Source organism: Burkholderia sp. MSMB0856, from assembly GCF_001524645.2.
GTDB lineage: Bacteria > Pseudomonadota > Gammaproteobacteria > Burkholderiales > Burkholderiaceae > Burkholderia > Burkholderia diffusa.
In genome coordinates, this window is sequence record NZ_CP013427.1 from 229,577 (window position 1) to 285,825 (window position 56,249).

At 65.5% G+C, this 56,249-nt stretch carries 49 protein-coding genes, 7 tRNA genes and 3 rRNA genes (2 of these 59 running past the window's edge); 32 read left to right on the top strand and 27 right to left on the bottom strand.

Translation table 11 applies throughout. The features are described 5' to 3' along the window. Positions 1-187 carry the start of an MBL fold metallo-hydrolase gene (locus tag WS87_RS02010; RefSeq protein WP_059533448.1) on the bottom strand. Its footprint begins 458 nt before the window's first position, so the window shows 187 of its 645 coding nt (coding positions 1-187); it begins with the start codon at positions 185-187; its stop codon lies off the left edge, out of view. A 661-nt stretch (positions 188-848) separates the two neighbouring features. Between WS87_RS02010 and WS87_RS02020 the strand changes: the two genes are divergently transcribed. After that, positions 849-1,460 carry a septal ring lytic transglycosylase RlpA family protein gene (locus tag WS87_RS02020; RefSeq protein ID WP_059691546.1) on the top strand — a complete coding sequence of 204 codons (612 nt, stop codon included), beginning with the start codon at positions 849-851 and terminating at the stop codon, positions 1,458-1,460. Between the two features lie 95 nt (positions 1,461-1,555). Here the strand turns inward: WS87_RS02020 and rsmI are convergent, their stop codons facing one another. Beyond that, positions 1,556-2,434, bottom strand: a complete 879-nt coding sequence (rsmI, locus tag WS87_RS02025; protein ID WP_059816586.1) for a 16S rRNA (cytidine(1402)-2'-O)-methyltransferase — start codon at positions 2,432-2,434, stop codon at positions 1,556-1,558. Between the two features lie 46 nt (positions 2,435-2,480). On the opposite strand from rsmI, the gene WS87_RS02030 reads away from it, so the two are divergent. From WS87_RS02030 to WS87_RS02050, 5 genes are all read left to right on the top strand, one after another. Beyond that, the gene (locus WS87_RS02030) at positions 2,481-2,909 is read left to right on the top strand and encodes a YraN family protein (protein WP_175907868.1); all 429 of its coding nucleotides are present in this window, start codon (positions 2,481-2,483) and stop codon (positions 2,907-2,909) included. A 128-nt stretch (positions 2,910-3,037) separates the two neighbouring features. Further along, positions 3,038-3,622, top strand: coding sequence for an SIS domain-containing protein (locus WS87_RS02035; RefSeq protein WP_059816592.1), 585 nt, complete (start codon positions 3,038-3,040; stop codon positions 3,620-3,622). A gap of 17 nt (positions 3,623-3,639) precedes the next feature. Continuing rightward, a complete protein-coding gene (locus WS87_RS02040) occupies positions 3,640-4,437 on the top strand; it encodes a BON domain-containing protein (protein WP_059533438.1) in 798 nt (265 codons plus the stop codon). Next, on the top strand, positions 4,434-4,793 hold the full coding sequence (locus tag WS87_RS02045; RefSeq protein WP_059699681.1) for a c-type cytochrome: 360 nt from the start codon (positions 4,434-4,436) through the stop codon (positions 4,791-4,793). The genes WS87_RS02040 and WS87_RS02045 overlap by 4 nt, the downstream gene beginning before the upstream one ends. Positions 4,794-4,859: 66 nt before the next feature. Continuing rightward, a tRNA-Ala gene (locus tag WS87_RS02050) sits at positions 4,860-4,935 on the top strand. 68 nt (positions 4,936-5,003) lie between these two features. On the opposite strand, the gene WS87_RS02055 is transcribed toward WS87_RS02050, so the two are convergent. Both WS87_RS02055 and WS87_RS02060 read right to left on the bottom strand, forming a co-directional pair. Next, complete coding sequence (locus WS87_RS02055) at positions 5,004-6,401, bottom strand: enolase C-terminal domain-like protein (protein ID WP_059816664.1); 1,398 nt, start codon at positions 6,399-6,401, stop codon at positions 5,004-5,006. 62 nt (positions 6,402-6,463) lie between these two features. Continuing rightward, the gene (locus tag WS87_RS02060; RefSeq protein ID WP_059816595.1) at positions 6,464-7,804 is read right to left on the bottom strand and encodes an MFS transporter; all 1,341 of its coding nucleotides are present in this window, start codon (positions 7,802-7,804) and stop codon (positions 6,464-6,466) included. Between WS87_RS02060 and WS87_RS33460 the strand changes: the two genes are divergently transcribed. The 3 genes from WS87_RS33460 to WS87_RS02070 are packed head-to-tail and all read left to right on the top strand — an operon-like array spanning position 7,803 to position 10,079. After that, the gene (locus tag WS87_RS33460; protein WP_159085629.1) at positions 7,803-8,102 is read left to right on the top strand and encodes a hypothetical protein; all 300 of its coding nucleotides are present in this window, start codon (positions 7,803-7,805) and stop codon (positions 8,100-8,102) included. The genes WS87_RS02060 and WS87_RS33460 overlap by 2 nt on opposite strands. Continuing rightward, positions 8,099-8,725, top strand: coding sequence for a DUF2239 family protein (locus WS87_RS02065; RefSeq protein ID WP_059816598.1), 627 nt, complete (start codon positions 8,099-8,101; stop codon positions 8,723-8,725). Before WS87_RS33460 ends, WS87_RS02065 begins: the two co-directional genes overlap by 4 nt. 16 nt (positions 8,726-8,741) lie before the next feature. Then, entirely contained in the window at positions 8,742-10,079 is a 1,338-nt protein-coding gene (locus WS87_RS02070; RefSeq protein ID WP_059816666.1) for a carotenoid oxygenase family protein, read from the top strand. 13 nt (positions 10,080-10,092) lie between these two features. Here the strand turns inward: WS87_RS02070 and WS87_RS02075 are convergent, their stop codons facing one another. The 4 genes from WS87_RS02075 to WS87_RS02090 are packed head-to-tail and all read right to left on the bottom strand — an operon-like array spanning position 10,093 to position 14,351. Beyond that, complete coding sequence (locus WS87_RS02075) at positions 10,093-11,259, bottom strand: ABC transporter permease (RefSeq protein ID WP_059533414.1); 1,167 nt, start codon at positions 11,257-11,259, stop codon at positions 10,093-10,095. A gap of 4 nt (positions 11,260-11,263) precedes the next feature. Then, a complete protein-coding gene (locus tag WS87_RS02080) occupies positions 11,264-12,418 on the bottom strand; it encodes an ABC transporter permease (RefSeq protein ID WP_059816601.1) in 1,155 nt (384 codons plus the stop codon). Positions 12,419-12,436: 18 nt separating this feature from the next. Then, positions 12,437-13,135 (bottom strand): ABC transporter ATP-binding protein, encoded by a 699-nt coding sequence (locus WS87_RS02085; RefSeq protein ID WP_059816669.1) that lies wholly within the window; start codon positions 13,133-13,135, stop codon positions 12,437-12,439. Between the two features lie 10 nt (positions 13,136-13,145). After that, positions 13,146-14,351, bottom strand: a complete 1,206-nt coding sequence (locus tag WS87_RS02090) for an efflux RND transporter periplasmic adaptor subunit (protein WP_059816605.1) — start codon at positions 14,349-14,351, stop codon at positions 13,146-13,148. 367 nt (positions 14,352-14,718) lie between these two features. Between WS87_RS02090 and WS87_RS02095 the strand changes: the two genes are divergently transcribed. After that, entirely contained in the window at positions 14,719-14,952 is a 234-nt protein-coding gene (locus WS87_RS02095; protein WP_040126461.1) for a hypothetical protein, read from the top strand. 78 nt (positions 14,953-15,030) lie between these two features. Here the strand turns inward: WS87_RS02095 and WS87_RS02100 are convergent, their stop codons facing one another. Then, on the bottom strand, positions 15,031-15,798 hold the full coding sequence (locus tag WS87_RS02100; protein ID WP_059816609.1) for a Mut7-C RNAse domain-containing protein: 768 nt from the start codon (positions 15,796-15,798) through the stop codon (positions 15,031-15,033). Positions 15,799-15,915: 117 nt separating this feature from the next. Here WS87_RS02100 and WS87_RS02105 point away from each other — a divergent pair, with 117 nt between their 5' ends. Then, entirely contained in the window at positions 15,916-16,785 is an 870-nt protein-coding gene (locus WS87_RS02105; RefSeq protein WP_059682869.1) for an NAD(P)-dependent oxidoreductase, read from the top strand. A 71-nt stretch (positions 16,786-16,856) separates the two neighbouring features. Beyond that, complete coding sequence (locus WS87_RS02110) at positions 16,857-17,498, top strand: LysE family translocator (protein ID WP_059816613.1); 642 nt, start codon at positions 16,857-16,859, stop codon at positions 17,496-17,498. 73 nt (positions 17,499-17,571) lie between these two features. Here WS87_RS02110 and WS87_RS02115 read toward each other — a convergent pair whose 3' ends face one another. Continuing rightward, a complete protein-coding gene (locus WS87_RS02115) occupies positions 17,572-18,849 on the bottom strand; it encodes an MFS transporter (protein ID WP_059816618.1) in 1,278 nt (425 codons plus the stop codon). Between the two features lie 97 nt (positions 18,850-18,946). On the opposite strand from WS87_RS02115, the gene WS87_RS02120 reads away from it, so the two are divergent. Then, on the top strand, positions 18,947-19,867 hold the full coding sequence (locus tag WS87_RS02120) for a LysR family transcriptional regulator (protein WP_059816621.1): 921 nt from the start codon (positions 18,947-18,949) through the stop codon (positions 19,865-19,867). A 204-nt stretch (positions 19,868-20,071) separates the two neighbouring features. On the opposite strand, the gene WS87_RS02125 is transcribed toward WS87_RS02120, so the two are convergent. From WS87_RS02125 to WS87_RS02155, 7 genes are all read right to left on the bottom strand, one after another. Then, positions 20,072-20,905 carry an OmpW/AlkL family protein gene (locus WS87_RS02125; protein WP_059533397.1) on the bottom strand — a complete coding sequence of 278 codons (834 nt, stop codon included), beginning with the start codon at positions 20,903-20,905 and terminating at the stop codon, positions 20,072-20,074. A 16-nt stretch (positions 20,906-20,921) separates the two neighbouring features. Beyond that, complete coding sequence (locus WS87_RS02130) at positions 20,922-22,163, bottom strand: DUF2957 domain-containing protein (protein WP_059691563.1); 1,242 nt, start codon at positions 22,161-22,163, stop codon at positions 20,922-20,924. Between the two features lie 155 nt (positions 22,164-22,318). After that, positions 22,319-23,737 (bottom strand): DUF2957 domain-containing protein, encoded by a 1,419-nt coding sequence (locus WS87_RS02135; protein WP_059816624.1) that lies wholly within the window; start codon positions 23,735-23,737, stop codon positions 22,319-22,321. Positions 23,738-24,164: 427 nt separating this feature from the next. Next, positions 24,165-25,115, bottom strand: a complete 951-nt coding sequence (gene argC, locus WS87_RS02140; protein WP_059816627.1) for an N-acetyl-gamma-glutamyl-phosphate reductase — start codon at positions 25,113-25,115, stop codon at positions 24,165-24,167. A 187-nt stretch (positions 25,116-25,302) separates the two neighbouring features. Continuing rightward, positions 25,303-25,875 carry a flavodoxin family protein gene (locus WS87_RS02145; protein WP_059533389.1) on the bottom strand — a complete coding sequence of 191 codons (573 nt, stop codon included), beginning with the start codon at positions 25,873-25,875 and terminating at the stop codon, positions 25,303-25,305. 229 nt (positions 25,876-26,104) lie between these two features. After that, entirely contained in the window at positions 26,105-26,707 is a 603-nt protein-coding gene (locus WS87_RS02150; RefSeq protein ID WP_059816630.1) for a YbhB/YbcL family Raf kinase inhibitor-like protein, read from the bottom strand. A 239-nt stretch (positions 26,708-26,946) separates the two neighbouring features. Next, positions 26,947-27,633: an orotate phosphoribosyltransferase gene (locus WS87_RS02155; RefSeq protein WP_006752465.1), complete on the bottom strand. Its 687-nt coding sequence runs from the start codon at positions 27,631-27,633 to the stop codon at positions 26,947-26,949. A gap of 460 nt (positions 27,634-28,093) precedes the next feature. Between WS87_RS02155 and WS87_RS02160 the strand changes: the two genes are divergently transcribed. Continuing rightward, on the top strand, positions 28,094-30,364 hold the full coding sequence (locus tag WS87_RS02160) for an NADP-dependent malic enzyme (RefSeq protein WP_059533385.1): 2,271 nt from the start codon (positions 28,094-28,096) through the stop codon (positions 30,362-30,364). Positions 30,365-30,500: 136 nt separating this feature from the next. Here the strand turns inward: WS87_RS02160 and WS87_RS02165 are convergent, their stop codons facing one another. Next, entirely contained in the window at positions 30,501-34,091 is a 3,591-nt protein-coding gene (locus tag WS87_RS02165; RefSeq protein ID WP_059816633.1) for an indolepyruvate ferredoxin oxidoreductase family protein, read from the bottom strand. A 319-nt stretch (positions 34,092-34,410) separates the two neighbouring features. On the opposite strand from WS87_RS02165, the gene WS87_RS02170 reads away from it, so the two are divergent. Continuing rightward, positions 34,411-34,605, top strand: coding sequence for a hypothetical protein (locus WS87_RS02170; RefSeq protein ID WP_059533382.1), 195 nt, complete (start codon positions 34,411-34,413; stop codon positions 34,603-34,605). A 138-nt stretch (positions 34,606-34,743) separates the two neighbouring features. On the opposite strand, the gene hppD is transcribed toward WS87_RS02170, so the two are convergent. Continuing rightward, positions 34,744-35,841: a 4-hydroxyphenylpyruvate dioxygenase gene (hppD, locus tag WS87_RS02175; RefSeq protein WP_059465128.1), complete on the bottom strand. Its 1,098-nt coding sequence runs from the start codon at positions 35,839-35,841 to the stop codon at positions 34,744-34,746. A 213-nt stretch (positions 35,842-36,054) separates the two neighbouring features. Between hppD and WS87_RS02180 the strand changes: the two genes are divergently transcribed. Further along, complete coding sequence (locus tag WS87_RS02180; RefSeq protein WP_059691570.1) at positions 36,055-36,579, top strand: Lrp/AsnC family transcriptional regulator; 525 nt, start codon at positions 36,055-36,057, stop codon at positions 36,577-36,579. 70 nt (positions 36,580-36,649) lie between these two features. Here WS87_RS02180 and WS87_RS02185 read toward each other — a convergent pair whose 3' ends face one another. From WS87_RS02185 to paaA, 8 genes are all read right to left on the bottom strand, one after another. Beyond that, positions 36,650-37,297, bottom strand: coding sequence for a GNAT family N-acetyltransferase (locus tag WS87_RS02185; protein WP_059816635.1), 648 nt, complete (start codon positions 37,295-37,297; stop codon positions 36,650-36,652). Positions 37,298-37,531: 234 nt separating this feature from the next. After that, positions 37,532-38,137 (bottom strand): TetR/AcrR family transcriptional regulator, encoded by a 606-nt coding sequence (locus WS87_RS02190; protein ID WP_059816638.1) that lies wholly within the window; start codon positions 38,135-38,137, stop codon positions 37,532-37,534. A gap of 23 nt (positions 38,138-38,160) precedes the next feature. After that, positions 38,161-38,976 carry a DUF1835 domain-containing protein gene (locus WS87_RS02195; RefSeq protein WP_059816641.1) on the bottom strand — a complete coding sequence of 272 codons (816 nt, stop codon included), beginning with the start codon at positions 38,974-38,976 and terminating at the stop codon, positions 38,161-38,163. A gap of 129 nt (positions 38,977-39,105) precedes the next feature. Further along, on the bottom strand, positions 39,106-40,194 hold the full coding sequence (gene paaE / locus WS87_RS02200) for a 1,2-phenylacetyl-CoA epoxidase subunit PaaE (protein ID WP_059816644.1): 1,089 nt from the start codon (positions 40,192-40,194) through the stop codon (positions 39,106-39,108). A 2-nt stretch (positions 40,195-40,196) separates the two neighbouring features. Then, positions 40,197-40,760: a 1,2-phenylacetyl-CoA epoxidase subunit PaaD gene (gene paaD, locus WS87_RS02205; protein WP_059816647.1), complete on the bottom strand. Its 564-nt coding sequence runs from the start codon at positions 40,758-40,760 to the stop codon at positions 40,197-40,199. 25 nt (positions 40,761-40,785) lie between these two features. Then, positions 40,786-41,589 carry a 1,2-phenylacetyl-CoA epoxidase subunit PaaC gene (gene paaC, locus WS87_RS02210; RefSeq protein ID WP_059816650.1) on the bottom strand — a complete coding sequence of 268 codons (804 nt, stop codon included), beginning with the start codon at positions 41,587-41,589 and terminating at the stop codon, positions 40,786-40,788. A 10-nt stretch (positions 41,590-41,599) separates the two neighbouring features. Further along, complete coding sequence (gene paaB, locus WS87_RS02215) at positions 41,600-41,884, bottom strand: 1,2-phenylacetyl-CoA epoxidase subunit PaaB (RefSeq protein ID WP_006752453.1); 285 nt, start codon at positions 41,882-41,884, stop codon at positions 41,600-41,602. Between the two features lie 38 nt (positions 41,885-41,922). Further along, positions 41,923-42,921, bottom strand: a complete 999-nt coding sequence (paaA, locus tag WS87_RS02220; protein WP_059816653.1) for a 1,2-phenylacetyl-CoA epoxidase subunit PaaA — start codon at positions 42,919-42,921, stop codon at positions 41,923-41,925. A 213-nt stretch (positions 42,922-43,134) separates the two neighbouring features. On the opposite strand from paaA, the gene WS87_RS02225 reads away from it, so the two are divergent. From WS87_RS02225 to rplJ, 16 genes are all read left to right on the top strand, one after another. Beyond that, complete coding sequence (locus tag WS87_RS02225) at positions 43,135-44,400, top strand: SGNH/GDSL hydrolase family protein (RefSeq protein ID WP_059816656.1); 1,266 nt, start codon at positions 43,135-43,137, stop codon at positions 44,398-44,400. A 568-nt stretch (positions 44,401-44,968) separates the two neighbouring features. Further along, a 16S ribosomal RNA gene (locus tag WS87_RS02235) occupies positions 44,969-46,501 on the top strand. 64 nt (positions 46,502-46,565) lie between these two features. Then, positions 46,566-46,642: transfer RNA gene (locus WS87_RS02240), tRNA-Ile, on the top strand. A 39-nt stretch (positions 46,643-46,681) separates the two neighbouring features. Further along, positions 46,682-46,757, top strand: a tRNA-Ala gene (locus WS87_RS02245). A 272-nt stretch (positions 46,758-47,029) separates the two neighbouring features. Beyond that, positions 47,030-49,911: ribosomal RNA gene (locus WS87_RS02255) — 23S ribosomal RNA — on the top strand. A 132-nt stretch (positions 49,912-50,043) separates the two neighbouring features. Beyond that, positions 50,044-50,156 (top strand): 5S ribosomal RNA (gene rrf / locus WS87_RS02260). Together the 16S, 23S and 5S rRNA genes with 2 tRNA genes alongside form the textbook arrangement of a ribosomal RNA operon. Positions 50,157-51,959: 1,803 nt before the next feature. After that, positions 51,960-52,045 (top strand) — tRNA-Tyr (locus WS87_RS02265). A 43-nt stretch (positions 52,046-52,088) separates the two neighbouring features. Next, positions 52,089-52,162, top strand: a tRNA-Gly gene (locus tag WS87_RS02270). A gap of 26 nt (positions 52,163-52,188) precedes the next feature. Then, positions 52,189-52,263, top strand: a tRNA-Thr gene (locus WS87_RS02275). 65 nt (positions 52,264-52,328) lie between these two features. Further along, a complete protein-coding gene (gene tuf, locus WS87_RS02280) occupies positions 52,329-53,519 on the top strand; it encodes an elongation factor Tu (RefSeq protein ID WP_006482910.1) in 1,191 nt (396 codons plus the stop codon). Positions 53,520-53,578: 59 nt separating this feature from the next. Continuing rightward, a tRNA-Trp gene (locus WS87_RS02285) sits at positions 53,579-53,654 on the top strand. Positions 53,655-53,696: 42 nt separating this feature from the next. Beyond that, positions 53,697-54,077, top strand: a complete 381-nt coding sequence (gene secE / locus WS87_RS02290) for a preprotein translocase subunit SecE (protein WP_059535562.1) — start codon at positions 53,697-53,699, stop codon at positions 54,075-54,077. A 1-nt stretch (position 54,078) separates the two neighbouring features. Beyond that, positions 54,079-54,636 (top strand): transcription termination/antitermination protein NusG, encoded by a 558-nt coding sequence (nusG, locus tag WS87_RS02295; protein WP_006400672.1) that lies wholly within the window; start codon positions 54,079-54,081, stop codon positions 54,634-54,636. A gap of 140 nt (positions 54,637-54,776) precedes the next feature. Then, positions 54,777-55,208 (top strand): 50S ribosomal protein L11, encoded by a 432-nt coding sequence (rplK, locus tag WS87_RS02300; RefSeq protein WP_006400671.1) that lies wholly within the window; start codon positions 54,777-54,779, stop codon positions 55,206-55,208. Further along, a complete protein-coding gene (gene rplA, locus WS87_RS02305; protein WP_059535563.1) occupies positions 55,209-55,907 on the top strand; it encodes a 50S ribosomal protein L1 in 699 nt (232 codons plus the stop codon). Between the two features lie 295 nt (positions 55,908-56,202). Beyond that, positions 56,203-56,249: the start of a 50S ribosomal protein L10 gene (gene rplJ / locus WS87_RS02310; protein ID WP_038715103.1), read on the top strand. The gene runs 451 nt beyond the window's last position; only the first 47 of its 498 coding nucleotides appear in the window; its start codon is at positions 56,203-56,205; the stop codon falls past the right edge of the window.

Consider the following 56,249-nt stretch of genomic DNA (forward strand, 5'->3'; position numbering starts at 1 on the left):
CGCAGTGATCGACGTGGCCGTGCGTGAGCAGCACCTTCTCGACCTGCACGTTCTGCCGCGCGATCTCCTGTTCGATCCGTTCGATGTCGCCGCCCGGATCGACGACGGCGGCGCGGCCGGTCTTTTCGCAGACGAGCAGCGAGCAGTTCTGCTGGAACGGCGTGACCGGAATGAGCGTGACTTTCATGGAGGCACCGGCGGCTAAAAGGAGCGATTGTACCGGTCGCGCGCGCTGCCTGCCGCCTCTGCGGCGCGGCGTCGGACGCGCTGCTCAGGGCAATCCCGGAGCATTCCGATTGTTACAGCCATAGTGAGAATCAATGGTCCGGACGGGGCGCTTTTCGAGCCGGGGTTTTGGTTTATGTATAATGCCGCCCATTGCGCGTGAATTTCACGCAATTCGCTGGTGTTTCGGCCCCGTTAAAAAAAGGGGTGTCGGATCACCGTCAAGCATCGACCGCCGGGGAGTCCGGCGGTGTATCCAGCACCGAGCATTCGGTGCTCACGTCTTGTCCGGCCGGGTGCTGCGCGCCCGTTCTGCGGCCCTGCTGCCGCGCCGCCGGATGAGGCCTGTGCCGCCGTTCCTGTGCGTTGGCTGTATGCAGCGCGCGCGAACTTGAAGCCATGTTCGATGGCGGCATGTGGGGTCTGGTCAGGCTGCCGGGGACAGGTTGCGCCAGACGTGAAAACTAATCAGGACGGTTGCGGCAGAGACGAAAGCCGCGCCCATGCTAGCCGCCTGCTCGCGTAGCCGAGCGGGGCGTGCACGCATTTGCCGTCCGGGCCGCGTATCTGCGTTGTTGAGCAGCGTTGTATCGGTGCGGCCCGAACCAGAAGGCGACACGTCGATGAACTTTCGATTTCCGACTCGATTCGGGACCATTGCATTATTTTTTGCGCTGACGGGCTGTGCGGTGCCACCCAGCCAGACCACCAGCAGCGCCAACCAGAAGAACGCGGTCAGCAAGACGGCCGCTGCCGCGAAAGCGGATGACGACAAGCAGCAACTGAATTTCGATTCCGCGCTGGCATCGATGCCGGCTGCCGACAGCAAGGACGCGAAGAAGTCGTCGCTGGCGGACGCCGAGCCGATCGACGGCAAGGACGTGTCCGACTTCCGCCAGACGGGCCGGGCATCGTGGTATGGCCGGGATTTCCACGGCCGCCGCACCGCGAACGGCGAGCGTTTCAACATGAACGCGCTGACCGCCGCGCACCGCACGCTGCCGCTGTCGTCGTACATCAAGGTGACGAATCCGTCGAGCGGCAAGTGGGTCGTCGTGAAGGTCAACGATCGCGGGCCGTACAAGCGTGGCCGCGTGCTCGACCTGTCGTACGCCGCCGCCAAGATGATCGGCCTCGTGCATGCCGGCACGGGCCGTGTGAAGATCGAAGGGCTGTCGCCGCAGGAAGCGCGCGAGGCGCGCGACGAAATGTTCGCGTCGCTGTCGTCGAAGTAACGCGGCGGTTCGTCCGCTCATGCAAAAGGGCTGCCCTCGGGCAGCCCTTTTTCGTTTCCGCGTGCCGGGCGGTGGACGCCGCCCGTGCTCGCGCGTCAGCCTTCCTTCAGCGCCAGGGCGCGCGCATACAACGTGTTGCGCGATGCGCCCGTCAGCGCGGCCGCGAGCTTCGCCGCGCTCTTCACCGGCACTTCTTCCAGCAGCAGCTTCAGCAGCGCGTCATGCGCGGTGTCGTCGGCTTCGCCGACGTCGGCCGGCGCGCCTTCGACGACCAGGACGAACTCGCCGCGCTGGCGGTTCGCATCGCCGGCGAGCCAGCTCTGTCCTTCGGCCAGGGTGCCCTGGAACAACTGCTCGTGTAGCTTGGTGAGCTCGCGTGCGATCAGCAGCCGGCGCGCCGGGCCGAACGCGTCGGCGAGGGCGGCGACGGTGTCCGCGATCCGGTGCGGCGCTTCGTAGAACACCAGCGCGTACGGGTGCCGCACGAGCGCCTGCAGCGCGCTCGCACGCTGCTTCGGCTTCGGCGGCAGGAAGCCCGCGAACGTGAACGCGCCGGCCCAGTCGCCGGCCACGCTCAGCGCGGTCACGGCCGCGCTCGGGCCCGGCAGCGGAATCACCGTGAAGCCGGCCGCGCGCACGGCGTCGACGAGCCGGGCGCCGGGGTCCGAAATGCCGGGCGTGCCGGCGTCCGACACGTACGCGACGCGTTCGCCGGCGCGCAGCAGCTCGATCACGCGCAGCGCGGCTTCGCGCTCGTTGTGCTCGTGCACGGCGACGAGCGGTTTCGAGATGCCGTAGCGGGCCAGCAGCTGGCCGGTGTTGCGGGTGTCTTCGGCCGCGATGCGGTCGGCGAGGCCGAGCACGTGCAGCGCGCGCAGCGTGATGTCGGCGGTGTTGCCGATCGGCGTCGCGACCACGTAGAGCGCGGCGTCCGGGTAGTGCTGCGTTTGCGCAAGTTCGAGGAGGGCAGTCATGGCAGGCAATGCGCGCAATCGCGGCGCAAGCGGAACAAGGACGGCATTGTGCCACGCGGCGCCGGCCGCGCCGGGCAACAAGGGCGGTTTGCCGACCGGCGGCGGCAACTTTTCCGGCACGGCGCGATCCAGATCGATTGGCGCGACGTTCGAGCAGCGCGCGCGGCAGTTCCTGGAGCGTCGCGGTCTCGCTTTCGTCGCGGCGAACGTGACGATGCGCGGCGGCGAACTCGACCTCGTGATGCGCACGCCCGACGGCACGCTCGTGTTCGTCGAGGTGCGCGCGCGGCGCAGCGCCCGGCATGGCGGCGCGGCTGCGAGCATCGGCTTGCGCAAGCGGCGGCGTCTGGTCGCGGCCGCGCTCCATTACTGGGCGCGGCACGGCGCGGGTGCCGCATGCCGTTTCGACGTCGTCGCGTTCGAGGCCGGTCGGCTCGAGTGGCTGCGCGATGCATTTCGTGCCGATGATGTGTAGCCGCGAGCTGTGACGAGATGTAAAGAGTTCTTGTCGTACCCCCGGAGAGGGTGCCGGAGTGCGGTAAACTCGCCGCACCCATGACGTTGCGCGCTGCGTACCGTGCGCGCCCAGTTCACCAGGAATCGATGTCAGTCGAACGTATTCAGCAACATTTCCGCGACAGCGCCGCGCTTCACGTCGAAGCGGCCGATGCGCTGTCGCTGCCGATCGCAGCCGCGGTCGACGCGATGTTCGCCGCGCTGGCGAACGGCAACAAGATCGTCGCATGCGGAGATGGCCCGTCGGCCGCCGCAGCGCATTACCTCGCCGTGTCGCTCGTCGGCGGCTTCGAGCGCGAGCGTCCGGGCCTGCCCGCGATCGCGCTGGCCACCGATGCGTCGCAGGGCGGTCTCACGGGGGCCGCCGCCGCCGATCAGCTGTTCGCGCAGCAGGTGCGTGTGCTCGGGCAGACCGGCGACATCCTGCTGGTGCTCGACGCGAGCGGCGCGTCGCCGCGCGTGCTGGCCGCGATCGACGAGGCGCACGAGCGCGAGATGACCGTCGTCGCGCTGACGGGCGGCGACGGCCATGCCGTAGCCGCCGCGCTGTCCGACACCGATATTCCGATCAGCGTGCCCGCCTCGCGTGCGGCGCGCGTCCACGAAGTCCATCTGCTGACCATCCACTGCCTGTGCGACGGCATCGACGCGATGCTGCTGGGTGAGGATTGAACGAAGGAGAGCCGTCGATGAATCAAAGTCGCGTCAAACAGACGCTCGTCAGAACCACGTTGCTCGCCGCGCTGACGGCGGGCCTCGCGATGTCGCTGCAGGGCTGCGTGCTCGGCGTGCTTGGGGCGGCGGCCGGCGGCGGCGCGCTGATCGCGACCGATCGCCGCACGCTCGGCGCGCAGACCGAGGATCGCGAGATCCAGGTCAAGTCGCTCTCGCAGATCAACAACGGGCTGCCGGACCAGTCGCACGTGAACGTGACGGTGTTCAACCGTCGCGTGCTGCTGACGGGCGAAGTGCCGAACAACGCGTCGAAGCAGCGCGCCGAGGAAATCGTGCGCGGCATCAACAACGTGAACGGCATCGTCAACGAGCTGTCGGTCGAGCCGTCGTCGTCGCTGTCGTCGCGCGCGAACGACTCGTACCTCGAAGGGCGCGTGAAGTCCGAGCTGATCGCGACGAAGGGGCTGTCGGCGAACTACTACAAGGTCGTCAGCGAGCGCGGCAACGTCTATCTGATGGGGCTCGTGACGGTCGACGAAGGCAATCGCGGCGCCGATGCGGCCAGCCAGGTGCCGGGCGTCGAGAAGGTCGTCAAGGTGTTCCAGTACATCCAGCCGCAGGACGCGCAGGCGTTGCAGGCCGCGTCGCCGAGCGGGGCGTCCGGCGCGCAACCCGCCGCCGCGCCCGCGGATGCCGCGACGGTCGGTGCGGTGCCCGATGCGTCGGTCCAGTCCACGCCGCTGCAACCGCCGGCGCCGATCTCGAATTCGTCGAGCGTGCACCCGGGCAATCCGAAGGCAACGCCGCAATGAAGTCGACGCAGATGAAGTTCTGGCAATGGATGGTGCAGGGCGCCGCAGCCGCGGCGCTCGCGGCCGGTGTGCTCGGCACGGCGCAGGCGGACGTCGGCGACGGCCTCAAGGTCGCGCGCGGCAACGCGTGCATGGGCTGCCACGCGGTGGACCGCAAGCTCGTCGGTCCGTCGTTCAAGGACATCGCCGCCCGCTACAAGTCCGATCCGCAGGCCGTCGCGAAGTTGTCGAAGAAGGTGAAGGACGGCGGCTCCGGCGTCTGGGGCGCGATTCCGATGCCGGCGCATCCGCGCATGAGCGACGCGGATCTGCGCTCCGTGGTCGAATGGGTACTGGCTGGCGCGCCGTCAAAGTAATGCGCCGGGGGTGACGGAACCCCTATTGCCAAGCGCAGAAATGCGTGTGTATGATGGTCGACTGTTGGGGCGGTAGCTCAGCTGGGAGAGCGTCGCGTTCGCAATGCGAAGGTCGGGAGTTCGATCCTCCTCCGCTCCACCAACGGAATTCGAAGGGCTCGGTCGCCAGACCGAGCCCTTTTTGTTTTTCGTATGTCCGCTCCGCGGCCGTCATCCGCGCCCGAAACTCGGCCGCTTCGGATCGTACGTCCACCCCGGCACCAGATACCGCATCGCCATCGCATCGTCGCGCGCCGTGCCGCCGACTTGCCCGTAAAGCGCATGAGCCGCCTCGACCTGCGCCATGTCGAGTTCGATCCCGAGCCCAGGGCGCTCGGGCACGGCCACCTGGCCGCCGACGATCTCGAGCGGCTCGCGTGTGAGCCGCGCGTCGCCTTCCTGCCAGATCCAGTGCGTGTCGATCGCGGTAATCGTGCCGGGCGCCGCCGCGGCCGCATGCGTGAACATCGCCAGCGACACGTCGAAGTGGTTGTTCGAGTGCGAACCCCACGTGAGCCCCCAGTCGCGGCACAGCTGCGCGAGCCGCACCGAACCCTGCATCGTCCAGAAGTGCGGATCGGCGAGCGGAATGTCGACCGCCTGCAGCCGCACCGCGTGATCCATCTGCCGCCAGTCCGTCGCGATCATGTTGGTCGCGGTCGGGATGCCGGTCGCGCGGCGGAATTCGGCCATCACCTCGCGGCCCGAGTAGCCGGCTTCCGGCCCGCACGGGTCCTCCGCATATGCGAGCAGATGACCTTGCCCGCGGCATAGCGCGACGGCTTCGTCGAGCGACCACGCGCCGTTCGGGTCGAGCGTCGCGCGCGCGTCGGGAAAGCGCGCCTTGATCGCCGCGATCGCTTCCATCTCGTCCGCGCCGGCCATCACGCCGCCCTTCAGCTTGAAATCGACGAAGCCGTAGCGCTCGACCGCGGCCTCGGCCTGCCGCGCGATCGCGGCCGGCGTGAGCGCGGCTTCGTTGCGCAGCCGGAACCACGGATCGGCCGCGTGCGTCTCGTCGCGATACGGCAGGTCGGTGCGGCGCCGCTCGCCGATGTAGAACAGGTACGCGAGCATCGGCACCGCGTCGCGCTGCTGGCCTTCGCCGAGCAGCGCCGCGACGGGCACGTCGAGATGCTGGCCGAGCAGGTCCAGCAGCGCGGCCTCGATCGCGGTGATCACGTTGTCGAGTCGCAGGTTGATCTCGTGCGGCTGGCGCAGCACGGCGGCCTCACCGGCCGACGTCACCTCGTGCCGGATCGTGCGTCCTGCCGCCGCGCCGGTGCCGGACAACGCCGCGCGCACCGCATTGAGCGTCGCCTGGTAACGCCCGATCGACTGGCCGACCACGAGATCGGTCATCCGTTCGAGCGCCTGGCGGATGCCTTCGCCGCCGGGTACTTCGCCGACGCCCGTGTGGCCGCTGCTGTCGTCGAGGATCACGAGGTTGCGCGTGAAATACGGCGCGTGCGCGCCGCACAGGTTCAGCAGCATGCTGTCGCGGCCGGCGACGGGAATCACCTGCATGCGCGTGACGCGCGGCGTGCCGGCACGGCGGGATTCGGACATCGGTTCGCTCCTGGTTCCGGTCATGCGCGGGCCGCCGGACGCGCCGGCACGGCCCACGCCGTTCAGTTCAGCTCGACGCGACGAATTTCGCCGACGACGAACAGGTAGCAGATCACGGCGACGAGCGCGTGCGCGACGACGTACACCAGCGCGCCGTTGAACGAGCCGCTGCGGTCGACGATGTAGCCGATCGCGATCGGCGTCGTGATGCTGGAAAGATTGCCGCACGTGTTGAGCAGCGCGCCGCTCAGGCCGGCGATCTGGCGCGGCGCGGTATCGGCGTTGACGGCCCAGCCGAGCGCGCCGAGCCCCTTGCCGAAGAACGACAGCGCCATGAACAGCACGACGAGCACGTGCGAATCGGTGTAGTTGCAGACGATCATCGACATCGACAGCAGCATGCCGATCACGATCGGCACCTTGCGCGCGACCGACAGCGACTGGCCCTGCTTGAGCAGCGCGTCGGACACGATGCCGCCGAGAATCCCGCCGAGGAACCCGCACACGGCAGGGATCGACGCGACGAGCCCCGCGTTGAGGATCGACATCCCGCGCGCCTGCACGAGATAGACGGGAAACCACGTGATGAAGAAGTAGGTGAGGGCGTTGATGCAATACTGCGCGACGTACACGCCGACGAGCATCCGGTTCCTCAGCAGCGCCTTCACGTGACGCATCGACGGGCCGCCGTCGCGCGCGCCGGTCGCCTGGTCGATGTTGACGAGCGCACCGCCTTCGGTGAGGTAGTCGAGCTCCGCGCCGTTGATGCGCGGGTGCGCCTTCGGGTCGTACATCGTGCGGTTCCACACCAGCACGAACGCGAAGCCGAGCACGCCCATCACCGCGAACACCGACTGCCAGCCGTACGCGTGCACGAGCCAGCCCATCAGCGGCGCGAACAGGACGGTCGCCGCGTATTGCGCGGCGTTGAAGATCGCCGATGCGGTGCCGCGCTCCGCGGCCGGAAACCACGTGGACACGATCCGGCTGTTGGCCGGGAACGACGGCGCCTCGGCCGCGCCGACCAGGAAGCGCAATCCGAACAGCAGCGCGAACGCGGCCGCGCCGCCGACGAAGCCGATGCCGCCCTGAAGCAGCGTGAACAGCGACCAGAAGAAGATGCTGAACGCATAGACGACGCGCGACCCGAAGCGGTCGAGCAGCCAGCCGCCGGGCAGTTGCGCGATCACGTACGACCAGCCGAACGCCGAGAAGATGAAGCCCATCTGCACATGGCTCAGATGCATCGCGCGGGCCAGCGCCGGGCCCGCGATCGCGATCGCCGCGCGATCCGCGTAGTTGATCGTCGTGACCGCGAACAGCACGATCAGCACGAGCCAGCGCACGCGGGTGCGCCGGGCCGTTGCCGACGCGGACGCCGGCAATGCGTGAAGCGGATTCATGACTGTCTCCTCCGAAGGGCGGAAGGTGCCGTCGAGCGGCTGCGCGTCGGTGCGCGCGTTTTTTCGTGGTCATCTTGCCGGCCGGAGGCCGGACGCCGATGCGCGGAGGCGGGCGTCCGGGTCATTCTGGCATGGCGAAAATCACGCTTTCATGCCAATTGCTGACTTGATCGATTCAGGAATTGGATCGATCCGTGGCGTCGACACGTCTCTTTTTACCCGGGTGATATTGACAACCAATTTATACCCGGATAAAAATAGCGTCATTCCGATTTCTGCCCACGGGCGACCACGATGACGCTCTCCACACTTCTCCCTTCCTTCACGGCGTTCGACGGCCACCGGCGCGTCGCGTCGGGCCCGCTCGCGACGGTGGCGGTGGCGGTCCGGCAGGCGGCCGGCGACGCGATGTCCGGCACGATCGTGATCTTCGACGACGCGACCGGCCGCTCGATCGACCTCGACCTGCGCGGCACGGCCGACGATATTCGTGCGCGTTACGCGCCCGTGCCGGGCGAGGCGTCCGCACCCGCCGGCGAGCCGGCCGGCGCGGCCGAACAACGCGGCCGTGGCCGTCCGAAGCTCGGTGTCGTCTCGCGCGAGGTCACGTTGCTGCCGCGTCACTGGGACTGGCTCGCCGCGCAGCCGGGCGGCGCGTCCGTCGCGCTGCGCAAGCTGGTCGAGGACGCGCGGCGCACGCACGCGGCAGCCGACCGGCGCCGCGACGCGCAGGCGCGCGCGTACCACTTCATGTCCGCGATCGCGGGCGACCTGCCCGGATTCGAGGAGGCCGCGCGTGCGCTCTATGCAAACGACCTTGAGCGGATGGCCGAGCTGATCGCCGGCTGGCCCGACGACGTGCGCGGCCATGCGCTCGCGCTGGCGCGCGGCGATCTGCCACCGTCGACCGAAGACTGCTGACGGAGCACGCGACGCGATGACGACATTCGATCTGAACCGCGGCGCGATCGCGCCGGTCGCCGACGAAGTCGACCTCGTCGATCTGCGCGTGACCGGCACGATCCCGCCCGAACTCGACGGCACGCTGCTGCGCAACGGCCCGAATCCGCCGGGCGGCCGTTTCGAGGGCAACGACGTGCTGTCGTGGTGGCCGGAAGCGGCGATGCTGCACGCGATCGCATTCGAACGCGGTCGCGCGGCCGGCTACCGGAACCGCTGGGCGCGCACGCGCCGCTGGGCCGACGTACACGCGCCGGAGCAGGCGCCGCACCTGCCCGACACGAATCCGAACGTGAACGTGCTGCAGCACGCCGGCGAATTGCTCGCGCTGGCGGAAGGCGGCGCGCCGCTCGCGATCACGGCCGCGCTCGACACGCTCGGTGCGCCCGCGCGGCACGCGGCGTTCGGCGGCGCGATGACCGCGCATCCGAAGGTCGATCCGGTGACGGGCGAACTGATCCTGTTTCGCGCGGACTGGCGCGCGCCGTGGCTGCGCTATGGCGTTGCCGACGCGCAGGGCGTGCAGCGCGTCGACCTCGCCGTCGACGTGCGCGCGCCGTCGATGATGCACGACCTCGCGATCACCGAAACCCGCAGCCTGCTGCTCGACCTGAACGTCGGCTACGACTTCGCGATGCTGAAGCAGGGGCACCGGATGCCGCTGCGCTGGCACGACGACCGCGACGCGCGGATCGGCGTGATGCCGCGCCACGGCGGCGACGTGCGCTGGTTCGGCATCGAGCCGTGCTTCATCCAGCACGTCGTGAACGCGTACGACTGCGATGCGTCGTGCATCGTGCTCGATGCGGTGCGCTATCCGTGGTTCCTGCGGCTCGACGCGCGCACGGGCCGCTTCGCTGACAACCCGGTCGGCGAGCTGTGGCGCTACGTGATCGATACCGCGAACGGGCTGATCGACGAGGGGCCGCTCGCCGACGGCGGTATCGAGCTGCCGCGCATCAACGAAAGCCGGACGGGGCGCCGCTACCGTTATCTGTATGCGGTCGAGCAGCCGAACAACGCCGAAATGCGCGGCGTGATGCGCTTCGACCACGTGCGCGGCACGACGACGCGTTACGCGGTGCCGGCCGGCGACCAGAACGGCGAGCCGGTGTTCGTGCCGCGCCCGGGCGGCGCCGACGAGGACGACGGCTGGCTGCTGGTGGTGGTCTACCGCGCGGCGACGGATACGAGCGACGTCGTGATCCTCGATGCGCGCGCGATCGACGCGGCGCCGGTCGCGACGGTGCACCTGCCGCGCCGCGTGCCGGCCGGGTTCCACGGCGCGTGGGTGCCGCGCGAGCGTCGGGCGTGAGCGGCCGTGCGCGTCACTGCGCGCGCAACGCGTCGACGATGTTCAGCCGCGCGGCGCGCATCGCCGGCAGGAACCCGCCGACGAGCCCCATCACCAGCGAGAACAGCAGTGTCTTCACGACGATCGCGGGCGTCAGCACGAAGCGGAACGACAGGTCGGAGAAGGTCTGGAAGTTGGTCGTCGAGAACGACGCGAACTCCATCAGCGATGCGCACGCGAGCCCCGCGACGCCGCCGACGAAGCCGAGCAGCAGCGCCTCCAGCAGGAACGCGGCGAGCACGTTCATGCGCTTGAAGCCGAGCGCGCGCAGCGTGCCGATCTCGGCGGTGCGGTTCGCGACCGACGCATACATCGTGATCATCGCGCCGATCATCGCGGCGATCGAGAAGATCGTCGACAGCGTGATGCCGAGGATGTTGATGAAGGTCGACAGCGCCTTCGACTGGTCGCCGTAAAACGTCTGCTCGCGTTTCGCTTCATCCGTCAGGCGCGGGTCGACGTCGATATCGGCCTTGAAGCGCGCGAAGCCGTCGGCGCTCGGGATGCGCAGCACCATCGACGAATAGCTGGTGCGCCGGAACGACTGCATCAGCTGGTCGACGTCGCCCCAGATCTCCGAGTCGAAGCCGCTGCCGCCCGCATCGAAGATGCCGACGACGGTCCAGTCGCGCTGCGCGAAATGCAGGCTGTCGCCGAGCTGCGTGCCGCTGAAGCCTTTCGCGATCGCGCTGCCGACGACGATTTCCGACGAGCCCGGCGCGAACGCGCGGCCGGCCACGAGCTTCACGCGCGGACGCAGCGCGAGGCCGGCCGGCGACACGCCGCGGATCACGACGTTCGACGGCTTGCCGCTCGACGTCTTCACGAGCGAGATCAGCACGACGGCTTCCTTCGACACCCGCGGCCGGCCATCGGGGCCGAGCGCCACGGCCGGATGCATCTCGAGCGCGTTGGCCTGCTGGTGGTCGATCGCGCTCTGAATCTCGGTTTCCGCGCCCTTGCGGATCACCACGACGTTGTCCGGTTCGCCGGTCGACACGAGCGTCTGCGTGAGCCCCGCGTCGAGCATCTGCACCGTCGCGAACACGAAGATCACGAGCGCCATCCCGCCCGCGGTGAGCGCGGTGGTGAGCCGGCGGGTCCACAGATTGCGCGCGATGTAGGTCAGCGGAATCGCCATGCGCTTATCCGATCGCCCGCAGGCCTTCGACCACGCGCACGCGCGCCGCCTGCCACGCCGGCACGAGCGCGGCCGCGAGGCCGACCGCGACCGAGCACGCGGCCTGCAGCACCATCGTTTCGGTCGACACCTTGAACACCGGGAAGATGCCGCCCGCGGCCTGCTTGAAGAGGCTCGCGGCCGGCGGTGTCGCGAGCATCGCGAGCCCGCCGCCGACCACCGCGATCACGACAGATTCGCCGAACACGATCAACGCGAGAAAGCCGGGGCCGAAGCCGAGCGCCTTCAGCGTCGCGTATTCGGCGGTGCGTTCGCGCGCGCTCATCGCCATCGCGTTCGCCATCACGGCCATGATGATCAGGATCACCACATACGACACGACGCGGATCGCCGCGATGATCTGGTTCGACATCGCGACGAAGCCCAGCTGGAACGCCTGCTCGGTCTCGGTCAGCGTTTCGGCGAGCGAGTTCTTGAACACCGCGTCGACGTTGCGCGCGATCGCGGCGCCGTCGTCCGGGTTCGCGACGCCGAGCACGAATACGCCGACCTGGTCGGCCTGCTTCGGCGTGCGCTTGCGCACCGTCTCGTTCAGGTAGTCCCAGTGAAATACCAGCTGGCGCGTGATCGTCGAGTCGTCGCGGCCGTCGAGAATGCCGCGCACGACGAAATCCCACGTGCCCGGATAGATCGTGCCTTTCAGCGGAATCACGTCGCCGACCTTGAAGCCGAACTGCGTCGCGAGCTGGCGCCCGACGAGGCAGCCGCGGCGGTCACGGTCGTAGTCGGCGCGCTGCTGCGCCGGGAGGATGAATTCCGGATACAGGTCGAGGTAGTTCTCCGACACCGCGAAGCTCGCGAAGAAGTTCTTCGGGTCGCGGTAGATGCCGCCGAACCAGTTCGAGCGGACCACGGCGGTCACGCCGTCGACGCCGCGGATCCGGTTCTCGTAGCTGACCGGCAGCGGAAACACGAGCGAGATCGCGTTGCGCGTGACGAGCCGGCCGCTGGATGCGGCGGCCGCGCCCGCGTACCACGCGTCGACGACGGTGTGCAGCAGTCCGAACGCCAGCACCGCGATGGTCAGCCCGAGCACGGTCAGCAGCGTGCGCAGCCGGTGCCGCAGCGCATTGCGCGCGATCAGCTTCAGCACGTACATCGTGCGCGCTCCCGTCCGTCAGACGGCGTGCCCATCGATCAGCTCCCCTTTTTCCAGATGCACGAGCGAGCGCGCGGCGGCGGCCGCGTGCGCGTCGTGGGTCACCATGATGATCGTCTTGCCGAGTTCGGCGTTCATCCGCTGCAGCATCGCGAGCACGTCGGTGGCCGATGCGCGGTCGAGGTCGCCGGTCGGCTCGTCGGCGACGATCAGCACCGGATCGGTGATCAACGCGCGCGCGATCGCGACGCGCTGCTGCTGGCCGCCCGACAGCTCGGACGGGTAATGGGTCGCCCGGTCGCCGAGGTGCACCATGTCGAGCACCAGCTCGACGCGCTCGCGCCGTTCGCGGCGCGACAGGTGCGTGAGCATCAGCGGCAGCTCGACGTTCTCGAACGCGGTGAGCACGGGCATCAGGTTGTAGAACTGGAAGATGAAGCCGACGTTCGCCGCGCGCCATTCGGCCAGTTGCGCTTCCTCGAGCCGCGAGATGTCGAGGCCGCCCACGCGCAGCTCGCCGCTGTCGGGCCGGTCGATGCCGGCGACCAGATTGAGCAGCGTGCTCTTGCCGGAACCCGACGGCCCCATCAGCGCGACGAAGTCGCCTTCGCCGATGTCGAGCGTGATGTCGGTCAGCACGGGCACGACCTGGTTGCCGCGCCGGTACGACTTCGCGACGTGGCTGATCTCGACGAGCGGCGGCGCGGCGTCGTTCACGCGCGCCACGCTACTTCTTGGCGACGGTCACTTTCGCGCCGTCCTTCAGCTTCGCGCCCGGCGCGAGCACGACCGTGTCGCCGGGCTTCACGCCGCGGATCGCGACGAGTTCGCCGATCCGCGCGCCCTTGGTCACCGCCGCCGCATGCACGGTGTCGTCCTTCACGACGAACACGACCGGCCGGCCGTCGCGCTCGACCACGGCGCTCGCCTGCACGGCCGTCACCGGCTGCCGGTCCTGCGGCGACGCGGGCTTCGACAGGAACGCGATCTTCGCGCTCATGTCGGGCAGCACGCGCTCGTCGCGGTCGACGAAACGCACCTTCACGAGCACCGTCGCCTTCGAGCGGTCGACGGTCGGCACGATGCGCGACACGCGGCCCGCGAAGCGCATGTCGGGCAGCGCGTCGAGCTGGATCTCGCACGGCTGCTCCGCGCGGATCTTCGCGATGTTCGATTCGGCGACGTCGGCCTCGACCTCGAGCGTGTCCATGTCGGCGATCGTCACGACCGCGCCCTTGCTGTCCGACGCGGACGAGAACGGCGTGATGTTGTCGCCGACGTTCGCGTGTTTTGCCAGCACGATGCCGTCGAACGGCGCGCGGATCACGGTCTGATCGACCGCGACCTGCGCGGCCTGTGCATTGGCTTCGGCGGACGCGATCGCGGCCTCGTCGCTGTTGACCGACGCGCGCGCCTTGTTCACGCGAGCCGTGTCGATGTCGAGCTGCGCGGCCGGCACCGCGCCCTTCGGCGCGAGCGCGGCGGTGCGGCGCAGCGCGATCTGCGCGTCCTTCAGCTCCGCCTGAGCGACGCCGAGGTTGGCGCGGGAGACTTGCGCCTGCGCGCGGGCCTGTGCCAGCGACGCCTGCACGTCGCGGCTTTCGAGCCGCGCGATGATCTCGTCCTTCTTCACGCGCGTGCCTTCGAGCACGCCGAGCCATTCGACGCGCCCCTGGCCCTTCGACGCGACCGCGGCCTTGCGCTGCGGCACGACGTAGCCGGTCGCGTTGAGCTGGGTGTCGTTCTGGTACGGGTAGGCGGATGTGACGGCGGTCGTGTCGACCGTCGGGCGGCCGGTGAGCGCCAGCGCGACGACGATCGCGACGATGACGAGCGCGGCGGCGACCGCATAGCGGACCCGCCGGCGCCGGCGTGGCGCGGCTGCGACAGGACGCCGGTCGATTTTCAGTTTGTCCAGATTGTGATCGGGCAATTTGGGCGCCTCGCGACGGCGGCGGTCTCGCGACCGGCCGCGTCCGGTTGGGACGGAAGGAGGCCAGTATAGCGTCGCCGCCGCGGGCGCGAGAGACGGTTTGTCGGACGATTGATGCACGTGCCGCGGCGCGTCGCGTGGGCCCGAAACCGGCGCCTACGGGGAAACCCGAAGGAGGCAAGCCGCATGTCAACTCGTCGTGCGGGCGACGCGTTATGGAGCCAGTGCATCAGAATTTGTCGAGGCGGAAAGGCAGGCGCCGACCCGCCCGGCGGCGACCGGCAGCCCGGCGCGACTGATGTTCCGATGCGGATGCCTCGCATCTCTTACCGGTACGTTTGACTTTTTCTCCGCTAAAGGAAGAACAATGAAGAAGACGCTCGCTTCGATCATGACCGCAGCATTCGCTCTCGCATCGGTTTCGGCATTCGCACAGGCGTCGGCGCCGGCAGCCGACACGTCGGCCGCGGCATCGGCACCGGCCAAGAAGGATCACAGCAAGCCGAAGCACCAGCTGAAGCGGCACGGCTCGGCCAAGGGCAAGGCGAAGGCCGCAGCCGCTTCGGCCGCCGGCACGAACGACGCAGGCGCGCAGAACTAAGCACGCTTCGCCGGGGCTGGCCCTGCCGGCCGCCCGTCGCGAAACCCCGCACGCTTCGGCCTGCGGGGTTTTGTTTTTTCAGGCGTCCGCCACGTCCGGAACGTCGAGGGCAGCGGGCGGCGGCGTGCGCATCGCGTCGACCACCGCGCGCATGCGCCGCCAGTGCGACCCTTCCCAGAACACCCGCCGGCACACGTCGCACGCGGCAAAGCGCCGGTGCCGCTGCCGGACGCCGTCCGGCACGCGCGGGGCGGCGTCCGCCGCATCGAGCGCGTGCAGCGGCGCGTTGCAGCGCAGGCACAGCCGGAACGGCCGCATGTGCGGCGCGAGGTCGAGCCGCGCGAACAGCTCGCGCAACTGCGCGTCGGGCTGCTGCGCGTGCAGGTAGCAGCCGCGTGCGACCGCGCGGCGCTTCAGCAACTCGCGGTCGCGGGTCAGCACGATCCGGCCTTCGCGCGAGGCGAGCGCGACGAGTTCGTCGTCGCGGTAGTGGTTGTCGTAGCAGGTGTCGAAGCCGGCGAGGCGCAGCAGCTGCGCAAGGCCGCCGAGGTGCGCGTCGGCGACGAAGCGCCAATGGTCCGGTTGCGGCAGCGGCGATGCGGCCGCCGGCTGCGCGCGCTCCGGATGGATGTCGACGCGGTCGCCGTCGCCGAGCGGCCGGTCGAGGCCGGACGGTGCACCGTTCACGCAGAGCCGGCCGATTTCCGTATGCGGGACGCCGAGCGCCTCGATCGCATGCTTGACCGTCGCGTCGCGGGCAAACGCGTGCGCGAACGCGCGCTCGCGCTGGGCGCGAGCGAGAAACGCGTTCAGTTCGCCGTGGAAGCGGAAGGTCGCGGTCGCCATCCGGGCAGTATCGCACCGCGCACCGCGCGCCGCGCACCGCGCACCGCCCGGCGCCGGGGCTGCAGGTCACCGCCATCTGTGTTTAACTCCACGCTTCACGAGTCGAAGGAGCGGGAAATGGATCTCGGATTTATCGGGCTGGGCGAAATGGGGCAGGCGATCGCGACGAACTTGCTGAAGGCAGGGCATGCCGTGCGGGTCTGGAACCGGTCGCGCGAGCGTGCCGAGCCGCTCGCCGCGCTCGGCGCGCAGATCGTCGCGACGCCGGCCGACGCGTTTCGCGGCGATGCCGTGTTCTCGATGCTTGCCGACGATGCCGCGGCGCGCGAAGTATTCGACGACGCACTGCTCGCGCAGGCGCCGCGCGGCCTGATTCACGTGAACATGGCCACGGTGTCGGTCGCGCTCGCCGAGTCGCTCGCGCACGCGCATGCGTCGCGCGGTCTCGCGTACGTCGCCGCGCCCGTGATGGGGCGCCCGGACGTCGCGGCCGCCGCGCGCCTGACGATCATGGCCGGCGGCCCGGCCGAGGCAATCGACCGCGTGCAGCCGCTGTTCGACGCGATCGGCCAGAAGACCTGGCGCTTCGGCTCGCTGCCGCAGCATGCGAACGTCGCGAAGATCGCGGCGAATTTCACGCTCGCGTCTGCGATCGAGACGCTCGGCGAGGCGTCCGCGCTGCTCGGCGCGCACGGCGTCGCGATGCGCGACTTCCTCGACGTGATCACGAACAGCGTGTTTCCGGGGCCGGTCTATGAAGGCTACGGCGGGATGATCGCCGAGCGCAGCTACGAACCCGCGCGTTTCAAGGCGCGCCTCGGGCTGAAGGACGTGCGCCTCGCGCTGCAGGCCGGCGACGCCGCGTCGGTCCCGCTGCCGGTGGCGAGCGTCGTGCGCGACAGCCTGCTCGATGCGCTCGCGCACGGCGGCGGCGAACAGGACTTCGCGGTGCTCGGCGAAGTCGCGCTGCGCCGCGCGGGCCGCTGAGCCGGCGCGGGACAGACACGCCGCGCGCGCGGCATAATCGACATTTCGTTTCTCTTTCGATCGGGGTGGGCATGAACCTGCATACGTGGTGGCTTTTCGTGGCGACGGTATTCGTCGTGTCGGCGATTCCGGGTCCGAACATGCTGCTCGTGATGACGCACGGCGCGCGGCACGGGCTGCGGCGTTCGGCGTGGACGATGGCCGGCTGCCTCACCGCGCTGGTGCTGATGCTGTCGGTGTCGGCGGCGGGCCTCGGCGCCGTGCTCGAGGCATGGCCTGCGATGTTCAACACGTTGCGCTTTGCAGGCGCGGCCTACCTGATCTATCTCGGCGTGAAGGCGTGGCGCGCGCGCGTCGACGACGAGCAGCCCGCCTCCGATATCGAAACCGTGTCGCGCCAGATCGCATCGGCATCGCGCTGGGTGCTGTTCCGCAACGGTTTCCTGGTCGCGGGCAGCAACCCGAAGGCGATCCTGTTCGCGGCCGCGCTGCTGCCGCAGTTCATCAACGCATCCGAGCCGACGCTGCCGCAGTTCGGCATCCTCGTCGTCACGTTCGCGGTGATCGAGGTCAGCTGGTATCTCGTCTACGCGTCGTTCGGCACGCGCATCGGCGCGACGCTGAAGAGCCAGAGCGTCGCGAAGGTCTTCAACCGGCTGACGGGCGGCCTCTTCGTCGGTTTCGGCGCGATGATGGCGCTGGTTCGTCACTGAATTCGGCCCGCGCGCTCCGCCGGACGCCCCGCACCTCGTCAGAGGGCGGGGCGTTTTCCTGTCCGGGCCCGCATCACGCGCGCGGCCACGCGGCGGTGCCGGCCCGGCGGCCGGCCGACCAGCCGAATGCCGCGGCCGCGCCCGCGAATGCAAAGCCGACGCCGCACACGGCGCTCCATCCGCCCCACGCCCATGCGCTGCCCGCGAGCGCCGCGCCGAGCGCCCCGCCGACGAAGAACAACCCGACGAACAGCCCGTTCAGACGTCCGCGCGCGGCCGGATTCAGCAGGTTGATTTCGCGGCGGCCGATCGTCTGGTCGACGATCACGCCCGCATCGAGCAGCGCCGCGCCGCTGGCCAGCAGCGCCAGCGCGAGCCCGCGGTGCGCTGACGCATCGAAGCCGAACCAGCCGGCGCCGGCGATGCCGAGCACGGTGAGCGCGACGAGCATCGTCACGTGCGCGATGCGCTGCGCGGCCGGGCCGTGGCCGCGATCGCCGGCGCGACCGGCCAGCGGCGTGACGATCGCACCGCTCGCGCCGGCGAACGCGAACAGCGCGATTCCGTGCAGGTCGAGGCCGAACGGGGGCTGCGCCAGCCGCAGCCCGACGGCGGTCCAGAACGCGCTGAACGCGGCCATCGCGAGCGCGGCCGACAGCGCATGTCGACGCAGCACGGGTTCGTCGGCCAGCAGGCGGCCCATCGACGCGAGCAGCGCGCGATAGCCGGCCGTCACCGGCGGCACGCGCGGCGGCAAGCGTAGCGCGAGCACCGCAGCGATCCCCGCGTTCGCGAGCGCGGCCAGCGCATAGAACGCACGCCAGCCGGCCGTGCCTGCGATCAGGCTGGCGAGTGGCCGCGACAGCAGGATGCCGAGCATCAATCCGCTCATCACGTTGCCGACCGCTCGCCCGCGCTGCGCTTCGGGCGCCATCGACGCGGCCATCGGCACCAGCATCTGGATCACGCTCGACGCGGCGCCCGCGGCCAGCGTCGCCAGCAGGAAGACGGTGCCGGACCGCGTGAACGCCGGCAGTGCGAGCGCGGCCGCGCACGCGACGAGCGTCGCGACGATCAGACGGCGGTTCTCGAGCAGGTCGACGAGCGGCACCAGCAGCACGAGGCCCGCTGCGTAACCGAGCTGCGGCAGCATCGCGACGAGGCCCGCGAGGCCGGACGGCAGCCGCAGGTCCGCGCTGATCGGGCCGGTCAACGGCTGCGCGGCGAACAGGTCCATCACGATCACGCCGACCGTCGCGGCGAAGAAGAGCGTCATGCCCGCGCTGAGCGCGGGCGGTGCACCGCCCGCGGGGTGGCCGGCGGGCGAACAGGAATCGGCAGGGCAGTTCATCGGAAGCCTGGAGTTTCGAGCGAAGGAATCCCCATCGTAGGTGCCTGATGTTTATGCGACAATTGAAATATGTCTAACATGATTATGCGAGTTTGCTTTGAATACGCGTGATCTCCAGGCGTTCGTCGCGGTGGTCGACAGCGGGTCGATGGTCGCCGCCGCCGCGAAGCTTCATCTGACGCAGCCGGGCCTCACGCGACGCGTGCAGAACCTCGAAACGCTGCTGGGCATGCCGCTGCTCGAGCGGCAGAGCAAGCCGCTGAAGCCGACGGCCGCCGGGCGCGACGTCTATGCGCTCGCGCGCAACGTGCTGGGTGCGGTCGACGAATTGATGGCGGCTGGCGCGCCCGACAGCGAGCCGTCCGGCGAACTGCGCATCGGCGTGCCGCCGTTCCTGTCCGAACTGGCGCTCGAGCGGCCGATCGACCGGCTGCGCGACACCTTTCCGCGGCTGACGCTGCGCGTGACGGCCGGCTGGTCGCCGGCGCTGGTGCACGGCATCGAGCGCGGCACGCTCGACGTGGCGACGGTCATGGTGCCGGCCAGCGCGGCGTTACCCGACACGCTGACGGCCACGCTGCTCGGCACGCAGCCGACCGTGCTCGTCGCCGCACGCGACTTCCCGCTGCCCGACGGCCCGCTGTCGCTCGACGTGCTGTCGGGTTTTCCGTGGGTGCTGAGCCAGGACGGTTGCGGGATGCGATCGGCGCTGAGCCGTGCGCTCGGCGCGGCTGGGCTGCCGTTCGACGTCGCGGTCGAGGCGTTCGGTTCGGAGTTGCAGCTGTCGCTCGTCGCGCGCGGTGCGGGCATCGGGATCGCGTCGCCGAATGCGCTGGCGCGCAGTGCGCATCGCGATGCACTGAGGGTGGTGGAAACGGCGGGGCTGGAGACGCGGATCAACGTATGGATCGTGCACGGCGCGCTGCCGGGCCGCCTGACGCGGCCGGTCGCGCTGCTGCGCGATGCGCTGGGCGAGGTGCTCGACCGGGAGAACGAGAGGGGGTCAGGTGCGAACTAGCGCGCTAGAGTGCGCATTCGAGGGAAAATCCTGATTTTCTCTACGGAAATGTTGCAATGCAGAAATCGATTCGCTATAGTTACACCTGTCTCCTCCATGTCTCCTCTGATATGGATTCAGCCCGCCTCTTAGGCGGGCTTTTTTTTGCCCGCGTTTTTTGCACGGGCTATCCATTCGTCCTCTGTCCGTCCTCCGTCGCCGGCGTCAGAACTTGTAGGTCATCCCGACGTAGCTGATGATCGGGTCGGCCTTCAGGTCCGATTTCGACTCGGCGAGCACCGTGCCGTCGGCCGCCTTGATCGTCACCGTTGATGTCGTCTTCAGCGGGATATACGTCACCGACGCCACCAGCCCGAAATGCTCCGTCATGTTGTACTGCAGGCCCGCGTTGAACACCGGCTGCCATGACGACGACGCCTTCGCTTCCACCGATGTCGTACCCGGCTTGCCCGCGCCCGCCGCGAGGATCGCGCCGAGGTTGTCCTGCGTCTGCTTGATGAAGTTCGTGTTGAGCTGCAGGTCGCTGAACCAGTTGTACGACACGCCGAGGCCGAGGAACGGCCGGAATTTCGCGTTCGCCGCCCCGAAGTAGTACTGCAGGATCGCCGCCGGGCTCCACTGCCGCACGCTCTTCACGATCGGATTGACCGAGGCCAGCCCGATGTTCTGCGTGCCGAGCGCGCCGGCAGGGCCGGGCGGCTTGATCGTGCCCTGGCCCGACACCTTGAACACCGGCGGCACGCCGGCCACCGACGTGACCGCGATGTGGTCGGTCAGGAAGTGGCTGACCGTCAGGCCGACCGTGTCGGCACCGCTCGTTCGCAGCCCGGTGCCCGGCGACGTGAACGACGGCGGCAGCCGCAGCGGCGTGTTGATCGGCGTCGGTGCGACGTTGGTCGTCATCGGCGTGCTGCTTTGCTGCGGCATCACGTGGAACCAGCCCAGCGTGACGACGTTGCTGCCGGCGCTTTGCGCGTGCGCCGCGAGCGGCGCCAGGGCGGCGGCGCCGGCCGCCGCGCAAAGAAGGGTCTTCTTCATCACGGCTTGCCTCCGCTTACTGGACGAACGCGCCGATCGTGAAATACGGCGTCGAACCCGCGTTGTCGAGGAAACCGAACACGCCACCCGTGAAGATGAACTTGCCGGTCGGCGACGTGCTGCCCGAACCCGTGTGGATCGTCGTGACCGTGCCCGGCACCTTCTGCGTGTAGTCCAGGTCGAGCGCGGTCGCGAGCGATGCCTGCGACGGCTGGAACGGATCGAGCAGCGTCGCCTGCTTGTCGATCAGCGCGGTGGTCCGGTAGTCGAACTGGCTGTCGACGCCGATGTATTCGCCGTTCTGCGAGCCGGCGGCGATCGCGGTCTGCGGCGAGAGGATCGAGATGCTCGATTCGTCGTCGGCGGTCAGGCCCGGCACGCCGTTGCTGTCGGGCGTCGGGTTCGGGTTCGCGACGCCCGTGCGCACGAGGATCGGCACCAACTGGTTGCGCAGCTTGCCGACGATCATGAAGCCCTTGCCCTGCGGCGTCGCCGACAGCGTCGGCTTCAGCTGGCTCTGGTAGTTGTTGCTCTGGAACGCGCCGCTGCCGTCGGCCGACTGCACGAAGTTCGTGCCCTGCTGCACGCACGCACCGCCGGCGAACTGGCCGGTCGTGTCGCACTTGGTCCACGTGCCGTCCGCGTTGATCGTCACCTTCGCGTCGATCGACGCCGGCGCGAATTTCTGCGACGGCACTTCGCCGAAGCCGATGTGGCTGTACGTGCCCGCGACCTTCGTGATGTCGGTTTCGATCGACGAGAAGCCGATGAACGGGTAGTACGGGAATTTCGTGTCGGGCACCGCGGCCTGGCCGAGCACGCCGTCGAACTGGATCTCCTTGCCGGGAATCGTGCCGCCCGCGACACCGAAGCCGACGAAGATGCGCGCCGGGCGCGATGCGTCGAGGCTCGCGCCGTTCAGCCGGAATGCGCACTGGTTCAGCTTGTTGGTCGGCAGCAGCGTTTCCTGCGTGAGCGTGCCGCTGTCGACGGTGCCCGCGCGGGTCGGCGTGACGGTGCCGGTCTTTTGCGGAACCGCCGATTCGACGTAGGTGACCTGCCAGGTCATCTTGGTCGTATCGAGCTGGACCTTGGCCAGTTCGCCGCTGCCCGCGCCGCCCGTAAACACGGTGCTGTAGTCGAGCGTCGCGGGGCAGAGCCGGTCTTCGACGAGCGGGGGCGGATTGTCGCTGCCGCCGCCGCATGCGGACAGAAGGGGGGCGGCAAGGGCCGCCGCCAGAACGAGGTTGCGCTTCATGTTGCTCCTCCAGATTTGTCTTGTCAGGCGGCCGGCTCCCTGTCGACCGCTTCTGTTGCTTGTGCTCGTGCTGCGTGCGCCGTGCCGGGCGCCGTCGTTTCGTGCCTTCCCTGCATCCCGCGGCGGCGCACCGGCCGCCGCCGCGTCCCCGATCGTTATTTGCTGATCTGTGCGCCCACGCCGAAGTACGGTGTCGACGACGTGCTCGCGTTCGCCGACGTCGACGTGACGCCGCCGTTCACCGTGCCCTGGATGAGCGCCGCGTACAGGCCGCCCGTCGCGATCACCACGCCCGATGCGGACGGGTAGGTCGCGCCGCTCGCCGGCGTCGTCGCCGTGTTGAGCAGGCCCGGCGTTCCCTGGCCGTAGTCGAGCGTGAAGGCGTCTTCTTCTGCCTGCGTGGTCGGGTTGATGAACGACGCGTTGCCGCCGCGGATCAGTGCGGCCGTGTACTTGAAGTTCGAATCGGCGCCCGCGTAGCCGCCGTCGATCGCGCCCGACTGGATCGCGGTTGCCGCGCCGAGCACCGCGATGCCCGATTCGTCGTCGACCTGCGCGTCGGCATGCAGCGGCGGCGTGCCGAGGTTCACGTTGCCCGTGCGCACGACCACCGGCACGGTCGCGCCGTTGAGCTGACCGATCACCATGTGCGCGGTGGCCGACTTGCCGGTCGCGCCGATCAGCGGCAGCCGCGTCTGCGGCAGGATCTGCGGTGCCTTCGCGCTGTTGAGGTAGCCGCCGCTCGCGTTCGCCGTCCACGGATCGCCGGTCGTCTGGCAGCCGCCGGCACTTGTCGACGTGCATGCGCCGTTCGTGTCGAACGTTTCGCTCGAATTCGCGCCCTTCGTCGCGTAGTTGCTCGACGGCACGAGGTGGTAGATCAGCGCGTTGTACGTGCCCGGCAGCTTCGTGAGGTCGGTCGTCGTGTTCGCGAAGCCGAGGAACGGATAGAAGTCGAAGTGGCGGTTCGGCACCTGGCCGACGTTCTGGATCACGCCCGGGATGATCGTCAGCCCGTCGTACTGAACCGTCGCGCCGGGGATGCCGCCGCCCGCGACGCCCATGCCGACCAGCAGCATCGGCGGGTTCGCCTGGTTGAAGTCGGCGGCCGTCGAATAGGTCGAGCCGTTCGGTGCCGTGCCCGAACCCGGCGTGAGCACGAACGCGCAGCGCGTCTGCTCCGCGGTCGGCAGCGTGCCGGTCGGCGGGTGGATGACCTTGCCGGTGATCGTGGTGCCGGCGCGGCTCGGCGTGACCGTGCCGGTCGCGAGCGGAATCGGCGATTCGAGCCACTTGAGCGTGTACGTCATCGCGACCGCGTCGATGTTGACGCTGACGATCTCGCCGCTACCGGCGCCGCCGAGGTATGTGCTCTTCACGATGTCGGCGTCGGCCGGGCACAGCGCGCCGTTTATGGGCTGTGACGGCGGCGGCCCTTGCGTGCCGCAGCTCGATCCGGAACATTGGGGCGCTTCGATCGGCGCGGGCGAGCCGCCGTCCCCTCCACCACAGGCAATCAGGAAAGGGGCGATGGCAAAGGCCGTTGCCACCCCCTTCGATAAGGCGTGCGACATGCCGCTGTCTCCAATCGTTTAATTGTGCGAGCTAATGTCGCTGTCTGGATTTTTGCTGTCAATTGATGAACTCGTCTAAAAAAGGCGATTGAAACAGCGTGCACGCAATGAATCCTTGCGGAATCTGGATTTCAGTAAGAATTAAAACGCGCGGAGGGCGCTAGAGTGCTGCCGAAGTGGGGCGGCTGCCACGCACGGAAGGCTCTCGAGGCCCTCACGCGTATAACGGCAGCGTTTAAAGCGGCGGTATCCGGTTTATCCCTATTCGGGATTGACTGGATAAAATGGGGTTAATTAATCAATCGGTAATCGCGCAATGGAAAGCTTGTAAATATTTGTAAATACGCGAACCGGATTTTATTGATTGCCTGATACGGGAAAATAAAAAGCCGGCCAGCGGCCGGCTTTGCATCGCATGCAAGCGGAATCAGTGCTTGAGGCCTGCATCCTCGGCGGCGCCGATGTTGAGGTTCATGCACTGGATCGCGGCGCCCGATGCGCCCTTGCCCAGGTTGTCGAGGCGCGCGACCGTGACGAAGCGCTCTTCGTTGCCGAACACGAACAGGTCGACGCGGTTCGTGTCGTTGTTCGCCTGCACGTCGAAGAAACCGCTGTCGAGGTTCGCATCCGCGTTGAACGGCGCGACGCGCACGAACGGTTCGTCCGCGTAGTACTCGGCGAACACGCGCTGCACGTCCTGCGGCGTCGCGCGCTTCGCGAGCTGTTCGGGCGAGAAGTAGGTCGTCACGGCAAGGCCCTTCAGGAACGGGCCGACGATCGGCGTGAAGATCGGCGCGTGCGCGAGGCCCGTGTGCGCGGCCATTTCCGGCAGGTGCTTGTGCGCGAGCGCGAGCGCGTACGGACGCGGGCTCGCGAGCTTGCCGCCCGGCGCCGCGTTTTCGTATTCGGCGATCATCGACTTGCCGCCGCCGCTGTAGCCGGTGATCGAATAGCTGTGCGCGGCGAAGGTCGGCGCGACGATGCCGGCATCCACGAGCGGACGCATCGCGAGCACGAACGCCGATGCGTGGCAGCCCGGCACGGCGATGCGCTTCGACGTGCGAATCTTCTCGCGCTGCGCGCGCGTCAGTTCCGGCAGGCCGTATGCCCAGTCGGCGTTCGTGCGGAACGCGGTGCTCGCGTCGATCAGCGTCGTGTTCGGGTTCTCGACCAGCGATGCCGATTCGCGCGACGCGACGTCCGGCAGGCACAGGAACGTGACGTCCGATGCGTTGATCAGGCGGCGGCGCTCGTCGACGTCCTTGCGCTTCGCTTCATCGATGCGCAGGATCTCGATGTCGTTGCGCGCCGACAGGTATTCGAAGATCTTGAGGCCGGTCGTACCTTCCTGGCCGTCGACAAAAACTTTGGTGCTCATTTCGTTCTCGCTGAATGAAACGGGAGCCGCGGCGCCCTGAAACCGCCATTTTAAGACCTCATCCGGCGGGCCTGCACCGCACGGGGCGAAAAAAAGACGGCCCGCGGGCCGTCTTGTGTCCCTCGTGCGCACCTGCGCCGCATTGCCGCGTCACCGGCGGCGCGAGCGGGCGCGCGTGCCGCCGCGTTCAGCGGCCGCCGGCCAGCCAGCGGGCGGTCGCGTCGGCGACGCGCCGGCCGAACGCCTTCGCGGTCTCGAGGTCGCCGGGCAGCGGGCCCTCGTCGGGCGTCGCGTCCGCCGGCGACTGCGCGAGCAGGCCCGTGAAGCCGCCGACGTAGTTGATGTCGTTGCGGGTGGCCGCCTTCGAGTTGGCCGGCATCATGCCCGTGCCGACCCACACCATTCCATGTTGCATCGCCAGCGTGACGAAATACTGAATCGTCGAGAACTTGTCGCCGTTCATCGTCGCGGAGTTCGTGAAGCCGGCGGCGATCTTGTCCTTCCATTTCTGCGTGAACCACGGTTTCGATGTGGCATCGGCGAACTGCTTGAACTGCGCGGACGGGCCGCCCATGTAGGTCGGCGCGCCGAAGACGATCGCGTCCGCCGCGTCGAGCGCGGCCCAGCCCGCGTCGTCGAGTTCGCCGACAGCGATCAGGCGTGCGGTGGCGCCGGCGTCCTGCGCGCCTGCGTGGACGGCTTCGGCCAGTTTCTGCGTGTGACCGTAGCCGCTGTGATAGACGATGACGATGTTCGACATGAAGCGTTCTCCGGAAGGGAACGACACGGCGGGCGCCGCGGCCTGCCGCGTCACGCGCCGCGGTCGGGCGGCGCGACGGATGCGCGGCGGGATGCCGCGACCGGTGCCGCCGAGTCTAGCAAGCCGAAATGACGGGAGAAAAGCACGCACGCGGCGTGGGGAAATTCGCGGGCGCGGGCGATCGCGGCCGGAGACACGCGCAACGGGGCAGGCGGCGGCGCATGAGCGCTCACTGTCCGTAAGTGACCGTGAGCTGTGCGGTGCCGATCGCCAGCGTGCCGATCTCGTGCTCGAACATCGGTGCGGGGCGCCCTTGTGCGACGCGCAGGTCCGTGCCCTTCAGCGCATAGACGGTGATCACGTAGCGGTGCGGCTTGCCGGGCGGCGGGCACGGGCCGCCGTAGCCGTCGACCCCGAAGTCGTTGCGCGCCTCGCTCGCGCCGATGCGGCGCAGGAAGCCCGACGCGCTCGCGTCGGCCGGCAAGCTCGTGACGCTCGCCGGGATGCCGGCGACGGCCCAGTGCCACCAGCCGTGCCCCGGCGCATCGGGATCGAAGATCGTGATCGCGTAGCCGTGCGTGCCGGGGGGCGGGTTGCGCCAGCTGAGCTGCGGCGAACGGTTGTCGCCCTTGCAGTCGCCGCGGTCGAACACGTTCGCGGCGCTGACGCGCCCGCCGGGCGTCAGGTCGTTGCTCGACACGGTGAACGGGCCTTCCGCCCGCGCGGGCAGGACGGCGAACGCGACGCACGCGGCGGCGCAGGGAAGGGCGGCGATGAACGGCGAAGGACGACCCGGGGACGCAGGCGAAGTGATCCGGCGATCCACACGCATATGGCGCTTCTCCCGTCACGTGGGCCGGGCCGATGCTCCCGGCATTGTTGGCGTTGTGCGTTGCCCGCGCAGCTGATGGCGACGATGGATCAAGTCTAGCATTAGGGTTCGATGAGCGATGCATGCCGCGGCCCACGATTCGGTCCGCCCCGATGCGCATCGGTGGACGAAAAAAAACCGCTCGCGATCAGGCGAGCGGCTTTTTCGGCCAGGGTGCCGGCTGCGTGCCGGCCCGGCAATTACTCCTTCGGGGCCGTCGCGCCGCCGTGCGCGGCCGACCACTCGGCCGGCGCGTGCAGGAACTTCTCGACTTCGTCGAGCGTCTTGGTCTCGAAGTAGCCCGACGCCTTCGCGACGCGCAGCACGTCCCACCAGGTCGCCAGCGCGTGCAGGTCGACGTCGATGTCCTTCAGGACCGACACGCTTTCCTTGAAGATGTTGTAGTGGAACAGCACGAAGCAGTGGTTCACCGTCGCGCCCGCGGTGCGCAGCGCATTGACGAAGTTGATCTTGCTGCGGCTGTCGGTCGTCAGGTCTTCCACGAGCAGCACGCGCGAGCCTTCTTCCAGATGACCCTCGATCTGCGCGTTGCGGCCGAAACCCTTCGGCTTCTTGCGAACGTACTGCATCGGCACCATCATCCGATCCGCGAGCCATGCCGCGAACGGGATGCCGGCCGTCTCGCCGCCCGCCACCGAGTCGATCTGCTCGAAGCCGACGTCGCGCATGATCGTCGTTTCAGCCATTTCCATCAGCGCACGACGCACGCGCGGATACGAGATCAGCTTGCGGCAGTCGATATAGACGGGGCTTGCCCAGCCGGACGTGAAGATGAACGGTTTTTCGGCATTGAAGTGCACCGCCTGCACTTCGAGCAGGATTTTGGCGGTCGTATCCGAGATCGACTGACGATCGTAGCCTGTCATGGGCATTCCTTGGGTGATGAGCGAAGAGCGGGCGCGGGCCCGGTGGCGCAGCAAGGGGAACCTGCCCGAGGGGCCGGGGTGCGATCGGCGGGCCGACCGCATCGCTGCGCGCGTAGCCCGCTATTTTACCCGATCCAGGCCGGTTTTCGGCGGAATTCCCGCAGGTTCGGCGTGCGGCTCACCACCGGCGAAACAAACGGGGCGCGATCGCCTCGATGCTGATGCGGAGGATGCGGCGCCGCACCAACGGACGGCATTTAGGGGGTGTACACTAGGCGACCCTTAGAAATCGTTCAGTACTTTGTACTTTCCTCTTGCTACCCGCCAAGGTTCGATGGCGTGCCGACCCGGCGCGCTGCGTGCCGTCTCGCAGTCGACCACCCCTTCGATTCAAGCAGACGCGGCCCAAGGTGCTGTGTACTGAACCGTCAAAATTTCGCATGTCTCTCGCAGGTCAATCATGGACGAACAACTGAAGCAGGCCGCTCTCGCTTATCACCTGAACCCGAAACCCGGCAAGATTTCGGTCACCCCGACCAAGCCGCTGTCGAACCAGCTCGATCTGTCGCTCGCGTATTCGCCGGGCGTCGCCGCCGCGTGCGAGGCGATCCACGCTGATCCGCTCGACGCGCAGAAGTACACGTCGCGCGGCAACCTCGTCGGCGTCATCACGAACGGCACGGCCGTGCTGGGCCTCGGCAACATCGGCCCGCTGGCCGCGAAGCCGGTGATGGAAGGCAAGGGCTGTCTGTTCAAGAAGTTCGCGGGCATCGACGTGTTCGACATCGAACTGTCGGAATCCGACCCCGACAAGCTCGTCGAGGCGATCGCGATGCTCGAGCCGACGCTCGGCGGCATCAACCTCGAGGACATCAAGGCGCCGGAATGCTTCTACATCGAGCAGAAGCTGCGCGAGCGCATGAAGATCCCCGTCTTCCACGACGACCAGCACGGCACCGCGATTATCGCGTCGGCAGCGATCCTGAACGGCCTGAAGGTGGTCGGCAAGAAGTTGTCCGAAGTGAAGCTCGTATGCTCGGGCGCGGGCGCGGCGGCGATCGCGTGTCTGGACCTGCTGGTGAACCTCGGCCTCACGAAGTCGAACATCCTCGTCGCCGACTCGAAGGGCGTGATCTACGAAGGGCGCGGCAACCTCGACCCGTCGAAGCAGCGCTATGCGGCGACCACCGACGCGCGCACGCTCGCCGACGCGATCGTCGGCGCGGACGTGTTCCTCGGCTGCTCGAGTGCGGGCGTGCTGAAGCAGGACATGGTCAAGACGATGGGCGACCGCCCGCTGATCCTGGCGCTCGCGAACCCGGAACCGGAAATCCGCCCGGAAGACGCGAAGGCCGTGCGCCCGGACGCGATCGTCGCGACCGGCCGTTCGGACTACCCGAACCAGGTCAACAACGTGCTGTGCTTCCCGTTCATCTTCCGCGGCGCGCTCGACGTCGGCGCGACGACGATCACGGAAGAAATGAAGCTCGCGTGCGTGCGCGCGATCGCCGAGCTGGCCGAGGAAACCGACCAGAGCGAGGAAGTCGCGAAGGCGTATGAAGGCCACTCGCTCGAGTTCGGGCCGGAATACCTGATTCCGAAGCCGTTCGATCCGCGCCTGATCATCAAGATCGCGCCGGCCGTCGCGCAGGCCGCGATGGATTCGGGCGTCGCCACGCGTCCGATCCAGGACATGGACGCATACCGCGAGCAGCTCGGCGCGACCGTCTACCGCACCGGCATGGTGATGCGCCCGGTGTTCGCGACCGCGAAGAAGAAGCAGGCGCGCATCGTGTTCGCCGAGGGCGAGGACGAGCGCGTGCTGCGCGCCGCGCAGTTCGTGCTGCAGGAAAAGATCGCGAAGCCGATCATCGTCGGCCGTCCGTCGGTCGTCGAGATGCGCCTCGCGAAGATCGGCTCGAAGCTGAAGGCCGGCGTCGATTTCGAGATCGTGAATCCGGAAGACGACACGCGCTACCACCGCTACTGGCAGGCGTACCACGAGATCGGCGCGCGTGACGGCGTCACGCCGGAAGTCGCGAAGGCCGCGCTGCGCAAGTTCAACACGCTGATCGGCGCGATGCTCGTGCATCTGGGCGATGCGGACGGGATGATCTGCGGGATGATCGACACGTACCACACGCACCTGAAGTTCATCGAGCAGGTGCTGGGCCGTGCGAAGGGCGCCGAGCACTTCGCGGCGATGAACCTGCTGATGCTGCCGGGCCGCAATCTGTTCCTGTGCGACACGTACGTGAACGAACTGCCGAGCGCTGAACAGCTCGCCGACATGACGATCCAGGCGGCCGCCGAGATCGAGCGCTTCGGCATCGTGCCGAAGGCCGCGCTGCTGTCGAATTCGAACTTCGGCAGCGCGCCGTCGGCGTCGTCGCGCCGCATGGCCGAAGCCCGCAAGCTGATCAGCGAGCGTGCGCCGAACCTCGAGGTCGACGGCGAAATGCACGGCGACGCGGCGCTGTCGGAGGCGGTCCGCAAGGCCGCATTCCCGGGCACGACGCTGTCGGGCGAAGCGAACCTGCTGATCATGCCGAACGTCGAAGCGGCGAACATCGCGTACAACCTGCTGAAGATGGTCGGCGGCGAAGGCGTGACGGTTGGCCCGCTCCTGCTCGGCGCGGCGAAGCCGGTCCACATCCTGACGCCGGCCGCGACCGTGCGCCGGATCATCAACATGACGGCAGTGGCCGCCGCGAACGCGAACACGAAGTAAGTTCGCGCCCGCGTGTGCCGCGCATCGCGCGCGGCGCAATGAAAAACGCCACGGAACCTGCGTTCCGTGGCGTTTTTTTATGAACCGCCACCGCGCGGTGGCGGACGTCCCGACTACGAACGCCCGCCGCGCGCCGTTACGCGACCTGCTGGCGCGACTGCCCGCCCGTCGGCGAACGCCACTTCGCGAGCAACGAGTTCCACTTCTGGCGAACCGCGCGCAGGTTGTTCTCCTTCACGTGGCCGTAGCCGCGAATGCCGTCCGGCAGCGCCGCCAGCTCGAGCGCGAGCGGGCGGTTGGCCGCGTTCAGCCTGGTCAGCACCTCGCCGATCAGCGCTTCGTACTCGCCGATCAGTGCGCGCTCGGTGCGGCGCTCCTCGGTGCGGCCGAACGGGTCGAGGCCCGTGCCGCGCAGGAACTTCGCCTTCGCCAGCAACCGGAACGCCGACAGCATCCACGGGCCGTAGGCCTTCTTCACGAGATGGCCGTGCGCGTCCGTCTTCGCGAACAGCGGCGGCGCGAGGTGGAACTTCAGTTTCCAGTCGCCTTCGAACTGCGACGACAGGCGCGCGAGGAACGCCGGATCGGACTGCAGCCGCGCGACCTCGTATTCGTCCTTGTACGCCATCAGCTTGAACAGGTTGCGCGCGACCGCTTCGGTCAGCGGCTCCTGCGTGGCGTCGCCGTCCGCCAGCGCGCGTTCGGCTGCCCGCACCGTGTCGACGAAGGCCGCATAGCGCGACGCATACGCGGCGTTCTGGTACGCCGTGAGGAACGCCACGCGTTTCGCGATCAATGCGTCGACCGCCTTCTTCGTATGCAGCGCGATCACCGTCGCGCCTTGCGCGGGGCGGGCGTCGCCGGCCGCGGCCTTCTTCACGCTCGCGAGGTCGTGCGCGGCGCGGCGGCCCCAGTCAAACGCCGCACGGTTCTTCTCGACCGACACCGCGTTCAGCTCGATCGCGCGTTGGAGCGACGCGAGCGTGAGCGGCAGCCAGCCCTTCTGCCACGCATAGCCGAGCACGAACGGGTTCGTGTAGATCGCGTCGCCGAGCAGCGCGACCGCGAAGCGGTTCGCGTCGATGAAGTCGACGGCTTCACCCGCCGCCGCGCGGATATCGTTTTCCGCGGACAGGCCCGGGAACGCCCAGTTCGGGTTCTTGATGAACTCGGCGGTCGGCGTCTGCGCGCTGTTGACGACCACGCGCGTCGTGTCGTGCCGCATCCGCGACGTGCATTCGTCGCCGGCCGTGACGATCGCGTCGCAGCCGATCACGAGGTCGGCTTCGCCCATCGCGATCCGCGTCGCGTGGATGTCGGTCGGCGCGTGCGAGATCTGCACGTGGCTCATCACGGCGCCGCCCTTCTGCGCGAGACCCGTGACGTCGAGCACGGTCACGCCCTTGTTCTCCAGGTGCGCGGCCATCCCGAGCAGCGCGCCGATGGTGACGACGCCCGTGCCGCCCACCCCCGTGACGAGCACGCCGTATGCACGATCGATCGCCGGCAGCGTCGGCTCCGGAATCGGCGGCAGCGCACCGCCGTCCACCGACACGGCCTTGGGCTTCTTCAACTGGCCGCCTTCGACCGTGACGAAGCTCGGGCAGAAGCCCTTCACGCACGAGAAGTCCTTGTTGCAGCTCGACTGGTTGATCTGGCGCTTCGTGCCGAATTCGGTTTCCAGCGGCTCGACCGACAGGCAGTTCGACTTCACCGAGCAGTCGCCGCAGCCTTCGCACACAGCGTCGTTGATCACGACGCGCTTCGCCGGGTCCGGATACGTGCCGCGCTTGCGGCGGCGGCGCTTCTCGGTCGCGCAGGTCTGGTCGTAGATCAGGATCGTCGTGCCTTCGATCTCGCGCAGCTCGCGCTGCACGTCGTCGAGCTGGTCGCGGTGATGGATCGTCACGCCCGGCGCGAGCAGCGCCTTCTGGCTGTCGTACTTCTCCGGCTCGTCGGTGACGATCACGATCTTCTTCGCGCCTTCGGACGCGAGCTGGTGCGTGATCTGCGGCACCGTCAGCACGCCGTCGACCGGCTGGCCGCCCGTCATCGCGACCGCGTCGTTGTAGAGGATCTTGTAGGTGATGTTCGCCTTCGACGAGATCGCTGCGCGCACCGCCAGCAGGCCCGAGTGGAAATAGGTGCCGTCGCCGAGGTTCGCGAATACGTGCTTCTCGTCCGTGAACGGCGCCTGGCCGATCCACGGCACGCCTTCGCCGCCCATCTGGCTGAAGGTGCTCGTGTTGCGGTCCATCCAGACTGTCATGTAGTGGCAGCCGATCCCGGCGATCGCGCGCGAGCCTTCCGGCACGTTGGTCGACGTGTTGTGCGGGCAGCCCGAGCAGAACCACGGCTTGCGCTCGGTCTGCACGTGCGGCTTCGCGAGCGCCATTTCCTTCGCGTTGATCACCGCGAGCCGCGCGGCGATGCGTGCGCGCACGTCGGACGGCAGCTCGAACTTCTCGAGGCGCGTCGCGATCGCCTTCGCGATGATCGCGGGCGACAGTTCGTAGTGCGCGGGCAGCAGCCAGTTGCCCATCGGCACCGACCATTCACCGCCGGCGCCGTCCTTCTCGTCGAACTTGCCGAACACGCGCGGGCGCTGCGCGTCGGGCCAGTTGTACAGTTCTTCCTTGATCGCGTATTCGAGGATCTGGCGCTTTTCCTCGACGACGAGGATTTCGTCGAGGCCGCGCGCGAATGCCTGCGCGCCCTGCGCCTCGAGCGGCCACACGCAGCCGACCTTGTACAGGCGGATGCCGATCCGCGCGCAGGTTTCGTCGTCGAGGCCGAGGTCCGTCAGCGCCTGGCGCACGTCGAGGTACGCCTTGCCGCCCGTCATGATCCCGAAGCGCGCATTCGGCGAGTCGATCTCGATCCGGTCGAGCTTGTTCGCGCGCACATAGGCCAGCGCCGCGTACCATTTGTAGTCGAGCAGCCGCGCTTCCTGGACGAGCGGCGGGTCCGGCCAGCGGATGTTCAGGCCGCCTTCCGGCAGGATGAAGTCCGTCGGCAGCACGATCTCGGTGCGATGCGGGTCGATGTCGACCGATGCCGACGATTCGACCACGTCCGTCACGCACTTGAGCGCGACCCACAGGCCCGAGTAGCGGCTCATCGCCCAGCCGTGCAGGCCGAAGTCGAGATATTCCTGCACGTTGGACGGGAACAGCACCGGCAGCCCGCAGGCCTTGAAGATGTGTTCGGACTGGTGCGCGAGCGTCGACGATTTCGCCGCGTGGTCGTCGCCGGCGAGCACGAGCACGCCGCCGTGCTGCGACGAGCCGGCCGAGTTCGCGTGCTTGAAGACGTCGCCGGTGCGGTCGACGCCCGGGCCCTTGCCGTACCACATGCCGAACACGCCGTCGTGCTTCGCGCCGGGATACAGGTTCACCTGCTGCGAGCCCCACACGGCGGTGGCGGCGAGATCTTCGTTGAGACCGGGCTGGAAGACGATCTGGTGGGCCGCGAGGTGCTGCTTGGCCTTCCAGAGCGAGAGGTCGAGGCCGCCGAGCGGCGAGCCGCGATAACCGGAGATGAAGCCGGCCGTGTTGAGGCCGGCGGCGCGGTCGCGTTCCTGCTGCAACATCGGCAGGCGCACGAGCGCCTGGATGCCGCTCATGTAAGCGCGGCCGCGTTCGAGCGTGTATTTGTCGTCAAGCGTGACGGACTTCAGCGCGGCTTCGAGCGACGCGCGTTGGCCTGCGTCTAGCGGGGCATTCATTAACTGTCTCCTCCACCCAGTTTGGGATCACCAAAGCTTCGATTGCGTCGACGTCTTGTGGACGTGTCGGCAGTGGCCGGCATATTGGCCGGTTTTGAGTGATGGTAGCACTGGGATAAACCCGCCGCCCACCGGCCGACGGGCAGCGACGCGTCGACGAAACGGCGCGCGGCGATGCGTTACATCATGTAAAAGCATGTAAAGCTGGTCCCATCTTCGTACAAATGCCGTTAATCTTGTCGGCCTGCCGGAGGTGCCCGGCCGCGTCGGCACGTTTCGACGCAACCGGGGAGGCGCCGGCAGTTTTAAAGGAGGTGCAATGAACACACGTCATATCCAGAGTTTCCTGATCGTGTCCGCGGCGTTTTTCGCGATGACCGGCCCGGTGCACGCGCAAGGCGCGAGCGCACTGGCGGCAGCCGGCGCGCAGATGCGTCAGATCGCGCCGGCGCAGGCCGCCGATGCGCAACCGGCGGCCGCGCGCGTCGTCGTGTCGAAGGCGAACGTGCGTTGATCCGTTCGCGCGGCCGTTGGGCCGCGCCGCAACGATACAAAAGACAAAAGGGCGGGAATCGCAAGATTCCCGCCCTTTTTTCATGTGCCGCCGAGGCGCGCGCGGCACCGGCTGCCGGGCGCCGCGCGGCCGTCTGCGTCAGGCCTTGTCCTGGACCACGCCGCGGCGGATCTGGTCGAGTTCGATCGATTCGAACAGCGCCTTGAAGTTGCCTTCGCCGAAGCCCTGATTGCCCTTGCGCTGGATGATCTCGAAGAAGATCGGGCCGATCTGGTTCTCGGTGAAGATCTGCAGCAGCAGGTCGTCGCGGGCGCCGTCGATCAGGATCTTGCGTTTCTTCAGTTCGTCCAGCGATTCGCCGTGGTTCGGCACGCGGCGGTCGACCAGTTCGTAATACGTGTCGATCGTGTCGAGCAGCTTCACGCCCTTGCCGCGCAGGCCGTCGACCGCGCCGTAGATGTCGTTCGTGCCGAGCGCGATGTGCTGGATGCCTTCGCCGTGGTACGCGTCGAGGTATTCCTGGATCTGGCCTGCCGTGTCCGAGCCTTCCTCGTTGATCGGGATCCGGATCTTGCCGCACGGCGACGTCATCGCCTTCGACTTCACGCCCGTCACCTTGCCTTCGATGTCGAAGTAGCGCACTTCGCGGAAGTTGAACAGGCGCTCGTAGAACTCGGCCCATTCCTGCATGCGGCCGCGATGCACGTTGTGCGTCAGGTGGTCGATGTAGGTGAGGCCATGGCCGACCGGATTCGGGTTCGCGCCGGCGATCGGCTCGAAGTCGACGTCGTAGATGCTGATGTCGCCGATCGCGCCCGGCTGCGCGCCGTTCTTGCCGCGCCAGCGGTCGACGAAATAGATCAGCGAATCGCCGATGCCCTTGATCGCCGGGATGTTCAGCTCCATCGGGCCCGTCTTGTTGTCGAAGCCCCATGCGCCGAGCTCGAGCGCGTGCTTGTACGCCTTCGCGGCGTCCTGCACGCGGAACGCGATCGCGCAGATCGACGGGCCGTGCAGCCGCGCGAAGCGTTGCGCGAACGAATCGGGTTCGGCGTTGATGATGAAGTTGATGTCGCCCTGGCGGTAGACCGTCACGTCCTTGTGGCGATGGCGCGCGATCGCGGTGAAACCCATCCGTTCGAACAGTTGTCCGAGCGCTTTCGGATCCGGAGCGGTGTATTCGATGAATTCGAAGCCGTCGGTGCCGACGGGGTTGTCCCAGTTGGGGATCTGCATGTCGTGTCTCCTGTGCGGGGCGATCGGCCGGCGCGACGTGCGCGTGCGCGGCCCGGTTCGATGTCGAACGCGGCACACGCGTCGGCGTGCGCAACGAATCGGTACATGCGACAAAGTGTAGCGGGCGGGCGCGAGCGGAAACTTGCGAACTTAATCGTCCATGCCTACGATGGCGCAATTTCCAGTCTCTGAACAATCATTGGAGGGCAGAAGATGGCGCAAGCCGAATTGGATGCCATCGACCGGCGGATTCTCGCGATTCTTCAGGAAAACGGCCGCCTGTCGAACCAGGAGATCGCCGAGCGCGTGAACCTGTCGCCGAGCCCGTGCCTGCGGCGGATCCGTCGGCTCGAGGAGATCGGCGTGATCACCGGCTACGTCGCGCTGCTCGATCCGCAGAAGCTCGGGCTCGACCTGCTCGCGTACGTGAGCGTGCGGCTCGAGAAGCGCGGCGGCGTGGTGCCGGTCCGTGCCGACGAGACGTCGGCGCGCGCGGGCGCGACCCACGCGGAACTGTTTCGCGCGGCCGTGCAGACCTGGCCGGAAGTGGTCGCGTGCCATGCGATGACGGGCGACATGGATTACCTGCTGCGCGTGCAGGTCGAGGACATGGCGCATTTCTCCCGGTTCGTGCAGGAGCATTTGCTGCACCATCCGTCGGTGATCGACGTGAAGACGAGCTTCTCGCTCGAGTGCTTCAAGGAGACGACGGCGTTGCCGATCCGGTCGGTGCGTTAGCGCGTGGCGCCGGGAAGCAAGAAAGGGACGGTTGGCCGGGCGCCCCGCGAGGCAACCCGGTCGGCCGATGTTACGCCGTCAGCGCGGCGGGCATCAGCGATTCGATGAACTTCGACGTGCGGTGCGCCTGGCGCTTGAGCGCGTAGTCGAATACCGCGGCCTGCTCCTGCAGCATCTCGGCGAGGATCGTCGAATGGTCGGCCGGTGGCAGCGACAGGTACGCATCGGCCTCGCCGTATGCGTATTCGATCCGCATCCCGGACTTCTTCGCGATGTGCATCATCGTCGCGTTGCGCGACAGGCAATGCATGTACAGCATCGTCACGCGGGTGTTGCGGCTGCGGATCGCCGCGCGCTCGAACAGCTTCGAGCCGACGCCGCGGCCGCGGGCGCTTTCGAGCACCGACACGCCGAATTCGGCGGTGCGCTTGTCGCCTTCGGCGGGCAGGTACGCCAGGTGGCCGACGCCGATCAGCTCGAGCGCATGGTCGAACACGCCGAACACCGTGTCGCGACCGAAGTCGATCGTACGGACATAGTTCTCGATCACGTGGTCGGGCACCATTTGGCCGAAGCGCAGCAGGCGGTCCTCTTCGTTGAGCGAGAGAAAGTGGGTGAGCATTTGCTCACGGTCTTTGGAAGCCAGTTCCCTGACGAGAACCGGCGCAGTACCGGCGTGGCCGACTGCATCGGCACGGCGGTTGAGTTGCGTGTTCATCGTGGGTTCCGCAGTGTGTGGCTGCACCAGTGACTTGTGCAATGCAGCGCATTTTACCTGAGAGGGGTTGGGGAAAACCCGTATTTGACGTTATTTGTGCTGAGGGTGAATTCTAAATCCGCTTAGTTAATCCTCTATCTATTTGATTTTCAATGGATTTAAAATTCATCATATGAAACGCGCGGCGGCCTGTCACAGTGTGCCCGCCGCGCAACGCATGCTGCTGCGCGGCAATCATGCGCCTGGCGACAACCCGTGTTCCATCAGTTCGATCACTTGTTCGGCGAAGTCTCGGTAGCCGAGGCGGCCGCCCGGCTTGAGCCATGTGAACGTCCAGTTGATCATCCCGAACACCATCATCGTGACCGACGTCTGGTTTTCCTTCGAGATCCGGTCCGGATAGGCGCGCGCGAGCTGGCGCGCGAATGCCGCGACGATGTCGCGCTGGCGGTCGAGCACGATTTCGCGCTGCGCGTCTTCGAGATACTTCACGTCGTTGAGCAGCGCGACATGGCGGCTGTGCGACGTCTCGTACTCGGCGAGAAATGCGCGCACCAGCTCGGCGAACGCGTCGCGCTCGCTGAGGCCGCGCCGCTGGCTCGCGCCTTCGACCTCGGCGATGATCAGCATCAAGCGCTTCGTGTAGCGGTCGAGCAGGTCGAACAGGATCGCTTCCTTGCTCTCGTAATAGTGATAGAGACGTGCCTTCGACGTGCCGCTCGCGGTCGCGAGATCGGACATCGACGTGCTCGGATAGCTCGTCTGCGCGAATTTCTCGGCGGCGAGATCGAGGATCTGTTCGCGCTGGGATTCGTGGTCGGGCGCTCGGGTACGGGCCATGGTCGAATGCGAAAGTTGTGGCGTTAGCGAGGCGCGGCTGCCGCGCGCACCTGCGTGGAAGAAAGGGCGGCCGGCGCGTCGTCCTGCAGCTCGAGCCGGCCGGCGGCCGCGAGTTCGCGGCAGCGCCACCAGGCGATCGAGTCGCTGACGAACAGCCCACCGCGGTCGGCCCCGGCCATGATGCCGCCGACGACGCGTCGCGCGGGCAACCAGCTGGTTTCCGCGTGCGCGACGATCAGCGCGTCGAGGTCTGCGTAGTGGCCGCTCTTGATCGTGTTGCTGACCCAGTAACGCAGTTCGGCATTCAGGTGCTTCGCCTCCTGCCATTCGAGCGCGAGGCGCCCGATGCGCAGTACCGAGATCGGCGCGGCCGCCGGCCGTTTGCGGGCGAGTGCCGCCGGCGAGAACATCCCGGTCGAACAGGCCTGGTCGGTGCGGGTCAGCGCCGCGCGCTGCGGGGCGTCGAGGTCCGCGGCCGACAACCGCACCTCGTTCAGCCGTTGCGGCACGTTGCGCAGATGATAGGCGACGCGGCGCAACAGCAGCTTGTCGCCGACGCTCGGCGCGTGCCAGACGACCACCTGGTCCGTATCCATCGCGAGCTGGTCGAGGCGCGTGAATTCAGCTTCGATCTCCGCATGCCAGTCGGGAATCTGGTCGCCGAGCACGCGCTGCCAGAAGGCGGCGCGCGTGTCGGGCGTCTCGTCGGCGCCCTTCAGCGGCCCGACCGCGAGATCGTCGAGCAATCCGACGACGCGCTCGTCGCGTCCGGCTTGCGCGAGAGCCTCGCGCAGCGACGCGGCGGCGGTGCCGCCCTGAATCACGTGAATGGTACTCATCGGCCTGTCATCAACAAAAGAAAACCGCCGGCCGGGCGGACGTTGCGACGTCCAGCCGGCCGGCGGCCCCTAGTGTAAGCGAGATGTGTGACGACGAGAAACCGGCGCACCGCGCCGGCGCGACGTCGCTCAACGCTCGTCGAAGCTCACGACGACCTTGTCGCTGATCGGATGGCACTGGCACGTGAGCACGAAGCCGTCCTTCACTTCGTGTTCCTCGAGCGTGTAGTTCTTCTCCATTCGGACTTCGCCTTCGACCACCTTCGCGCGGCACGTGCAGCATACGCCGCCCTTGCACGCGTACGGCAGCGCGAGGCCCGCGCGCAGGCCGACGTCGAGCAGGCTCACGCCTTCGTACGGCAGGCGCAGCTTGCGCTTCTTGCCGTCGAGCACGATTTCGAGGTCGGCGGCCGGCGTCTGGTCGGTGATCTCGACGACGGGCGCGCCCGCCTGCGGCAGCGGCGTCCCGAACCGCTCGACATGCACCTTTGCCTGCGGCACGCCGGCTGCCTTCAGCGCGGCTTTGGCCGCGTCCATCATCGGCGCGGGGCCGCAGATGAACGCTTCGTCGATCGCGTCGGCAGGCGTCAGCGTGGCGAGGAATTCCGCGCATTTCGCCTGGTCGAGCACGCCGTTGAACAGCTCGACGTCCTGCTGGTCGTCCGACAGCACGTGATACAGGACGAAGCGGTTCATGTAGCGGTTCTTCAGGTCCTCGAGCTCCTCGGCGAACATGATCGCATCGACGCTGCGGTTGCCGTAGACCAATGTGAACGTGCTGCGCGGCTCGAGCTCGAGCGTCGTCTTCACGATCGCGAGCACCGGCGTGATGCCCGATCCGCCGGAGAACGCGACGTACTGCTTGCCGTGGTCGGCGTTCAGGTGCGTGAAGAAGCGGCCGTCCGGCGTCATCACGTCGATCGTGTGGCCGGGCTTCAGCGTGTCGAACGCGAAGTTCGAAAACCGGCCACCGCGCACGCGCTTGATGCCGATGCGCAGTTCGCCGTCGCGGTCGTAGTCGGTCGTGCCGACGCAGATCGAGTACGAGCGGCGCGTTTCCTCGCCGTCGATGCGGGTCTTCAGCGTGACGAACTGGCCCTGCGTGAAACGGTACGCGTCGCGCAACTCGGGCGGTACGTCGAAGGAGACGGTGACGGCGTCGGCGGTCTCGGGGCGCACGTCGCGGATACGCAGCGGGTGAAATTGCGGGGTCGCCATGGTCAATAAGGTTTGAAGTAGTCGAAGGGTTCGCGGCAGTCGACACAGCGATACAACGCCTTGCAGGCCGTGGATGCGAATTGCGCGAGACGCTCGGTGCGGGCGGAACCGCAGCGCGGGCAGACGGGCGCCGCGACGGGGCGCGGCACGAAACGCACGACGTTTTCCCGCGGCGCGGCGCTGGCGCACTGGCCGACGGGCGGCGCGATGCCGTACGCGCGCAGCTTGTCGCGCGCTTCCTGGGTGATCCAGTCGGTCGTCCACGCGGGCGCGAGCACCGTCTCGATCCGGTGCGGTGGCAGGTCGGCGGCGTGCATCGCCGCGGCGATGTCCTCGGCGATCTGCGACATCGCCGGACAGCCGGAGTAGGTCGGCGTGATCACGACTTCGAGCAGGCCGTCGTCCGCGCGACGGACGTCGCGCAGGATGCCGAGCTCGCGGATCGACACGACCGGAATCTCGGGATCGGGCACGGCTTCGAGCACGTCCCACGCGCGCGCGAGCAACGGATCGTTGCGGTGCGCGGCGGGTGCGGCGTCGGCGGGTGAGGCGGTCTGGACGGACATCGTCGGGCTCCGTTGGGTCGGCCGGTTACCAGCTCGCGCCGGGGTGCTGGCGCGCGAGGCTCTGCATTTCCGCCAGCAGGTAGCCCATGTGTTCCGAGTGCTCGCCCTGCTTGCCGGTCGTCACGTGCTGCACGGGCGCGGGCAGGGTGAGCGTCGCTTCCGCGAGCGCATCGTCCACGTCCGCGCGCCATGCGGCTTCGAGCGTGGCCGGCGCCGGGCCGATGCCGGGTGCGGAAACCGCGTCGTCGATCGCGTCGGCCGCGAAGAACTCGCGCGTGTACGGAATCAGGTAGTCGAGCGCGGCCTGTGCACGGCGATGCGATTCGTCGGTGCCGTCGCCGAGGCGCACCAGCCATTCGCGCGCATGCTGCACGTGGTAGCGGGTTTCCTTCACCGATTTCGCGGCGATCGCGGCGAGTTGCGCGTCCGTCGACGTTTCGAGCGCGGTCCACACGTGCAGCATCAGCGTCGCGTAGAGGAAATTGCGCACGATGGTCACCGCGTAGTCCTTGTCGGCGTGCGCGGTGCCGGCGATCGGGCCGTAGTGCGGCAGCTCGGCGAGCGTGAAGTTCGCGAATTCGCGCTCGGTGCGGAAGTACGCGTAATCGTCTTCCGTCTTCGCCGCGCCGTTCAGTTGGCGGTCGAGGTCGGCTGCGTGCGTGTACAGCATGCGAGCCTGGCCGATGAGGTCGAGGCTCATGTTGGTGAGCGCGATGTCTTCCTCGAGGATCGGGCCGTGGCCGCACCATTCGGCGTTGCGCTGACCGAGGATCAGCGCGTTGTCCGCGAGGCGCAGCACGTAGGAGAGGTGTTCGGGCGTGATCGTCATGGCGCGGGCGTTACATGTGGTTGACTTCGTCGGGCAGCGTGTAGAACGTCGGGTGACGGTAGATCTTGTCGCCCGCCGGTTCGAACAGCTCGGCCTTCTCGGCCGGATCCGACGCGGTGATCGCCGACGACGGCACCACCCAGATGCTCACGCCTTCCTGGCGGCGCGTGTAGACGTCGCGCGCCATGCGCAGCGCCATCGACGCGTCGGCCGCGTGCAGGCTGCCGCAATGCTTGTGGTCGAGGCCCTGCTTGCTGCGCACGAACACTTCCCAGATCGGCCATTCCTTGTTCATCACTCTCTCTCCTGAATCCTGTATTCGATGGTTGCCGCTCAGGCGGCGTGCTGTTCGGCGCGGGCGCGGCGCTTGGCTTCGTGCGCGAGCGCGGCTTCGCGCACCCACGCACCGTCGTCGTGCGCCTTCACGCGGGTCGCGAGGCGTTCCTTGTTGCACGGGCCGTCGCCGTTGACGACGCGCCAGAATTCATCCCAGTCGATCGCGCCGTAGTCATGGTGGCCGCGCGCCTCGTTCCATTTCAGGTCCGGGTCGGGCAGCGTCACGCCGAGCACCTTTGCCTGGTCGACCGTCGCGTCGACGAACTTCTGCCGCAGGTCGTCGTTCGAGATCCGCTTGATGCCCCATTTCGCGGACTGGTTGCTGTGGACCGAATCGGCATCGCTCGGGCCGAACATCATCAGCACCGGCCACCACCAGCGGTTCACCGCCTGCTGGACCATCGCGCGCTGCGCGTCGGTGCCCTTCATCATCGACAGTAGCGCATCGAAGCCCTGGCGCTGGTGGAACGACTCTTCCTTGCACACGCGGATCATCGCGCGCGCGTACGGGCCGTACGTGCAGCGGCACAGCGGGATCTGGTTCATGATCGCGGCGCCGTCGACGAGCCAGCCGATCACGCCGACGTCGGCCCAGGTCGGCGTCGGATAGTTGAAGATGCTCGAGTATTTCGCCTTGCCGGCGTGCAGCGCGTCGATCAGCGCGTCGCGCGATACGCCGAGCGTTTCGGCCGCGCTATATAGATAGAGGCCGTGGCCGGCTTCGTCCTGGACTTTCGCGAGCAGAATCGCCTTACGCTTCAGGCTCGGCGCGCGCGAGATCCAGTTGCCTTCCGGCAGCATGCCGACGACTTCCGAGTGCGCGTGCTGCGAAATCTGGCGGACCAGCGTCTTGCGATAGGCGTCGGGCATCCAGTCCTGCGGTTCGATCTTGCCGTCCGCGGCCATGACCGCGTCGAACCGCGCCTGCTCGGGCGACTCGGCTGCGGCGTCGAGCGGTGCGACGTTGCCGGGGATGTCGAGGGATTGCGTGTACATGGCGGAGGATCTCGTCCGGTTGAATGTGTGCGAAGTATAAACCAACCGACCGGTCGGTTAATAAATTTCTTGCGGATTTGCATCGGGACTGGGGTAAACGTGGGGCGAGGGGCGGGGGGCGAGGGGCGCGGTCGCCGGTCGGGAAGGCGGTCCGGCGCGTGGGGCGGGCGGCTTCTGCGGCACAATGCCTGCTTTCCGATGAGGATTTCGCCGATGTCATTTCGAAGCAGTTTCGTCGCGACCGTGCTGGGCGCATCCGTTTTCCTGTCGCCGCTCGCGGTCTCGGCCGCACCGGCCGGGTGGGTCGCTGCGTGGGCGACCGCGTTGCAGCCGATTCCAGACCTGGCTGCGCCGCCGCCGCTCTACCGCGCGCCGGACGTGGCTGGGCGGACCGTTCGGCAGATCGTCTACCCGACGGTTTCCGGGCATGCCGCGCGGATTCGTGTCAGCAACGCCTACGGTCGCGCGCCGCTGGTGATCGAGGCGGCCAGTCTCGCGCGCGCCGGTGACGGCGCGGCGCTTGCCGGCGCGACGGGGGCTGCCGTGCGCTTCGGCGGCAAGACGTCGGTGACGCTCGCCCCGAGCCAGGAACTCGAAAGCGACCCGGTGGCGATCGACGTGACGGCCGGGCAGCCGTATGCGATCAGTCTGCGGATGGGGGCAAACCAGCGGATGACCGTGTGGCACCGTGTGTCGAACCAGCTCAATTACGTATCGGCGCCGGGCGACCACGTGAACGATCCGGGCGCCGGCGCATTCCGCACGCGCTTTACCCAGTATGCGTGGGTGACCGAACTGGCCGTCGAGGCGGGCGTCGCGCGAGCGAGTGTCGCCGCGATCGGGGACTCGATCACCGACGGGCTGCGCTCGAGCCTGAATCGCAATCATCGTTGGCCGGATGCGCTGGCGCGCCGGCTGGCCGCGGCGGGTTCGGATTCGCTCGGCGTCGTGAATCTCGGGATCAGCGGCAATCGGCTACTGAGCGATTCGGCATGCTACGGCACGTCGCTGGCGTCTCGGTTCGAGCGCGATGCGCTTTCGCGTGCGGGGGTGAAGGCGGTGATCGTGCTGATCGGCATCAACGACATCAACTTTGCGGCGATGCCGCCGCGTGCGGGGCTCGATTGCGACAACCCGCATACGCAGGTCACGGCCGCTTCGTTGATCGACGGCTACCGCCGGTTGATCGAGGCAGCGCATCGCCAGGGTGTGAAGGTCTTTGGCGCGACGCTCACGCCTGCGGCGTTGCCGGCCGGGCGCGAGGCGGTCCGGCTCGAGGTGAACCGGTGGATCCGGAGCGGCGGCGGATTCGATGGCGTGGTCGACTTCGACGCGGTGCTGCGCGATCCGGTTCGGCCGAGTGTGCTGCAGCGCCAGTATGACAGCGGCGACGGCATTCATCCGAGTGATGCGGGTTACACGGCCATGGCCGATGCCGTGCCGATGGAGCGGCTGCAGGCTGCAGTCGGTGGCAAGTGACGTCGCTCTATATATAAGAGCGATGAACCGCTGACTTCTTTGAGATAGCGGGCGTCACTTGGCCCCTCGAACCTGAAGCCCCCGTGCGCGGTAGCGCACGGGGGCTTTTTCAAAATATTTTCACAAAGGGGTTGCGGAGACCGGGGCGGGTGCTTAGAATCACGCCTCTTTCGCGCTAACGGAAACGCAGCGCGGAAGGAGAAGGGAAGCGGTGCGGTCGAGGGCAGGTTGTAGAGCCCCGGCGCACACGAAGTTGAACCCCCGCCGTCGCAACGAAGCAGTTCAGAAAGTTGTTGACGAGCTGAAAAAGACGGTTCATAATCTCGCTTCTCTGCTGCTGAAAACGCAGCGCTGCTGGGAAACTTCAGGTTTCTCGCAGAAATGCTCTTTAAAAATTAACAGCCGATAAGTGTGGGCGCTTGATGGCCGCGAGCTGATCTTCGGATCAGAAAGCGAAAGTATCAAGAGTCTCACACTAAAGTAAGTCAGGTTTATGAAGTGATTCATATACCTGTCAGCTTTGAGTGAGCGACCGGTTCTTAACGGAACCGAAAACAGTAACAGGTTTAAACTGAAGAGTTTGATCCTGGCTCAGATTGAACGCTGGCGGCATGCCTTACACATGCAAGTCGAACGGCAGCACGGGTGCTTGCACCTGGTGGCGAGTGGCGAACGGGTGAGTAATACATCGGAACATGTCCTGTAGTGGGGGATAGCCCGGCGAAAGCCGGATTAATACCGCATACGATCTACGGATGAAAGCGGGGGACCTTCGGGCCTCGCGCTATAGGGTTGGCCGATGGCTGATTAGCTAGTTGGTGGGGTAAAGGCCTACCAAGGCGACGATCAGTAGCTGGTCTGAGAGGACGACCAGCCACACTGGGACTGAGACACGGCCCAGACTCCTACGGGAGGCAGCAGTGGGGAATTTTGGACAATGGGCGAAAGCCTGATCCAGCAATGCCGCGTGTGTGAAGAAGGCCTTCGGGTTGTAAAGCACTTTTGTCCGGAAAGAAATCCTTGGTCCTAATATGGCCGGGGGATGACGGTACCGGAAGAATAAGCACCGGCTAACTACGTGCCAGCAGCCGCGGTAATACGTAGGGTGCAAGCGTTAATCGGAATTACTGGGCGTAAAGCGTGCGCAGGCGGTTTGCTAAGACCGATGTGAAATCCCCGGGCTCAACCTGGGAACTGCATTGGTGACTGGCAGGCTAGAGTATGGCAGAGGGGGGTAGAATTCCACGTGTAGCAGTGAAATGCGTAGAGATGTGGAGGAATACCGATGGCGAAGGCAGCCCCCTGGGCCAATACTGACGCTCATGCACGAAAGCGTGGGGAGCAAACAGGATTAGATACCCTGGTAGTCCACGCCCTAAACGATGTCAACTAGTTGTTGGGGATTCATTTCCTTAGTAACGTAGCTAACGCGTGAAGTTGACCGCCTGGGGAGTACGGTCGCAAGATTAAAACTCAAAGGAATTGACGGGGACCCGCACAAGCGGTGGATGATGTGGATTAATTCGATGCAACGCGAAAAACCTTACCTACCCTTGACATGGTCGGAATCCTGCTGAGAGGCGGGAGTGCTCGAAAGAGAACCGGCGCACAGGTGCTGCATGGCTGTCGTCAGCTCGTGTCGTGAGATGTTGGGTTAAGTCCCGCAACGAGCGCAACCCTTGTCCTTAGTTGCTACGCAAGAGCACTCTAAGGAGACTGCCGGTGACAAACCGGAGGAAGGTGGGGATGACGTCAAGTCCTCATGGCCCTTATGGGTAGGGCTTCACACGTCATACAATGGTCGGAACAGAGGGTTGCCAACCCGCGAGGGGGAGCTAATCCCAGAAAACCGATCGTAGTCCGGATTGCACTCTGCAACTCGAGTGCATGAAGCTGGAATCGCTAGTAATCGCGGATCAGCATGCCGCGGTGAATACGTTCCCGGGTCTTGTACACACCGCCCGTCACACCATGGGAGTGGGTTTTACCAGAAGTGGCTAGTCTAACCGCAAGGAGGACGGTCACCACGGTAGGATTCATGACTGGGGTGAAGTCGTAACAAGGTAGCCGTATCGGAAGGTGCGGCTGGATCACCTCCTTTCCAGAGCTATCTCGCAAAATTGAGCGCTCACGCTTATCGGCTGTAAATTTAAAGACAGACTCAGGGGTCTGTAGCTCAGTCGGTTAGAGCACCGTCTTGATAAGGCGGGGGTCGTTGGTTCGAATCCAACCAGACCCACCATTGTCTGGCGGTAGGTACCTGAGGCAAATCTGTACTCATGGGGGCATAGCTCAGCTGGGAGAGCACCTGCTTTGCAAGCAGGGGGTCGTCGGTTCGATCCCGTCTGCCTCCACCAATCTTCAATGACAAGCGTTCGAGGTGCTCGAGTGTTTGTCATTGGCGATTGAGCCAGTCAGAGCGGTACGGAGTATGTATCGGCTGTCGTTCTTTAACAATCTGGAAGAAGTAAGTAATTTGGATAGCGGAAGCGTCTTGAGATGGACGTGGAAACTATCCGGGTTGTGATTGTATCGATGTATCTCAAGATGATTCGAACTCTATGTTTGACTCAATTGGAATGCGGCACAACGCGAGAACTCAACCTGTAACGAGACAGACTCGTTATAGGGTCAAGCGAACAAGTGCATGTGGTGGATGCCTTGGCGATCACAGGCGATGAAGGACGCGGTAGCCTGCGAAAAGCTACGGGGAGCTGGCAAACGAGCTTTGATCCGTAGATGTCCGAATGGGGAAACCCACTCCTTTTGGAGTATCCATGGCTGAATACATAGGCCATGCGAAGCGAACGCGGTGAACTGAAACATCTAAGTAACCGCAGGAAAAGAAATCAACCGAGATTCCCAAAGTAGTGGCGAGCGAAATGGGATGAGCCTTGCACTCTTTATTTGTATTGTTAGCCGAACGCTCTGGAAAGTGCGGCCATAGCAGGTGATAGCCCTGTAGGCGAAAACAGTATGAAAGAACTAGGTGTGCGACAAGTAGGGCGGGACACGTGAAATCCTGTCTGAAGATGGGGGGACCATCCTCCAAGGCTAAATACTCGTGATCGACCGATAGTGAACCAGTACCGTGAGGGAAAGGCGAAAAGAACCCCGGGAGGGGAGTGAAATAGATCCTGAAACCGCATGCATACAAACAGTCGGAGCCTCGTAAGGGGTGACGGCGTACCTTTTGTATAATGGGTCAGCGACTTACGTTCAGTAGCAAGCTTAACCGTATAGGGCAGGCGTAGCGAAAGCGAGTCCGAATAGGGCGTTCAGTTGCTGGGCGTAGACCCGAAACCAGGTGATCTATCCATGGCCAGGATGAAGGTGCGGTAACACGTACTGGAGGTCCGAACCCACTAACGTTGAAAAGTTAGGGGATGAGCTGTGGATAGGGGTGAAAGGCTAAACAAACCTGGAAATAGCTGGTTCTCTCCGAAAACTATTTAGGTAGTGCCTCGTGTCTCACCTTCGGGGGTAGAGCACTGTCATGGTTGGGGGGTCTATTGCAGATTACCCCGCCATAGCAAACTCCGAATACCGAAGAGTGCAATCACGGGAGACAGACATCGGGTGCTAACGTCCGGTGTCAAGAGGGAAACAACCCAGACCGCCAGCTAAGGTCCCCAAATATAGCTAAGTGGGAAACGAAGTGGGAAGGCTAAAACAGTCAGGAGGTTGGCTTAGAAGCAGCCACCCTTTAAAGAAAGCGTAATAGCTCACTGATCGAGTCGTCCTGCGCGGAAGATGTAACGGGGCTAAGCTATATACCGAAGCTGCGGATGCGTGCTTTGCACGCATGGTAGGAGAGCGTTCCGTAAGCCTGCGAAGGTGCCTTGTAAAGGGTGCTGGAGGTATCGGAAGTGCGAATGCTGACATGAGTAGCGATAAAGGGGGTGAAAGGCCCCCTCGCCGTAAGCCCAAGGTTTCCTACGCAACGTTCATCGGCGTAGGGTGAGTCGGCCCCTAAGGCGAGGCAGAAATGCGTAGCTGATGGGAAGCAGGTCAATATTCCTGCACCATTGTTAGATGCGATGGGGGGACGGATCGCGGAAGGTTGTCCGGGTGTTGGAAGTCCCGGTCGCTGCATTGGAGAAGGCGCTTAGGCAAATCCGGGCGCAGGATTCAAGGGTGTGGCGCGAGCTCCTTAGGGAGCGAAGCAATTGGAAGTGGTTCCAAGAAAAGCCTCTAAGCTTCAGTCTAACGATGACCGTACCGCAAACCGACACAGGTGGGCGAGATGAGTATTCTAAGGCGCTTGAGAGAACTCGGGAGAAGGAACTCGGCAAATTGGTACCGTAACTTCGGGATAAGGTACGCCCTTGTAGCTTGACTGGCCTGCGCCAGGAGGGTGAAGGGGTTGCAATAAACTGGTGGCTGCGACTGTTTAATAAAAACACAGCACTCTGCAAACACGAAAGTGGACGTATAGGGTGTGACGCCTGCCCGGTGCCGGAAGATTAAATGATGGGGTGCAAGCTCTTGATTGAAGTCCCGGTAAACGGCGGCCGTAACTATAACGGTCCTAAGGTAGCGAAATTCCTTGTCGGGTAAGTTCCGACCTGCACGAATGGCGTAACGATGGCCACACTGTCTCCTCCCGAGACTCAGCGAAGTTGAAGTGTTTGTGATGATGCAATCTACCCGCGGCTAGACGGAAAGACCCCATGAACCTTTACTGTAGCTTTGCATTGGACTTTGAACCGATCTGTGTAGGATAGGTGGGAGGCTATGAAACCGGAACGCTAGTTTCGGTGGAGCCGTCCTTGAAATACCACCCTGGTTTGTTTGAGGTTCTAACCTTGGCCCGTGATCCGGGTCGGGGACAGTGCATGGTAGGCAGTTTGACTGGGGCGGTCTCCTCCCAAAGCGTAACGGAGGAGTACGAAGGTACGCTAGGTACGGTCGGAAATCGTGCTGATAGTGCAATGGCATAAGCGTGCTTAACTGCGAGACCGACAAGTCGAGCAGGTGCGAAAGCAGGTCATAGTGATCCGGTGGTTCTGTATGGAAGGGCCATCGCTCAACGGATAAAAGGTACTCTGGGGATAACAGGCTGATACCGCCCAAGAGTTCATATCGACGGCGGTGTTTGGCACCTCGATGTCGGCTCATCTCATCCTGGGGCTGTAGCCGGTCCCAAGGGTATGGCTGTTCGCCATTTAAAGAGGTACGTGAGCTGGGTTTAAAACGTCGTGAGACAGTTTGGTCCCTATCTGCCGTGGGCGTTGGATATTTGAAGGGGGCTGCTCCTAGTACGAGAGGACCGGAGTGGACGAACCTCTGGTGTACCGGTTGTCACGCCAGTGGCATCGCCGGGTAGCTATGTTCGGAAGAGATAACCGCTGAAAGCATCTAAGCGGGAAACTCGCCTTAAGATGAGATATCCCTGGGGACTAGATCCCCTTGAAGGGTCGTTCGAGACCAGGACGTTGATAGGTCAGGTGTGTAAGCGCAGTAATGCGTTCAGCTAACTGATACTAATTGCCCGTAAGGCTTGATCCTATAACAAGTCTGTCTCGCGCTGACTACAGCGCGTCGGACTGGTTGATTCTCGTGTGTGATACACACAACTCAAAATTACTGCTTCTTCCCAGATTGGTTCTGTTGGCCACGCCAGCAGGACAACCCCCTTTGCCTGATGACCATAGCGAGTCGGTCCCACCCCTTCCCATCCCGAACAGGACCGTGAAACGACTCTACGCCGATGATAGTGCGGATTCCCGTGTGAAAGTAGGTAATCGTCAGGCTCCCTAAGCCAAGAACCCCCGCCCGACAAGGCGGGGGTTTTTGCATTGGCGCGACGGAAATGCGAGTGCAGGCAATCGAACCTCTCCGTTGGCTGACCAAGCGCGTCGCCGGAATCCGCCGCTTTCCATCATCCCGGACCAATCCCCCGTCGATTTGCTGCAATCTCCAGCCAGGGAGACGACTCTTGCCGGTTCGGCAAGGCATTTTTCCGGCCAATGTAGGCGACTATGTTCGAGGCGCCGGGGTTGCCGGTGTATGGCTGGCGCGTTTCATGGCAAATCCACGGCAGCTCGAGGCTGCGAGAGCATACCCGTTAGCATCCGAATGACGACTGAAATTCCCACGGAGCCCTCCGCCAACGCCCAAGTGTCGGGAGGTGAGGTCGGTTTGCCTGCTCGATCCCGTCAGACGTCCCCGTGTTGCTTCTGACGAGAGCGAGCTACCAGATTCGAAGGGCATAGGCTTCGTCAGCGAGCAAACGAGTTGCGCCACCGAAAAAGCTACGATCTTAGCCATCAACGCAAAATGCATACCGCTCGCGTCGACGCTGGTCGACGCGTGATGTGCACGCGGCGCTCGGATCACCCACCGCTGGGGCGGCGAGCAGCCGACGTTGAGGTGCTCGTGTCGGACGTTAGCTTCCCTGGCACGTAGTCCGCAGGAGGCGTCGCATAGGCATCTCGATCAAAGTCGACGCAAAAGAACCGCCGGTCGACGCCGGATACTTCGCCGCCGCCTACAAGGCGGCGATGCCAGCGAGCGCAACGGCCCCGGAGGCAGTCGCGGACGCATGATGTTGAACACCCCTTCGTCCCACCTGATTGCGGCTCGCGGCGACGATGACACCACCCGGAGCGGTCCGGAAGCTCGACTTGCCCCGACGTCCTGGTGCCGCTGATACGCGACGATCTGCACCTACACCTCTGGCCATCATGTCGGCCACGCGTCACCGTCGCAGCGGACGCGCCGCGGTGCAGCAAGTATCGCGCCGGACCTTCGCGCAGCGGATCAACATGAGCGTCTGGTCGGACTATCGCAGCGAAGCTGCGCTATACGTCCGATATCCGATACGACACTCGGCCCGCTGACCACGGACTTCAACGTTGTTATGTGCCGTACGAACTGCGCGCCTTTTTTGCGCGTCCTGTTGCCGCATTGTGATGCCGCGGGAGTGCGACATGGAGGCAACGAAGACCGCGCGAAGGCACGAGAGAAGTCCTGATTTTGAATGAGGCGGCGGGGGCAGTGGGGCCCGATCGCGTGAAAACGGGATGGTATCGCGCCTGTTTTCTGTCCGCAGGAAGGAAACGTGAGCCAATGGCGGCCCCTGTTCTGACGGTTCGATTCCTGCGTGTCGCAGCGGAGGATGCGAGCAGGCGCTATATCCGGAATCCGATGTCCGGTGTGGCGGAGCCTCTGCATAGAGCCTGGCTGACCCCGGCCGGGCGGTGTACTGGCGCGCCACAGTTACACGGCTTCGGATTGGTCCTGGCGTTAGCCGGATGCCTTTGCAAATCCCGCCGGCATGGAAATTGCGGATTTTTTGCATCTACCCGCTTGGCATTATGCGCGGAAGGCCTTATGATGGCGGTCTTTCGTTTTTAGCGAAGATGCAAATCGACGCTGAAGACGGAGGTCTGACGAAGATGTGGGCGCCGATCGGCGATCCTCTCGTGCTTGCCTCAGCCGGGCGAGCGTGGATGTCGGGTGAGTCGCGCAAGTGGGCTGGAAGAGAATGAAAATAATCTTCCGGATTTGCTTGACAAGAGTGCGATGCACCCCCATAATCGTCAGTTCTCTACGGAGGGGTGCCCGAGTGGCTAAAGGGGGCAGACTGTAAATCTGTTGGCTTACGCCTACGTTGGTTCGAATCCAACCTCCTCCACCAGAACATCAGCGCAGAGAGCGGTAGGGAATCGTTAGTGGCCCGTGCGGGTGTAGCTCAATGGTAGAGCAGAAGCCTTCCAAGCTTACGACGAGGGTTCGATTCCCTTCACCCGCTCCAGTCCGTGTTAGTTGAAGCGTAATAGCGCCCATGTGGCTCAGTGGTAGAGCACTCCCTTGGTAAGGGAGAGGTCGGCAGTTCGATCCTGCCCATGGGCACCAGCAGTAAAAAGTCAGTGTCTGTTTGCGCGCGGCGCAACATGTGAAATTCCTTTCGGGAGTTGAAAATGGCCAAGGAAAAGTTTGAGCGGACCAAGCCGCACGTCAACGTTGGTACGATTGGTCACGTTGACCACGGCAAGACGACGCTGACGGCAGCGATCACGACGGTTCTGACGAAGAAGTTCGGCGGCGAAGCGAAGGCCTACGACCAGATCGACGCGGCACCGGAAGAAAAGGCGCGCGGCATCACGATCAACACGGCACACGTCGAGTACGAAACGGCAAACCGCCACTACGCACACGTCGACTGCCCGGGCCACGCTGACTATGTGAAGAACATGATCACGGGCGCAGCGCAGATGGACGGCGCGATCCTGGTTTGCTCGGCAGCAGACGGCCCGATGCCGCAAACGCGTGAGCACATCCTGCTGGCGCGTCAGGTTGGCGTTCCGTACATCATCGTGTTCCTGAACAAGTGCGACATGGTGGACGACGCTGAACTGCTCGAGCTGGTCGAGATGGAAGTTCGCGAACTGCTGTCGAAGTACGACTTCCCGGGCGACGACACGCCGATCGTGAAGGGTTCGGCGAAGCTGGCGCTGGAAGGCGACACGGGCGAGCTGGGCGAAGTGGCGATCATGAGCCTGGCAGACGCACTGGACACGTACATCCCGACGCCGGAGCGTGCAGTTGACGGCGCATTCCTGATGCCGGTGGAAGACGTGTTCTCGATCTCGGGTCGCGGTACGGTGGTGACGGGTCGTGTCGAGCGCGGCATCGTGAAGGTCGGCGAGGAAATCGAAATCGTCGGTATCAAGCCGACGGTGAAGACGACCTGCACGGGCGTTGAAATGTTCCGCAAGCTGCTGGACCAAGGTCAGGCAGGCGACAACGTCGGTATCCTGCTGCGCGGCACGAAGCGTGAAGACGTGGAGCGTGGCCAGGTTCTGGCGAAGCCGGGTTCGATCACGCCGCACACGCACTTCACGGCTGAAGTGTACGTGCTGAGCAAGGACGAAGGCGGCCGTCACACGCCGTTCTTCAACAACTACCGTCCGCAGTTCTACTTCCGTACGACGGACGTGACGGGCTCGATCGAGCTGCCGAAGGACAAGGAAATGGTGATGCCGGGCGACAACGTGTCGATCACGGTGAAGCTGATCGCTCCGATCGCGATGGAAGAAGGTCTGCGCTTCGCAATCCGCGAAGGCGGCCGTACCGTCGGCGCCGGCGTCGTCGCCAAGATCATCGAGTAAGCCAGTTATTCGTTGATCGACAGTTTTGGGGTTGGCAGCAGCCGGCCCCAACATGGTTTAGGGGTATAGCTCAACTGGCAGAGCGTCGGTCTCCAAAACCGAAGGTTGGGGGTTCGATTCCCTCTGCCCCTGCCAAAAATCGCCACGTGTCCCACGTGGCATTTGTTTTAAGGTGTTATGGCGAATCCATCCGTCGAAACTGTAAATACCTCCGGCGATAAGCTGATGCTGGCCCTGGGCGTATTGCTGGTCTTGGCCGGATTCGTGGGCTTCTTCTGGCTGGCCAACCAGCAGTGGTATGTCCGCGGCGCCGCATTGGCGGTAGGTATCATCGCCGGCGTGGCCGTCGGTCTGATGTCCGTGCCTGGCAAGAGCCTCATCGCATTTGCCAAGGATTCGTACAAGGAAGTCCGCAAGGTCGTTTGGCCCACCCGCAAAGAAGCAACGCAAACCACGCTTGTCGTGTTCGGTTTCGTGCTCGTGATGGCGATTTTCCTCTGGTTGAGTGACAAATCGATCGAATGGGTGATTTTCTCGGCGATTCTGGGTTGGAAATGATATGAGCGATACTCCGGCATCCCCGAGCGGAAAGCGTTGGTACGTCGTGCACGCCTACTCCGGTATGGAGAAGAGCGTGCAGCGCGCGCTTCAGGAGCGCATTGAACGTGCTGGCATGCAGGATAAATTCGGTCAGATCTTGGTTCCGACCGAAGAAGTGGTCGAAGTCAAAGGCGGCCACAAAGCTGTAACCGAGCGTCGTTTCTTCCCCGGCTACGTGCTGGTGGAAATGGAGATGACGGACGAAACGTGGCACCTCGTGAAGAACACGGCGAAGGTCACGGGTTTCGTCGGCGGTGCACGTAACCGCCCGACCCCGATTTCCCCGAAGGAAGTCGAAAAGATCATGTCGCAGATGCAGGAAGGCGTCGAGAAGCCGCGCCCGAAGACCCTGTTCGAAGTTGGCGAGATGGTGCGTGTCAAGGAAGGCCCGTTCACGGACTTCAACGGCACCGTCGAGGAAGTCAACTACGAAAAATCGCGCGTGCGTGTGTCGGTCACCATCTTTGGCCGCTCTACCCCGGTCGAACTCGAGTTCGGTCAGGTCGAAAAAGTTTGATCCCGATTCGGTGGGCAGCCTCGGCTGCCCACCTTCGCGCTTACGGCTCGCGTTATGGCCGTTGAGGAGCGTCAGTAGCCAACGGCGAACGCGCGTTATCACTCACCGAACGCCGTCTGGCGTTCCAACGAGGTTTACAAATGGCAAAGAAGATTGTCGGCTTTATCAAGCTGCAGATTCCTGCAGGTAAAGCCAACCCGTCGCCGCCGGTCGGTCCGGCACTGGGCCAGCGCGGCCTGAACATCATGGAGTTCTGCAAGGCGTTCAACGCGCAGACTCAAGGCATGGAGCCGGGTCTGCCGGTGCCGGTGGTCATCACGGCATACGCTGACAAGAGCTTCACGTTCGTGATGAAGACGCCGCCGGCAACCGTCCTGATCAAGAAGGCGGCGAAGGTGGATAAGGGCTCGAGCAAGCCGCACACCGACAAGGTCGGTTCGATCACGCGCGCTCAAGCCGAAGAGATCGCGAAGACCAAGATGCCGGACCTTACGGCAGCTGATCTGGACGCAGCCGTTCGCACCATCGCTGGTAGCGCACGCTCGATGGGCATCACTGTGGAGGGCGTGTAAATGGCTAAGATCTCCAAGCGCCGTCAGGCATTTGCCGCCAAGGTCGACCGTCAGAAGCTGTACGCGATCGAAGACGCACTGGCACTCGTGAAGGAATGCGCGAGCGCGAAGTTCAACGAATCGATCGACGTCGCAGTCCAGCTCGGCATCGATGCGAAGAAGTCGGACCAAGTCGTTCGTGGTTCCGTCGTTCTGCCGGCAGGTACGGGCAAGTCGGTTCGCGTTGCCGTGTTCGCACAAGGTGACAAGGCCGAGCAGGCTCGTGCAGCGGGCGCGGAAATCGTCGGTATGGAAGACCTGGCTGAGCAGATCAAGGCTGGCCAGATGGACTTCGACATCGTGATCGCTTCGCCGGACACGATGCGTATCGTCGGTACGCTCGGTCAAATCCTCGGCCCGCGCGGCCTGATGCCGAACCCGAAGGTCGGCACGGTCACGCCGGACGTCGCGACTGCAGTCAAGAACGCGAAGGCTGGTCAGGTGCAATTCCGTGTCGACAAGGCCGGTATCATCCACGCGACCATCGGCCGTGCATCGTTCGAATCGACCGCACTGCGTTCGAACCTGTCGGCACTGATCGAAGCGCTGCAGAAGGCCAAGCCGGCAACGAGCAAGGGCGTCTACCTGCGCAAGATCGCACTGTCGAGCACGATGGGTGTCGGCGTGCGTGTCGACCAGGCTACGCTGGCAGCACAGTAAGCAAGTATTCGGGCCGCTTCGTTCGCGAAGCGGCCTACATGGGCTTTGGGCGGTTGTTCGTGCAGCAGGGCGGGCAACCGGTTATCAAAGACCGTTGGTGGGGCGCAGCAGGCAGGCGATCCCTTAATTCAAGCCAACGCAGATGGCGAACCCGAAAAAGTTTTGCAGTGGTGAAGCCGCAGGTCGTGAAGCGATTCACGGCGTGAGGTGGAAATACTCCTAACGAGGTCGGACGCCGTTGTTGAACGAGGTACGTGAGGTTTCGTGCCGAACGTATCGTTTCTGGAGGCTAACCGTGCCGCTTAATAGAGAAGACAAGCAAGCCGTCGTCGCTGAGGTTGC

Excerpts from the sequence above, each read along its gene's own strand:
- WS87_RS02095 (WP_040126461.1), top strand. The coding sequence starts at position 14,719 with ATGAAGAAGACGCTCGCTTCGATCATGACCGCAGCATTCGCTCTCGCA.
- WS87_RS02185 (WP_059816635.1), bottom strand. The coding sequence starts at position 37,297 with ATGAACACGCAACTCAACCGCCGTGCCGATGCAGTCGGCCACGCCGGT.
- WS87_RS02055 (WP_059816664.1), bottom strand. The coding sequence starts at position 6,401 with ATGTCCGAATCCCGCCGTGCCGGCACGCCGCGCGTCACGCGCATGCAG.
- WS87_RS02160 (WP_059533385.1), top strand. The coding sequence starts at position 28,094 with ATGGACGAACAACTGAAGCAGGCCGCTCTCGCTTATCACCTGAACCCG.
- WS87_RS02145 (WP_059533389.1), bottom strand. The coding sequence starts at position 25,875 with ATGTCGAACATCGTCATCGTCTATCACAGCGGCTACGGTCACACGCAG.
- paaD (WP_059816647.1), bottom strand. The coding sequence starts at position 40,760 with ATGTCCGTCCAGACCGCCTCACCCGCCGACGCCGCACCCGCCGCGCAC.
- WS87_RS02100 (WP_059816609.1), bottom strand. The coding sequence starts at position 15,798 with ATGGCGACCGCGACCTTCCGCTTCCACGGCGAACTGAACGCGTTTCTC.
- WS87_RS02125 (WP_059533397.1), bottom strand. The coding sequence starts at position 20,905 with ATGAAGAAGACCCTTCTTTGCGCGGCGGCCGGCGCCGCCGCCCTGGCG.
- WS87_RS02045 (WP_059699681.1), top strand. The coding sequence starts at position 4,434 with ATGAAGTCGACGCAGATGAAGTTCTGGCAATGGATGGTGCAGGGCGCC.
- WS87_RS02165 (WP_059816633.1), bottom strand. The coding sequence starts at position 34,091 with ATGAATGCCCCGCTAGACGCAGGCCAACGCGCGTCGCTCGAAGCCGCG.
- rplK (WP_006400671.1), top strand. The coding sequence starts at position 54,777 with ATGGCAAAGAAGATTGTCGGCTTTATCAAGCTGCAGATTCCTGCAGGT.
- WS87_RS02135 (WP_059816624.1), bottom strand. The coding sequence starts at position 23,737 with ATGTCGCACGCCTTATCGAAGGGGGTGGCAACGGCCTTTGCCATCGCC.
- secE (WP_059535562.1), top strand. The coding sequence starts at position 53,697 with ATGGCGAATCCATCCGTCGAAACTGTAAATACCTCCGGCGATAAGCTG.
- rsmI (WP_059816586.1), bottom strand. The coding sequence starts at position 2,434 with ATGACTGCCCTCCTCGAACTTGCGCAAACGCAGCACTACCCGGACGCC.
- WS87_RS02195 (WP_059816641.1), bottom strand. The coding sequence starts at position 38,976 with ATGAGTACCATTCACGTGATTCAGGGCGGCACCGCCGCCGCGTCGCTG.
- WS87_RS02115 (WP_059816618.1), bottom strand. The coding sequence starts at position 18,849 with ATGAACTGCCCTGCCGATTCCTGTTCGCCCGCCGGCCACCCCGCGGGC.
- paaC (WP_059816650.1), bottom strand. The coding sequence starts at position 41,589 with ATGACGATCACGCCCGAACACCTCTCCTACGTGCTGCGCCTCGCGGAC.
- WS87_RS02070 (WP_059816666.1), top strand. The coding sequence starts at position 8,742 with ATGACGACATTCGATCTGAACCGCGGCGCGATCGCGCCGGTCGCCGAC.
- WS87_RS02110 (WP_059816613.1), top strand. The coding sequence starts at position 16,857 with ATGAACCTGCATACGTGGTGGCTTTTCGTGGCGACGGTATTCGTCGTG.
- paaA (WP_059816653.1), bottom strand. The coding sequence starts at position 42,921 with ATGTACACGCAATCCCTCGACATCCCCGGCAACGTCGCACCGCTCGAC.
- WS87_RS02225 (WP_059816656.1), top strand. The coding sequence starts at position 43,135 with ATGTCATTTCGAAGCAGTTTCGTCGCGACCGTGCTGGGCGCATCCGTT.
- rplA (WP_059535563.1), top strand. The coding sequence starts at position 55,209 with ATGGCTAAGATCTCCAAGCGCCGTCAGGCATTTGCCGCCAAGGTCGAC.
- WS87_RS02065 (WP_059816598.1), top strand. The coding sequence starts at position 8,099 with ATGACGCTCTCCACACTTCTCCCTTCCTTCACGGCGTTCGACGGCCAC.
- nusG (WP_006400672.1), top strand. The coding sequence starts at position 54,079 with ATGAGCGATACTCCGGCATCCCCGAGCGGAAAGCGTTGGTACGTCGTG.
- WS87_RS02075 (WP_059533414.1), bottom strand. The coding sequence starts at position 11,259 with ATGGCGATTCCGCTGACCTACATCGCGCGCAATCTGTGGACCCGCCGG.
- WS87_RS02170 (WP_059533382.1), top strand. The coding sequence starts at position 34,411 with ATGAACACACGTCATATCCAGAGTTTCCTGATCGTGTCCGCGGCGTTT.
- paaB (WP_006752453.1), bottom strand. The coding sequence starts at position 41,884 with ATGAACAAGGAATGGCCGATCTGGGAAGTGTTCGTGCGCAGCAAGCAG.
- WS87_RS02035 (WP_059816592.1), top strand. The coding sequence starts at position 3,038 with ATGTCAGTCGAACGTATTCAGCAACATTTCCGCGACAGCGCCGCGCTT.
- paaE (WP_059816644.1), bottom strand. The coding sequence starts at position 40,194 with ATGGCGACCCCGCAATTTCACCCGCTGCGTATCCGCGACGTGCGCCCC.
- tuf (WP_006482910.1), top strand. The coding sequence starts at position 52,329 with ATGGCCAAGGAAAAGTTTGAGCGGACCAAGCCGCACGTCAACGTTGGT.
- WS87_RS02180 (WP_059691570.1), top strand. The coding sequence starts at position 36,055 with ATGGCGCAAGCCGAATTGGATGCCATCGACCGGCGGATTCTCGCGATT.
- WS87_RS02150 (WP_059816630.1), bottom strand. The coding sequence starts at position 26,707 with ATGCGTGTGGATCGCCGGATCACTTCGCCTGCGTCCCCGGGTCGTCCT.
- WS87_RS02080 (WP_059816601.1), bottom strand. The coding sequence starts at position 12,418 with ATGTACGTGCTGAAGCTGATCGCGCGCAATGCGCTGCGGCACCGGCTG.
- WS87_RS02130 (WP_059691563.1), bottom strand. The coding sequence starts at position 22,163 with ATGAAGCGCAACCTCGTTCTGGCGGCGGCCCTTGCCGCCCCCCTTCTG.
- WS87_RS02060 (WP_059816595.1), bottom strand. The coding sequence starts at position 7,804 with ATGAATCCGCTTCACGCATTGCCGGCGTCCGCGTCGGCAACGGCCCGG.
- WS87_RS02155 (WP_006752465.1), bottom strand. The coding sequence starts at position 27,633 with ATGACAGGCTACGATCGTCAGTCGATCTCGGATACGACCGCCAAAATC.
- WS87_RS33460 (WP_159085629.1), top strand. The coding sequence starts at position 7,803 with ATGACTGTCTCCTCCGAAGGGCGGAAGGTGCCGTCGAGCGGCTGCGCG.
- WS87_RS02105 (WP_059682869.1), top strand. The coding sequence starts at position 15,916 with ATGGATCTCGGATTTATCGGGCTGGGCGAAATGGGGCAGGCGATCGCG.
- WS87_RS02020 (WP_059691546.1), top strand. The coding sequence starts at position 849 with ATGAACTTTCGATTTCCGACTCGATTCGGGACCATTGCATTATTTTTT.
- WS87_RS02190 (WP_059816638.1), bottom strand. The coding sequence starts at position 38,137 with ATGGCCCGTACCCGAGCGCCCGACCACGAATCCCAGCGCGAACAGATC.
- WS87_RS02040 (WP_059533438.1), top strand. The coding sequence starts at position 3,640 with ATGAATCAAAGTCGCGTCAAACAGACGCTCGTCAGAACCACGTTGCTC.
- hppD (WP_059465128.1), bottom strand. The coding sequence starts at position 35,841 with ATGCAGATCCCCAACTGGGACAACCCCGTCGGCACCGACGGCTTCGAA.
- argC (WP_059816627.1), bottom strand. The coding sequence starts at position 25,115 with ATGAGCACCAAAGTTTTTGTCGACGGCCAGGAAGGTACGACCGGCCTC.